50 protein-coding genes (1 of these 50 cut by a window edge) are annotated in these 57,023 nt (G+C 70.7%); 13 read left to right on the forward strand and 37 right to left on the reverse strand.

The genetic code is table 11. From position 1 onward, the window contains the following. Positions 1–332: the 3' portion of a hypothetical protein gene (locus tag BLU79_RS00860; RefSeq protein ID WP_093903596.1), read on the forward strand. 184 nt of this gene lie to the left of the window's left edge; only the last 332 of its 516 coding nucleotides appear in the window; its start codon lies beyond the left edge, outside the window; the stop codon is at positions 330–332. Between the two features lie 151 nt (positions 333–483). After that, positions 484–1,137 (forward strand): zf-HC2 domain-containing protein, encoded by a 654-nt coding sequence (locus BLU79_RS00865; protein WP_093903597.1) that lies wholly within the window; start codon positions 484–486, stop codon positions 1,135–1,137. A gap of 7 nt (positions 1,138–1,144) precedes the next feature. On the opposite strand, the gene BLU79_RS00870 is transcribed toward BLU79_RS00865, so the two are convergent. The 3 genes from BLU79_RS00870 to BLU79_RS00880 form a co-directional block, all read right to left on the reverse strand. Then, a complete protein-coding gene (locus BLU79_RS00870) occupies positions 1,145–2,008 on the reverse strand; it encodes an Fpg/Nei family DNA glycosylase (protein ID WP_093903598.1) in 864 nt (287 codons plus the stop codon). Between the two features lie 44 nt (positions 2,009–2,052). Further along, positions 2,053–4,146, reverse strand: a complete 2,094-nt coding sequence (locus BLU79_RS00875) for a SpoIIE family protein phosphatase (protein WP_093903599.1) — start codon at positions 4,144–4,146, stop codon at positions 2,053–2,055. 90 nt (positions 4,147–4,236) lie between these two features. Then, the gene (locus BLU79_RS00880; RefSeq protein WP_256333089.1) at positions 4,237–5,616 is read right to left on the reverse strand and encodes a DUF6777 domain-containing protein; all 1,380 of its coding nucleotides are present in this window, start codon (positions 5,614–5,616) and stop codon (positions 4,237–4,239) included. Between the two features lie 101 nt (positions 5,617–5,717). On the opposite strand from BLU79_RS00880, the gene BLU79_RS00885 reads away from it, so the two are divergent. Together BLU79_RS00885 and BLU79_RS00890 are read left to right on the forward strand one after the other, a co-directional pair. Next, the gene (locus BLU79_RS00885) at positions 5,718–7,139 is read left to right on the forward strand and encodes a lipase maturation factor family protein (RefSeq protein ID WP_093903600.1); all 1,422 of its coding nucleotides are present in this window, start codon (positions 5,718–5,720) and stop codon (positions 7,137–7,139) included. 30 nt (positions 7,140–7,169) lie between these two features. Beyond that, entirely contained in the window at positions 7,170–7,559 is a 390-nt protein-coding gene (locus tag BLU79_RS00890; protein WP_093903601.1) for a cupin domain-containing protein, read from the forward strand. Positions 7,560–7,569: 10 nt separating this feature from the next. Here the strand turns inward: BLU79_RS00890 and BLU79_RS00895 are convergent, their stop codons facing one another. From BLU79_RS00895 to BLU79_RS00930, 8 genes are read right to left on the reverse strand one after another with little or no spacing between them, the layout of a single operon-like run. After that, positions 7,570–8,406, reverse strand: coding sequence for an amidohydrolase family protein (locus tag BLU79_RS00895; RefSeq protein WP_093903602.1), 837 nt, complete (start codon positions 8,404–8,406; stop codon positions 7,570–7,572). After that, a complete protein-coding gene (locus tag BLU79_RS00900; RefSeq protein ID WP_093903603.1) occupies positions 8,403–8,717 on the reverse strand; it encodes an L-rhamnose mutarotase in 315 nt (104 codons plus the stop codon). Before BLU79_RS00900 ends, BLU79_RS00895 begins: the two co-directional genes overlap by 4 nt. Then, positions 8,714–9,661 carry an aldo/keto reductase gene (locus BLU79_RS00905; RefSeq protein WP_093903604.1) on the reverse strand — a complete coding sequence of 316 codons (948 nt, stop codon included), beginning with the start codon at positions 9,659–9,661 and terminating at the stop codon, positions 8,714–8,716. The genes BLU79_RS00900 and BLU79_RS00905 overlap by 4 nt, the downstream gene beginning before the upstream one ends. Then, positions 9,658–10,413, reverse strand: a complete 756-nt coding sequence (locus BLU79_RS00910; protein ID WP_093903605.1) for an SDR family NAD(P)-dependent oxidoreductase — start codon at positions 10,411–10,413, stop codon at positions 9,658–9,660. Before BLU79_RS00910 ends, BLU79_RS00905 begins: the two co-directional genes overlap by 4 nt. After that, positions 10,410–11,774, reverse strand: coding sequence for an L-fuconate dehydratase (locus tag BLU79_RS00915; protein WP_093903606.1), 1,365 nt, complete (start codon positions 11,772–11,774; stop codon positions 10,410–10,412). Before BLU79_RS00915 ends, BLU79_RS00910 begins: the two co-directional genes overlap by 4 nt. A gap of 37 nt (positions 11,775–11,811) precedes the next feature. Then, complete coding sequence (locus BLU79_RS00920) at positions 11,812–12,837, reverse strand: ABC transporter permease (RefSeq protein ID WP_093903607.1); 1,026 nt, start codon at positions 12,835–12,837, stop codon at positions 11,812–11,814. Further along, positions 12,830–14,341, reverse strand: a complete 1,512-nt coding sequence (locus tag BLU79_RS00925) for a sugar ABC transporter ATP-binding protein (RefSeq protein ID WP_093903608.1) — start codon at positions 14,339–14,341, stop codon at positions 12,830–12,832. The genes BLU79_RS00920 and BLU79_RS00925 overlap by 8 nt, the downstream gene beginning before the upstream one ends. Then, positions 14,338–15,408, reverse strand: coding sequence for a sugar ABC transporter substrate-binding protein (locus BLU79_RS00930; protein WP_093903609.1), 1,071 nt, complete (start codon positions 15,406–15,408; stop codon positions 14,338–14,340). Before BLU79_RS00930 ends, BLU79_RS00925 begins: the two co-directional genes overlap by 4 nt. 196 nt (positions 15,409–15,604) lie before the next feature. On the opposite strand from BLU79_RS00930, the gene BLU79_RS00935 reads away from it, so the two are divergent. Further along, positions 15,605–16,333: a FadR/GntR family transcriptional regulator gene (locus BLU79_RS00935; protein ID WP_093903610.1), complete on the forward strand. Its 729-nt coding sequence runs from the start codon at positions 15,605–15,607 to the stop codon at positions 16,331–16,333. Positions 16,334–16,363: 30 nt separating this feature from the next. Here BLU79_RS00935 and BLU79_RS00940 read toward each other — a convergent pair whose 3' ends face one another. The 7 genes from BLU79_RS00940 to BLU79_RS00970 all read right to left on the reverse strand — a co-directional run bounded on the left by BLU79_RS00940 (position 16,364) and on the right by BLU79_RS00970 (position 26,647). Continuing rightward, positions 16,364–17,179 carry an N-acetylmuramoyl-L-alanine amidase gene (locus BLU79_RS00940; protein ID WP_093903611.1) on the reverse strand — a complete coding sequence of 272 codons (816 nt, stop codon included), beginning with the start codon at positions 17,177–17,179 and terminating at the stop codon, positions 16,364–16,366. Between the two features lie 99 nt (positions 17,180–17,278). Continuing rightward, positions 17,279–20,293, reverse strand: a complete 3,015-nt coding sequence (locus BLU79_RS00945) for an alpha-mannosidase (protein WP_093903612.1) — start codon at positions 20,291–20,293, stop codon at positions 17,279–17,281. Positions 20,294–20,326: 33 nt separating this feature from the next. After that, the gene (locus BLU79_RS00950) at positions 20,327–22,336 is read right to left on the reverse strand and encodes an endo-beta-N-acetylglucosaminidase (protein WP_093903613.1); all 2,010 of its coding nucleotides are present in this window, start codon (positions 22,334–22,336) and stop codon (positions 20,327–20,329) included. Next, positions 22,333–23,577, reverse strand: coding sequence for a glycoside hydrolase 5 family protein (locus BLU79_RS00955; protein WP_177000848.1), 1,245 nt, complete (start codon positions 23,575–23,577; stop codon positions 22,333–22,335). The genes BLU79_RS00950 and BLU79_RS00955 overlap by 4 nt, the downstream gene beginning before the upstream one ends. Positions 23,578–23,616: 39 nt before the next feature. Continuing rightward, entirely contained in the window at positions 23,617–24,468 is an 852-nt protein-coding gene (locus BLU79_RS00960; RefSeq protein ID WP_093903615.1) for a carbohydrate ABC transporter permease, read from the reverse strand. Then, complete coding sequence (locus BLU79_RS00965; RefSeq protein WP_093903616.1) at positions 24,465–25,352, reverse strand: carbohydrate ABC transporter permease; 888 nt, start codon at positions 25,350–25,352, stop codon at positions 24,465–24,467. Before BLU79_RS00965 ends, BLU79_RS00960 begins: the two co-directional genes overlap by 4 nt. 2 nt (positions 25,353–25,354) lie before the next feature. Next, positions 25,355–26,647 carry an ABC transporter substrate-binding protein gene (locus tag BLU79_RS00970; protein ID WP_093903617.1) on the reverse strand — a complete coding sequence of 431 codons (1,293 nt, stop codon included), beginning with the start codon at positions 26,645–26,647 and terminating at the stop codon, positions 25,355–25,357. Positions 26,648–26,854: 207 nt separating this feature from the next. Here BLU79_RS00970 and BLU79_RS00975 point away from each other — a divergent pair, with 207 nt between their 5' ends. After that, complete coding sequence (locus BLU79_RS00975) at positions 26,855–27,901, forward strand: LacI family DNA-binding transcriptional regulator (RefSeq protein ID WP_093903618.1); 1,047 nt, start codon at positions 26,855–26,857, stop codon at positions 27,899–27,901. Positions 27,902–27,935: 34 nt separating this feature from the next. Here BLU79_RS00975 and BLU79_RS00980 read toward each other — a convergent pair whose 3' ends face one another. Genes BLU79_RS00980 through BLU79_RS00990 form a run of 3 tightly spaced genes read right to left on the reverse strand, consistent with a single transcriptional unit; the run spans position 27,936 to position 32,500 of the window. Further along, positions 27,936–29,036, reverse strand: coding sequence for a serine hydrolase domain-containing protein (locus BLU79_RS00980; protein WP_093903619.1), 1,101 nt, complete (start codon positions 29,034–29,036; stop codon positions 27,936–27,938). Between the two features lie 44 nt (positions 29,037–29,080). Further along, the gene (locus tag BLU79_RS00985) at positions 29,081–30,625 is read right to left on the reverse strand and encodes an alpha-L-fucosidase (RefSeq protein ID WP_093903620.1); all 1,545 of its coding nucleotides are present in this window, start codon (positions 30,623–30,625) and stop codon (positions 29,081–29,083) included. A gap of 39 nt (positions 30,626–30,664) precedes the next feature. Beyond that, a complete protein-coding gene (locus BLU79_RS00990; protein WP_093903621.1) occupies positions 30,665–32,500 on the reverse strand; it encodes a family 20 glycosylhydrolase in 1,836 nt (611 codons plus the stop codon). A gap of 248 nt (positions 32,501–32,748) precedes the next feature. Here BLU79_RS00990 and BLU79_RS00995 point away from each other — a divergent pair, with 248 nt between their 5' ends. Continuing rightward, positions 32,749–34,107 (forward strand): amidase, encoded by a 1,359-nt coding sequence (locus tag BLU79_RS00995; protein ID WP_093903622.1) that lies wholly within the window; start codon positions 32,749–32,751, stop codon positions 34,105–34,107. 3 nt (positions 34,108–34,110) lie between these two features. Here the strand turns inward: BLU79_RS00995 and BLU79_RS01000 are convergent, their stop codons facing one another. The 5 genes from BLU79_RS01000 to BLU79_RS47275 all read right to left on the reverse strand — a co-directional run bounded on the left by BLU79_RS01000 (position 34,111) and on the right by BLU79_RS47275 (position 37,015). Beyond that, positions 34,111–34,425: a hypothetical protein gene (locus tag BLU79_RS01000; protein ID WP_256333090.1), complete on the reverse strand. Its 315-nt coding sequence runs from the start codon at positions 34,423–34,425 to the stop codon at positions 34,111–34,113. After that, positions 34,409–35,614 carry a GDSL-type esterase/lipase family protein gene (locus BLU79_RS01005; protein ID WP_093903624.1) on the reverse strand — a complete coding sequence of 402 codons (1,206 nt, stop codon included), beginning with the start codon at positions 35,612–35,614 and terminating at the stop codon, positions 34,409–34,411. Before BLU79_RS01005 ends, BLU79_RS01000 begins: the two co-directional genes overlap by 17 nt. A gap of 16 nt (positions 35,615–35,630) precedes the next feature. Then, on the reverse strand, positions 35,631–36,209 hold the full coding sequence (locus tag BLU79_RS01010; RefSeq protein ID WP_093903625.1) for a TetR/AcrR family transcriptional regulator: 579 nt from the start codon (positions 36,207–36,209) through the stop codon (positions 35,631–35,633). A gap of 94 nt (positions 36,210–36,303) precedes the next feature. Beyond that, positions 36,304–36,786, reverse strand: a complete 483-nt coding sequence (locus tag BLU79_RS01015) for a GNAT family N-acetyltransferase (protein WP_093903626.1) — start codon at positions 36,784–36,786, stop codon at positions 36,304–36,306. A gap of 55 nt (positions 36,787–36,841) precedes the next feature. Next, positions 36,842–37,015, reverse strand: coding sequence for a hypothetical protein (locus BLU79_RS47275; RefSeq protein WP_107489266.1), 174 nt, complete (start codon positions 37,013–37,015; stop codon positions 36,842–36,844). A 473-nt stretch (positions 37,016–37,488) separates the two neighbouring features. Between BLU79_RS47275 and BLU79_RS01020 the strand changes: the two genes are divergently transcribed. Next, positions 37,489–37,878: an HD domain-containing protein gene (locus BLU79_RS01020; protein WP_093903627.1), complete on the forward strand. Its 390-nt coding sequence runs from the start codon at positions 37,489–37,491 to the stop codon at positions 37,876–37,878. A 25-nt stretch (positions 37,879–37,903) separates the two neighbouring features. Continuing rightward, positions 37,904–38,710, forward strand: coding sequence for an SDR family oxidoreductase (locus BLU79_RS01025; protein ID WP_093903628.1), 807 nt, complete (start codon positions 37,904–37,906; stop codon positions 38,708–38,710). A 79-nt stretch (positions 38,711–38,789) separates the two neighbouring features. On the opposite strand, the gene BLU79_RS01030 is transcribed toward BLU79_RS01025, so the two are convergent. From BLU79_RS01030 to BLU79_RS01045, 4 genes are all read right to left on the reverse strand, one after another. Then, on the reverse strand, positions 38,790–40,307 hold the full coding sequence (locus BLU79_RS01030; RefSeq protein ID WP_093903629.1) for an SDR family NAD(P)-dependent oxidoreductase: 1,518 nt from the start codon (positions 40,305–40,307) through the stop codon (positions 38,790–38,792). A 123-nt stretch (positions 40,308–40,430) separates the two neighbouring features. After that, entirely contained in the window at positions 40,431–41,768 is a 1,338-nt protein-coding gene (locus tag BLU79_RS01035) for a wax ester/triacylglycerol synthase family O-acyltransferase (protein ID WP_093903630.1), read from the reverse strand. A gap of 145 nt (positions 41,769–41,913) precedes the next feature. Next, on the reverse strand, positions 41,914–44,538 hold the full coding sequence (locus BLU79_RS01040; protein WP_093903631.1) for a PA14 domain-containing protein: 2,625 nt from the start codon (positions 44,536–44,538) through the stop codon (positions 41,914–41,916). A gap of 124 nt (positions 44,539–44,662) precedes the next feature. Further along, positions 44,663–45,259: a TetR/AcrR family transcriptional regulator gene (locus BLU79_RS01045; protein ID WP_093903632.1), complete on the reverse strand. Its 597-nt coding sequence runs from the start codon at positions 45,257–45,259 to the stop codon at positions 44,663–44,665. A 70-nt stretch (positions 45,260–45,329) separates the two neighbouring features. On the opposite strand from BLU79_RS01045, the gene BLU79_RS01050 reads away from it, so the two are divergent. Continuing rightward, complete coding sequence (locus BLU79_RS01050) at positions 45,330–46,220, forward strand: DMT family transporter (RefSeq protein WP_093903633.1); 891 nt, start codon at positions 45,330–45,332, stop codon at positions 46,218–46,220. Positions 46,221–46,400: 180 nt separating this feature from the next. Then, positions 46,401–47,072 (forward strand): hypothetical protein, encoded by a 672-nt coding sequence (locus BLU79_RS01055; protein ID WP_093903634.1) that lies wholly within the window; start codon positions 46,401–46,403, stop codon positions 47,070–47,072. 52 nt (positions 47,073–47,124) lie between these two features. Here the strand turns inward: BLU79_RS01055 and glgC are convergent, their stop codons facing one another. Genes glgC through BLU79_RS01070 form a run of 3 tightly spaced genes read right to left on the reverse strand, consistent with a single transcriptional unit; the run spans position 47,125 to position 50,345 of the window. Further along, positions 47,125–48,345, reverse strand: coding sequence for a glucose-1-phosphate adenylyltransferase (gene glgC, locus BLU79_RS01060; RefSeq protein WP_093903635.1), 1,221 nt, complete (start codon positions 48,343–48,345; stop codon positions 47,125–47,127). Positions 48,346–48,396: 51 nt separating this feature from the next. Beyond that, positions 48,397–49,548: a glycogen synthase gene (gene glgA / locus BLU79_RS01065; protein WP_093903636.1), complete on the reverse strand. Its 1,152-nt coding sequence runs from the start codon at positions 49,546–49,548 to the stop codon at positions 48,397–48,399. 41 nt (positions 49,549–49,589) lie between these two features. Beyond that, a complete protein-coding gene (locus tag BLU79_RS01070) occupies positions 49,590–50,345 on the reverse strand; it encodes a (2Fe-2S)-binding protein (protein WP_093903637.1) in 756 nt (251 codons plus the stop codon). A 210-nt stretch (positions 50,346–50,555) separates the two neighbouring features. On the opposite strand from BLU79_RS01070, the gene BLU79_RS01075 reads away from it, so the two are divergent. Continuing rightward, a complete protein-coding gene (locus BLU79_RS01075) occupies positions 50,556–51,701 on the forward strand; it encodes a DMT family transporter (RefSeq protein ID WP_177000818.1) in 1,146 nt (381 codons plus the stop codon). Here BLU79_RS01075 and BLU79_RS01080 read toward each other — a convergent pair. After that, entirely contained in the window at positions 51,691–52,896 is a 1,206-nt protein-coding gene (locus BLU79_RS01080) for a transglycosylase family protein (protein WP_093904174.1), read from the reverse strand. The two genes, BLU79_RS01075 and BLU79_RS01080, sit on opposite strands and share 11 nt — an antisense overlap. A 305-nt stretch (positions 52,897–53,201) precedes the next feature. Here BLU79_RS01080 and gndA point away from each other — a divergent pair, with 305 nt between their 5' ends. Further along, a complete protein-coding gene (gene gndA / locus BLU79_RS01085) occupies positions 53,202–54,641 on the forward strand; it encodes an NADP-dependent phosphogluconate dehydrogenase (protein ID WP_093903639.1) in 1,440 nt (479 codons plus the stop codon). 520 nt (positions 54,642–55,161) lie between these two features. Here gndA and BLU79_RS01090 read toward each other — a convergent pair. The 3 genes from BLU79_RS01090 to panD are packed head-to-tail and all read right to left on the reverse strand — an operon-like array spanning position 55,162 to position 56,619. Continuing rightward, positions 55,162–55,800 (reverse strand): aspartate/glutamate racemase family protein, encoded by a 639-nt coding sequence (locus tag BLU79_RS01090; protein ID WP_093903640.1) that lies wholly within the window; start codon positions 55,798–55,800, stop codon positions 55,162–55,164. Further along, positions 55,800–56,261, reverse strand: coding sequence for a GNAT family N-acetyltransferase (locus BLU79_RS01095; RefSeq protein WP_371131804.1), 462 nt, complete (start codon positions 56,259–56,261; stop codon positions 55,800–55,802). Before BLU79_RS01095 ends, BLU79_RS01090 begins: the two co-directional genes overlap by 1 nt. Then, positions 56,197–56,619, reverse strand: a complete 423-nt coding sequence (gene panD, locus BLU79_RS01100; RefSeq protein WP_093903642.1) for an aspartate 1-decarboxylase — start codon at positions 56,617–56,619, stop codon at positions 56,197–56,199. The genes BLU79_RS01095 and panD overlap by 65 nt, the downstream gene beginning before the upstream one ends. Positions 56,620–57,023 lie beyond the last annotated feature (404 nt).

Raw genomic sequence — 57,023 nt, forward strand, 5'->3', positions numbered from 1 at the left:
ACACCGACGGCGAGCTGTCCGGCATCCGGGTCGTCACCCAGCTGGAGACCTGGCTGTCACTGACGGCGTACGACCAGCCGTGGCAGGACTGGGTGCGTGAACGCATGGCGGGCCTCGCTGCCGAGGCGGTCGAGTCCGGCGGGCCCGCACCCGACCTGGAGCTGGCCGAGGCGGCCTGGCGTTGGCTGCAGGAGACCGAGCTGCTCGCGCCCGATCTGAACGCGGTGCCGGGCGGTGGTGCGCTGGTCGGCGAGGACGAGGGGCCGAAGGTGTGGACGCCGGCGTGGCAGCTCGGGCTGCCGCTCGGGCACCTCGCCATCCATCTTTTTTAAGTTCTTTTCTTCCCGGACCAATCCTCGGCACCGACCGCTACGAATCCTTTGGTTGCGATTCTGTGTAGGCCTTGAGTGATTCGACTGCCTGGTGCGTACCAGTGGGCGCAAGGAGTAACACACCCCACACCCAACGGCACGAGGATTCGGCATGAGGTCCCTGGAGAGGCATCGCGACGTCGCCGCGTACGCGCTCGGCGTGCTGACCGAGGCGGAGGCATTCCGCTTCGAGGACCACCTCATGGAGTGCCCGCGCTGCGCGGCACACGTGACCGAGTTCGGGCCTGTGACCCGCCAGTTGCTGCTGTACCGGCGGTCCACGCCCCAGTTCGTGCACCCCATGGCCAAGCCCGGCCCGCAGATGCTGACCCGGCTGCTCGAGGCGGTGGCGGCCCGCCATCGCGCCCTGCGCCGGCGCACGCTGTACGCCGTGGCGGCCTCGGTCGTGATCGCCCTGGCCGGGCCGGCCGTCGCGATGATGGCGGGCGGCGACGACGCACCCGTCCAGGTCGTCCAGGCGACCGACGCACGATCCGGTGTGTGGGCGCAGGTCACGACCGGGAACGAGGCCTACGGCAGCCAGGTGGAACTGAAGGTGAAGGACGGCGCGGGTCCGCGCGCCTGCCATCTGATCGCCATCGGCCGGGACGGCTCGGAGGAGACGGTGACCAGCTGGCACGCGGCCGACCACGACGCCCGCGAGAACACCATGATGGGCGCCTCGACGATGCATCCCAACGAGGTCCTGCGCTACGAGGTACGGACGACCGGCGGGGAGCATCTGGTGACGCTCAAGCCCCGGTAGCGGGTGCCTACTTCAGCAGCCTCGACATCCTCCGGTCCGCCAGTGGCTTGCCGCCCGTCTGGCAGGTCGGGCAGTACTGGAGCGAGGAGTCGCTGAAGGACACCTCGCGGATGGTGTCGCCGCACACCGGGCACGGTTCGCCGGTGCGGCCGTGGACGCGCAGGCCGCTCTTCTTCTCGGCCTTCAGCCGCCCGGCCGCCACCCCGCGCGAACGCTCGACCGCCTCGGTGAGGGTCGTCCGCAGGGCCTCGTACAGCCTGGCCGTCTCCTCGGTTGTCAGTGACGACGCGAGCTTGAACGGGGACATCTTCGCCACATGCAGGATCTCGTCGCTGTAGGCGTTGCCGACCCCGGCGACGAGGCTCTGGTCGCGCAGGGCGCCCTTGAGCTGACGGCGCTCGTCCTTCAGCAGGGCCGCCAGACGCGCCTCGTCGAAGTCCTCGGCGAGCGGGTCGGGGCCCAGTCGGGCCACACCGGGGACCTGCTGCGGGTCCTGAACGAGGTAGACCGCGAGGCGCTTCTGCGTGCCCGCCTCCGTCAGGTCGAAGCCCGCGCCCGTCTCCAGGGCCACGCGCAGCGCGAGCGGGCCCTTGCCGGGGCGGGGCATACCGCTCGGGAGCCGGTCCTTCCAGTGCAGCCAGCCGGCCCGGGCCAGATGGGTCACCAGGTGGGGGCCGTCCGCCGTGGCGAGGTCGAGGAACTTGCCGTAGCGGTGCACGGCGGTGACCTCGTGGCCCTCGACGGCGGTGACCGGCGGGTCGTACGTCTTGAGGACGCTGATCGCGACGGGCAGCACGCGGACGATCTCGTGGCCGACCAGGTTCTCGGTCAGGAAGTCCTTGAGCGCTTCGACCTCGGGGAGTTCCGGCATAGGTCCAGAGTGCCACCCGGCACCGACAGTGCCAGGCGGCTCCCTCACCTGCCTGGGCGCTCCGGCGCCAGGAACTCGCACCACACCGCCTTGCCGCCGCCCCGCGCCTCCACGCCCCATACGTCGGTGAGCAGGTCGACGAGGAGCAGCCCGCGTCCGGAGACGCCGGACTCCCCGGCCTCCCGGCGGCGTGGCAGGGCACTGGAGGAGTCCTCGACCTCGACGCGCAGCCGGCGCTCCGAGCCGGTGAGGACGCGCAGGGTCACGACGGCGGATCCCTCGGTGTGCATCAGGGCGTTGGTGATCAGCTCGTCGGCGACCAGTTCGATCTCGTCGGCCCGGTCCGCGGCACCCCAGGCGCGTACGGCGGCGCGGATCATGTGCCGGGCCGCGGTGAGGGCCTCGGGGTCGCCGGGGGCCACGTGCTGCTGGAGGCGGCCACCGGCCTGCGGGGCGTCCAGGACGCGGCGGCGCAGCAGGAGCAGGGCCACGTCGTCGTCGCCGCCGCGATCCTCGGCCACGTCGATGAGGCGGTCCGCGAGGTCCCGTACGTCCTTCGGGCCGGTGGCGATGAGCGCGGTGAGGGTCTGCATGCCGTCGTCCAGGTCGGCGCCGGGCTGTTCGACCAGACCGTCGGTGCACAGCAGCAGGGTGTGGTCGGAGTCCAACTCGATGGTGCCGACCGGGTATTCGAGCCGCCCGAACTCCGCGGACAGCCCGAGCGGCAGCCCGCCCTCGACCGGGACGCGACGGCAGGCGCCGCTGGGCTCCCGGATCAGCGGGTCGATGTGGCCGGCGCGGACCACCTGCATGACTCCGGTGGACAGGTCGGCCTCCGCGTACAGGCAGGTGGCGAAGCGGTCGGTGTCCAGCTCGTGCAGGAACACCGAGGCGCGGGCCATCACCGTGGCCGGGGTGTGCCCCTCGGCGGCGTAGGCGCGCAGGACGATGCGGAGCTGGCCCATCACGGCGGCGGCGTGGGTGTCATGGCCCTGGACGTCCCCGATGACGGCGCCGACCCGGCCGCCGGGCAGCGGGATCAGGTCGTACCAGTCGCCGCCGATGTCCCGGCCGAGGGAGCCCGCGGCATTGCCGGCGCGGTAGCGGACGGCGACGTCGGCGCCCGGGACGCTGGGGATGGTGCGCGGCAGCATGGCCTGCTGGAGGCCGGTGGCGAGGTCCTTCTCCTGCTCGTAGAACATGGCCCGCTGCAGGCTCTGCGCGATGCTGCTGCCGAGGGCCACGAGCACGTTGCGGTCCTCGGTGGAGAAGCCGTCCCGGTCGCTGTAGAGCAGTCCGATGGCGCCGATCGGCCGGGCCTGGGCGATCAGTGGCAGATAGGCCGCGGCCGTGATGTTCAGGTCGGTGATGTGCGGCCAGAGGATCGGGTAGCTGTCGGCGAACTCCTCCGGCGACTCGATGAACCGCGGGATGAGGGTCCGTACGACCTCGCTCATCGGGTACTGCTCGTCTATTCGGGTGACCAGGGTCCCGGGCACGAAGCTGCCGGCGGGGCCCTCGGCGACCAGCCGGATCCGGCCGGCCTCGACCAGGCCCATGACCAGGCTGGTGGCGCCGAGGTTGCTCAGGCCGTGGGTGTCCTTGAGGACGTCGATGACGTCCTGGACGGTGCGGGCGTGTGCGAGGGCGGCCGTGGTGAGCTGGACGACGTTGGTCTGCCGGCGGCGGGCCTCGTCCTCGGCGCTCTGCTCGCCCCGCTCCTCGCTCTCGGCGAGTTCGTCGGTGGCGTCGCGGACGATGCCGATGATGCGGCGCGGGCGGCCGGTCTCGTCGCGGCGGATGTAGCCCTGCGTGTGGGTCCAGCGCAGGGCGCCATCGCGGCAGCGGATGCGGAAGTAGACGCCGTAGTTCTCGCTGCCGTCCTTCATCGCCTTGGAGACGAGGCCGTCCAGCCGGTAGGCCTCGGGCGGCGGCACCCGGATCGCCAGGGTCGCGGGGTTTCCGTCGTATTCCTCCGGGCGCAGATCGAAGACCTCGTGGGCCTGGGCGTCCATGTGGAACACACCGGTGTCCAGGTCCCAGTCGAAGGTGCCCATGTGGTTGAGCGCCAGAATCGGGTCCGGGTGGGCGGGCCAGTCGTCCGGGAGAGACAGGGCGCTCGCTCCCCGATCAACCATGGGGCCACCTTGCCAGGATTTGCCGGAATCTTCGACTGGGGCGACGGAACTGTTTCCGCTCGGCGCCCGGGATCTGTCCACCCGCGTCGGTCAGCCGTCGAAGACGTCGGTGGGGCTACCGAAGACGCTGTCGGTGGTCCGCGGCTCGTCGGGGATCAGCCCGCCGCCGTCGGGCAGGTCGGGGGATTCCGGGACGGTTTCGGGGCCGGTCTTCTCCGGGGAATCGAAGGTGGCCGGGGAGTCAGGGTTGGCCGGGGCGTCCGGTGAATCCGGAGCGTCCGGGGGCTTCGGAGCGTCCGGGGACTTCGGGGACGGCTTCGGTTCGGTCCCGGAGTCGGGGGCGCCGGGCTGCTCGGGCGACGCGGGTGCGCGGCCCGGATCGGTGGCCGGACGCGACGGGGTCACGGTGGCGGAGGGGCAGTCCGACGGGTCCGACGGGTCCGAGGGGTCTGACGGGTCTGACGGGTTCGAGGGGTTCGAGGGGTCCGACACGATCTCGGTCAGCGAGTCTTCGGTGGCGCCCGGTACGGCGGGGGCCTTCGCGGTCGCGCAGTCGGTCGGCGAACCCTCCGGCGCGGTGCTCTCGCCGGGCGACACGCTGTCGCGGGGGTGCGGCGAATCCGGGTCCGGTGTAGGGGGCACCGGCTGCGGTCGCGGCAGGACATGGTCGCGGTCGTGCCCCCGATGGCCGGTCGGCCGCTCGATCCACGTGTTGTCGACCAGGTTGATGATCGTGATGTCGGTGATCACCTGGGTCGCCGGCGCCACCACGACCACCCGGTCCGGCCGGTATCCGGACCAGGACCGACCACCGGTGCCCGGATCGCCCGCACTGCCCGGCAGGTCGGCGGCCGGGGCGAGCGGGTTGCCGCAGGCGCAGCGGACGCGGGGCACACCGTGGCTGTCGACGAGGACGGCGGTGCCCGCCTGCAGGACCGACTGGTAGGCGATCCCGCGGCCGTCGCGGAACCCGTGGTTGGTGACCCGGGTGTCCGCGCGCAGCACGACCGAGGTCAGCCCGCGCAGATAGCCGGGGATCGAGGCCCGGCGGATGCCGGACACCTCGGCGAAGACGCGCCCCCTGACCTGGTCGGAGGTGAGGTGGTCGATCTGCCGCCGGACGTCACAGCTGCCGGCTCCCCGGGTGCCTCCGTAGAGGCCGGGCGTGCCGCCGGACAGGTGCAGTGGGCCGGTCCGGCCCAACCGCGCAGGCTGCGGCGTCCGGGGGACCTGGGACGTGGCGGTCGTCGCGGTCACCGTGGAGCCCGTGAAGGGATCCGGCCCCTTGGCCACCGCGGGCTCAAGGAGGACTTCCCGGCCGGACGCCGTGCCCTTGTTCGCGCCCCCGACACAGCCGGAGAGGAGGAGTGCCGCCGAGAGCGCGCAGGGCGTGACGATGGCTCCGATGGATGTCAGCACCACGACCTCCCGCCTCTTCTCGGGCAGTTCGGCAACCATTGTCTGCTTCACTCGCACGGGTTACGCAAGCGGAGAGGTGGTATACGGAGAGTCACACGAATCTCGGCACGCCATGGGGCTCGGCGCGACAATGAGGAAGGGAGGGCAAGGCCGTGGACTGGTTCATCGCACCGGACTTCTGGACGAGCCGGCTGGTCTTCCAGCGGGCTCTGGCCGGCGTGTACCTCGTCGCCTTCCTGACGGCGGCCCTGCAGTTCCGGGCGCTGATGGGCGAGCGGGGCATGCTGCCCGTGCCGCGCTTCGTCGCGCAGGTGCCTTTCCGGGCCGCCCCGAGCCTGTTCCAACTCCACTACTCGGACCGGTTCTTCGCGGCCTGCGCCTGGTCGGGCTGCCTGGTGTCGGCGGCGCTGCTGGCCGGGCTGGACGCGGTGGTGCCCCTGTGGGGCTCGATGCTGCTGTGGCTGATTCCGTGGGCGCTGTACCTGTCGATCGTCAACGTCGGCCAGACCTGGTACTCGTTCGGCTGGGAGTCCCTGTTGCTGGAGGTCGGGTTCCTCGCCGTCTTCCTGGGCAACGACGAGGTGGCACCGCCGATCGTGGTGCTGTTCCTGCTGCGCTGGATCCTGTTCCGCGTCGAGTTCGGCGCGGGTCTGATCAAGATGCGCGGCGACGCCTGCTGGCGGAAGCTGACCTGCCTCGACCACCACCACGAGACCCAGCCGATGCCCGGTCCGCTGAGCTGGTTCTTCCACCACCTGCCGAAGCCCCTGCACCGCGTCGAGGTGGCCGCCAACCATGTCACCCAACTCGCCGTGCCGGTCCTGCTCTTCACCCCTCACCCGATCTCGACGGCCGCCGCCTCCCTGATGATCGTGACCCAGCTGTGGCTGGTCCTGTCGGGCAACTTCTCCTGGCTGAACTGGATCACCATCGTGCTGGCGCTGTCGGCGGTGAGGTTCCCGAGCGATCCGCCCGCCGTGGCGGACGCCCCGCTGTGGTACGAGGTCGTGGTCCTGGCGGTCGCCGCGCTGCTCCTGGTCCTGAGCTACCATCCGGTCGCCAACATGATCTCCCGCCGCCAGATCATGAACCGCTCCTTCGACCCGCTCCATCTCGTCAACACCTACGGCGCCTTCGGCAGCGTCAGCAGGATCCGGTACGAGGTGGTCATCGAGGGCACCGCCGACGACGTACCGCGTGAGGACTCGGACTGGCGGGAGTACGAGTTCAAGGGCAAGCCGGGCGATCCCCGGCGCTGGCCGCGCCAGTTCGCGCCCTATCATCTGCGGCTGGACTGGCTGATGTGGTTCGCCGCGCTGTCGCCCGCGTACGCGGGATCGTGGTTCGGCGCGCTGGTGGAACGGCTCCTGGAGAACGACCGCGACACGTTGAAGCTGCTGCGCCGCTCACCGTTCCCGTCCGACGAGCCGCCCCGCTACATCCGCGCCCGCCTCTTCCGCTACCGGTACACGACCTGGCGCGAGCTGCGGGAGACGGGCGCGTGCTGGGAGCGGGCGTATGTGCGGGAGTATCTGCCGCCGACCCGGTTGGCGGGGGTGGCCCAACGGTCGTGAGGGTCACTGCCCTCGCAGAAAGGAGTCGTCATGGACCGTCAACAGGATCAGGTCAGGGTCGTCACTCCCCATGACCGAACGCCGGGGCCCCGCACCCCGGGGATGGACCGGCAGCAGGCCTTCGCCACCGAGGGAACTTGGTCGGGATACGTCCGCACAGAGGCTGGGATGGTCTCCGGCTGGCACCACCACGGCGCCTGGGAATCGGTGATCTACGTCCTCACCGGCGCGCTGAGGATGGAGTTCGGCCCGGACGGCGCGGACACGGTGGAAGCCGGTCCCGGTGACTTCATCCACGTACCCAAGGGCGCCGTTCACCGGGAGAGCAACCCCACGGCGGAGGCCGCCGACATCATCGTCGTGCGAGCCGGCGCCGGTGGAGAATCGACCTTCAACGTCGACGGGCCGGAACGGTCCTGAGCACGTAGTGTCACAGACCGTAGCAGCGGGCCGCCGTGCCCTCGAAGAGCTGTGTCTGCTCGGCGTCGGAAAGCGCGGCGGTCAACTGCTCCGCGGTACCGACCACTTGGCCGTAGGTGGCCGCCACCGTGCACACCGGCCAGTCCGACCCGAACATCAACCGTTCCGGGCCGAAGGCGTCCAGCACCACGTCGGCGTAAGGACGCAGGTCGTCCACGGTCCAGGAGGCCAGGTCGGCCTCGGTGACCATGCCGGAGAGCTTGCAGACGGTGTTGGAGACGGCGGCCAGGGCACGGACCCCGGTCTCCCACGGTTCCCGTTCGCCGGAGGCGATGGGCGGTTTGCCCAGGTGGTCCAGGACGAAGGTGAGGTCGGGGTGGTCCGCGGCGGCCTTGACACAGGCCGGCAGCTGGTGCGGCAGTACGACCAGGTCGTAGACGAGCCCCGCCTCCGCCACGGCGGACAGTCCGCGCCGTACGTCCGCACGCAGCAGCCACTCCGGGTCGGGCTCGCCCTGCACCTGGTGGCGGATGCCCTTGAGGTACCGCCCGCCGGGCAGCTCCCGCAGCCGGGCCAGTTCCTCGGCGACGTCCGGTCGGGTGAGGTCGGTCCAGCCGACGACGCCCGCGATCAGGTCGTGCTCGGCGGCGAGGGCCAGGAACTCCGGGGTCTCCTCGGCGTCCGTGATCGTCTGGACGAGCACGGTCCGGTCGACTCCGGCGGCGTCGGCCTCGGGTGCGAGGTCGTCGACCGTGAAGTTCCGCCGGATCGGGCTGTCCTCGGTGATCCAGTCCTGGTCGCGCACCGACAGGTCCCAGACGTGATGGTGGGCGTCGACGAGCGTCACGGCAACTCCCACACGACGGGCAGCCCGGCGTCCGCGCCCTCGCCGGAGTAGTCGTGCACCACGTCGAGCAGCTCGGCCATGCGGGCCTGCCAGACGACGTTGACCGGCAGTTTCTCCAGTTCGGCGAGGAGGCGGCCGTAGTCCTCGCACTCCAGGACGTGGAAGAGGTCGGTGCCGCTGCGCCAGATGGTCCAGGACGTGGCCCCGGCGGCACGGATCGCGTCGGTGAGCTCGGCCGGCACCTCCCGGTGGGCGGCCTCGTACTCGGCGACGCGGTCCGCGCGGACCTTGGTGTGCAGGGCGACTCTCATGACGGCTCCTCGGTGACCAGGAGTCCGGTGTCCCGCAGCTCCTGCCAGAAGGCGGCGGGTACCGGTGTGGCGAACTGATCGGCGCAGTCGTGGACTTCGCCGGCCGAGCGGGCGCCCACCAGGACGCTCGTCACCGCCGGGTGTGCCGCGCAGAAGGCCAGGGCGGCGGCTCGCAGGGTGATGCCGTGACGCCGCGCGATCTCCTTCATGCGCAGGGCCTTGTCCAGCAACTCGCCCGGCGCCTGGACGTAGTTGTACGTCGCCCCCGGCTTGGGATCCGCGAGCAGTCCCGAGTTGAAGGCACCGCCGATCACCACGGAGACGCCTCGCTCCACGGCCGCGGGCAGCAGTTCGGTGAGCGCGCTCTGGTCGAGCAGCGTGTAGCGGCCCGCGCACAGCACCACGTCTACGTCCGTGTCGCGGACGAAGCGGGTGAGCATCTCCGCCTGGTTCATGCCGGCGCCGATCGCGCCGACGACGCCCTCCGAGCGGAGCTTCTCCAGCGCTGGGTAGCCCTCCCGGAAGGCCTGCTCGGCGTGGTCGTCGGGGTCGTGGAGGTAGACGATGTCGACGCGGTCGAGGCCGAGCCGTTCCAGGCTGGCGTCCAGGGTGCGTCGGATGCCGTCCGCGGTGAAGTCCCAGACGCGGCGGTGCGTGGCGGGCACGGCGAAGCCGTTTCCGAGGTCGTCGCCGCCGTCGGTCTGTGGCTCCAGGCGGCGGCCCACCTTGGTGGAGACCGTGTACTCCTCGCGCGGGTGCTCGCGCAGGGCCGCACCGAGGCGGCGTTCGGACAGGCCGAGGCCGTAGTGGGGGGCGGTGTCGTAGTAGCGGATGCCGCGCTGCCAGGCGGCGGAGACCGCTTCGTGCGCCTGCTCGTCGGTGACCTCGGTGTAGAGGTTGGCGATGACGGCGGCTCCGAAGCCGAGTCCGTGGGGGGTGCTCACTGACTCACCGGCCGCAGGCGCAGGCCCTGCATGCCGCCGTCCACGGCGAGGGCGGTGCCGGTCGTGGCCCCGGAGAGCGGGCTCGCCAAGTAGGCGATGGCGCCCGCGACTTCGGTGGCGGAGACGAGGCGGCCGGTGGGCTGACGGGCCTCCAGCGCGGCGCGTTCGGCGGCGGGATCGCCGGCCGCGTCGAGCAGGCGCCCGACCCAGGGGGTGTCCACGGTCCCCGGGTTGACGCAGTTGACGCGGATGCCCTCGCGGACGTGGTCGGCCGCCATGGCGAGGGTGAGCGAGTACACGGCACCCTTGGTCGCGCTGTACAGCGCCCGCTGCGGCAGCCCGGCCGTGGCGGCGATGGAGCAGGTGTTGACGATCGCCGCGTTCGACGACTCGCGCAGATGGGGCAGCGCGGCCCGCGCGACGCGCACCATGCCGACGACGTTGACGTCCATGACCCGGTGCCACTCGGCGTCGTCGTTGTCCTCGACGGTGCCTTGGGCGCCGATGCCGGCGTTGTTGATCACCACGTCCAGCCCGCCGAGGTCGGCGACGGCGGCCGCCACGGCCTCCCGTACGGAGGCGTCGTCGGTGACGTCGGCCCGGTGGCCGAGCAGCGGCTTCTCGACCGTCGACGGATCGAGGTCGAGTACGGCGACGAGGGCGCCCCGCTCAGCCAGCAGCTCGGCGGTGGCCCGGCCGATCCCGGAGGCGCCGCCGGTCACCAGAGCCTTCAGGCCTTCGAAGTCGCTCATGCCGCGTGCCCCTTCTTCTGCGTCTTGTGCTGCGTCTGGAGGTCGGCGGCCCAGAAGTCGCCGCCGGGGAACGTGTACCGCGCGATCGACTCGGGTCGCATGGCGGCCGAGAAGCCCGGCGCGGTGGGTGCCGTGTAGTGACCTTCCCTGATCACCACCGGGCCGAGGAAGTGGTCGTGCAGATGGTCGACGTACTCGATGACCCGGTCCTCGGTGGTGCCGGTGACCGCGACGTAGTCGTACATCGACAGGTGCTGGACGAGTTCGCACAGGCCGACGCCGCCCGCGTGCGGGCAGACCGGGACGCCGAACTTGGCGGCGAGGAGCAGGATGGCGAGGTTCTCGTTGACGCCCCCGACGCGGGCCGCGTCGATCTGGAGGACGTCGAGGGCGCCGGCCTGGAGGAGCTGCTTGAAGACGACCCGGTTCTGCACATGCTCGCCGGTGGCCACCTTCACCGGGGCCACGGCCTCCCGGATGGCGGCGTGGCCGAGGACGTCGTCGGGGCTGGTGGGCTCCTCGATCCAGTACGGGTCGAACTCGGCGAGGGCCTTGGTCCAGCGGATCGCCTCGGCCACGTCCCAGCGCTGGTTGGCGTCGATCGCCATGCGGATGTCCGGCCCGACGACCGAGCGGGCTACGCGGCAGCGCCGTACGTCGTCCTCCAGATCGGCGCCGACCTTCAGCTTGATCTGCCGGAAGCCGTCGGCGACGGCCTCGGCGGCGAGGCGGGTGAGTTTCTCGTCGTCGTAGCCGAGCCAGCCGGCGGAGGTGGTGTAGGCGGGGTAGCCGCGCTCCAGCAGCCGGGCCGTGCGCTCGTCCGCCCCCTCCCGGCCCCGGCGCAGGATCTGCAGTGCCTCCTCGGGCGTGAGCGCGTCGGTGAGGTACCGGAAGTCGATCTGACGGATGATCCACTCGGGCTCGGCATCGGCCAGCAGTCGCCACAGCGGCTTGTCGGCGCGCTTGGCGGCCAGGTCCCACACGGCGTTCATGACCGCGCCGATCGCCATGTGCATCACGCCCTTCTCGGGGCCGAGCCAGCGCAGCTGGCTGTCGCCGATCAGGTCGCGGTTGAGGGTCCCCGGGTCGGCGCACAGCTCGTCGACGGACCGGCCCACGACATGGCCGCGCAGCGCCTCGATCGCGGCGACCTGGATCTCGTTGCCCCGCCCGATGGTGAACGTGAACCCGTGCCCCTCGTGGCCGTCCGCCGCGTCGGTGCGCAGCACCACATACGCCGCGGAGTAGTCGGGGTCCGGGTTCATCGCGTCGGAGCCGTCGAGCTCGCGCGAGGTGGGGAAGCGGATGTCGTAGGTGTCCAACGCGGTGACACGAACGAGGGGGCCGGGGGTCGGGGACACAGAGGGCCTTTCGGTCGATGGTGGGGACGGCGCCGGATCAGTCCTGCGCCCGGCCCGTCGTCACGCGGGCGATCATGAGGGCCACCAGGATGATTCCGCCGTAGATGGCCTGGATCCAGAACGACGGGACCTGGGCGAGGGTGAGCAGGTTCTGTACGACGCCCAGGAGGAGTACGCCGGTGAGGGCGCCGAACATGGTGCCCTTGCCGCCGTCCAGGCTGATGCCGCCGATCACCGCGGCCGCGAACACGGTGAAGATCATGTTGTTGCCCTGGTTGGCGCTGATCGCGCCGACGTAGCCGGTCTGGATGATCCCGCCGACGGCGGCGAGGCTGCCCGCGACGACGAACACGCCGAGCATCACGCGCTCCACACGGATGCCGGCGGCGCGGGCGGCGTCCGCGTTGCCGCCGATGGCGTAGAGGGCGCGTCCGATGCGGTGGTACTTGAGCACGAACCCGGCGACGGCGAAGGACGCCGCCGCGAGCCACACCGACATCGGGATGTTGAGGAAGGTCGTCGTCGCGAGGGAGTAGAAGCTGTCGGGCATCCCGAACAGCGTCTTGCCCTTGGTCGCGCCGACCAGCAGACCGCGCAGGACGATCAGCATCGCGAGCGTCACGATGAACGCGTTGAGTTTGAACTTCACGACCAGGATGCCGTTGAAGGCGCCGACGGCCGCGCCCACCACGAGGATCGCCAACAGGGCGAGCGCGGCGGGGAGTTCGGTGCCCCAGCCGGAGGAGGCGACGGGCAGGACCAGGAGCGCTCCGACGGCGGGGGCGATGCCGACGACCGATTCGAGGGACAGGTCGAACTTGCCGGTGATGAGGACGAGCGACTCGGCCAGCACGACCATCGCCAGCGCGGCCGAGGCGCCGAGGATGGAGATCAGGTTCCGCTCGGTGAGGAACGAGTCGTTCACGACCGCGCCGAGCACCATGAGGACCAACAGGGCGGGGACCAGGGCGAGTTCGCGGGCGCGGCGGAGCAGGACCGTCCTGGCGGCACGGGCGTCCGGCACCTTCACGGGCAGGGCCGGTGGGGCCTTGGTGTCAGCCATTGTCCACTCCTTCAATGGAGGCGATCAGCTCGTGGTCGCGCCAGCCCGCCGGGTGCTCGGCGACGACACGGCCGTGGAACAGGACGAGGACGCGGTCGCAGCGGCGCAGGTCGTCGAGCTCGTCGGAGACGACCAGTACGGCGATGCCGTCCTCGCGGGCGCTGTCCACGCGGGCCAGCAGGGACTCCTTGGACTTCACGTCGACGCCCGCGGTGGGGTTGATCAGCACGAGCAGCCGGGGTTCGGAGGCGAGCGCGCGGGCCATGACGACCTTCTGCGCGTTGCCGCCGGACAGGTCGGAGACGGGCTGGTCCGGGCCCTCGGTGTGAATGTCGAGGCGCTCGATCAGCGCCGTCGCGAAGCCGCGCTTGCGCTCGGTGCCGACGAAGCCGAAGCGGCCGAGCCGGTCGAGGACGCTCATGGTGGCGTTGTCGCCGATGGTCATCCCGGCGACCAGGCCCTGGTCGTGCCGGTCGCGGGGGACGCAGGCGACGCCCGCTTTCAGAGCTGCCTGCACATCGCCGAACGGCAGCCTCTCGCCGCCCAGTCGAGCGGTTCCGCCGGTCGGGGTGTGCAGACCCGCGAAGGACTCGGCGAGCTCCACCTTGCCGCTGCCGCTGATCCCGGCGAGTCCGACGACCTCGCCGCGGCGCACGGTGAGGTCGATGTTCTCGTACGCCGGTGAGGTGAGCCCTCGGGCTTCGAGCAGGACGGGGGCGTCGTGGTCGACGTCCCTCGGGTCCACGGCCTGCTCGGCGATGGCCTCCAGGGACTCCCCCGCCATGGCCTCCACCAGCGCCCGGCGCGGGAGTTCGGCGACCGGCGCGGTGGTGATCCAGCGGGCGTCGCGCAGGACCGTGACGGTCTGGCAGACCTCGTAGACCTCCTGGAGGTGGTGCGAGATGAACAGGAAGGTGACGCCGGAGTCCTGGAGCGCCCGCATCCGTGTGAACAGCCGCTCGATCTCACGGTTGTCGAGCTGGGCGGTGGGCTCGTCGAGGATGATGAAGCGGGCGCCGAAGCTCAACGCCCGGGCGATCTCCACCATTTGGCGGTCCTCGACCTTGAGGTCGGCGGTGCGGGCCTCGGGGTCGACGTGCACGTCCCAGGTGCCGAGCAGCTCGGCGGCCTCGGTGCGCAGCCTGCGCCAGCTGATGAAGCCGCGCTGGAGGGGCTGCCGGTTGATGAACAGGTTCTCGGCGACCGTCAGCTCGGGGACGACGGTGGGCTTCTGGTAGACGCAGGCCACCTTGCGGCGCCAGGCGTCCCGGTCGGCCAGCGCGGGGGCGGGGTCGCCGTCGAAGCGGACCTCGCCCTCGTCGGCGGCCTGGAGTCCGGTGAGGATGTTGACCAGGGTCGACTTGCCGGCGCCGTTGCGGCCGACGAGGGCGTGGGACTCGCCGGGCAGGACGGTGAGCCGTCCGTCGGCGAGGGCGGTGGTGGGGCCGTAGCGCTTGGCGACGGCCCGCGCCTCGACGAGGGGTGTGATCACGGCCGTACTCATTTGACCGTGTTGCCCCAGAGCTTGGGGTCGTCGACGTTGTCCTTGGTGACCAGCGGGGCGGGCAGCTGGTCCTCCAGGATGCCGCTGGGGAGCTTGACGATGGTCGAGTCGTGGTCCGTCGGCCCCGGCTCGAACGTCTTCCCCTCCATCGCCGCCTTGATGTAGTACATGCCGTACTTGGCGTACAGGTCGGCGGGCTGGGAGACGGTGGCGTCGATCTCGCCCTTGCGGATGGCGTCGAACTCCTGCGGGATGCCGTCGTTGGAGACGATCGTGATGTGCCCGTCCTGCCCGGCCTTCTTCAGCATCCCCTTCGACTTCAGGGTCTGGAGGGTGGGCGCGAGGTAGACGCCGCCCGCCTGCATGTAGATGCCCTTGATGTCGGGGTTGGCGTTCAGGAGGGTGTCCAGCTTGGAGGCCGCGGTGTCGGACTCCCACTTGGCCGGTATCTCCAGGACCTTCAGCTTGGGGAAGTTCTTCTTCACGCAGGCGCGGAACGCCTCGGAGCGGTCACGTCCGTTGACGGAGGCCAGATCGCCCATGATCTGCACGACCTTGCCGGAGGGGATCTGCTCGCCGAGGTACTGGCAGGCCTTCTCGCCGTAGGCCACGTTGTTGGCGCGCACCACCATCGCGACCTTGCCCTTGTCCGGCGCCACGTCGACGGCGACGACCGGCACGCCCTTGCGCTCGGCCTGGTCGAGGCCGGCCTCGATGGCGGCACTGTCCAGCGGGGCGACGACGAGGCCCTTCACGCCCTGGTTGAGCTGGTTGTTGATGTCGGTGATCTGCTGGGAGGGGTCACTGTTGGAGTTGACCGTCTTGAGCGTGTCGACGCCTTCGGAGTCGGCCATCTTCGGCACGTAGTCGTTGTACGACTGCCAGAACGGCGAGGTCAGCAGGGGCAGGATCACCCCGACCTGGCCGCTTCCGCCGCCTTCGGCGCTCGCGGCGCCGGTGTCCTTGGTGCTTCCGCACGCGGCGAGCACGAGCGAGGCACCGGCGACCGCGCACACCGCCCTCACCATCCGTGACCTGTTCTGCTTCCGCGCTGTAGTGCCGGGCATCTGGCGGCTCCTCGTTGAGCGTGTTCGAGCACATGGTTCGAGCAGATGCCCGCATATTTATCAGACCACTTCGGCGATGCAACACCCTCCGGAGGCAGTTTTTCGCCGTATCCGGCCGTAGTGGTCGGACCACCCTGGTGATTACACTGCCGGTCACGAGGTGCCCGCAGGCGCCTCGGGCGACGGGAGGAACGGCGTGGACGAGACAGCCCCGCAGAAGGGCACCGTCGAGACGGCCCCACAGAAGGGCACCGTGACGCAGCGCGCCATCGAGGCGGTCAAGGCGATGATCGCGGAGGGACGCCTGGAGCCCGGCCAGCGCCTGCCGACCGAGCGCGACCTCGCGGCGCGGCTCGGCATCTCACGCAGCTCGATGCGCGAGGCGATCCGCGCGCTCACCGTGCTGGGGGTGCTGGAGGCCCGGCACGGTTCGGGCATCTACGTCACCCAGCTGGAGGCCGGCGATCTGCTGGAGACGTTCGGGGTGGTCGCCGACCTCTCCCGGGGCCCGCGACTGGTGGAGCTGCTGGAGGTGCGGCGCATCCTGGAGTCGACGGCGACGGCGCTCGCGGCGGCGCGGATCACGCCGGACCAGCTCGCCGAGGTCGAGAAGCACCTCACGGCGATGAACGCCACGGACGACCCCGAGGAGATCCTCGCCCACGACCTGGCCTTCCACCGCGAGATCGCTGCAGCCGCGGGCAACGACACCATGGCCGCGATCCTGGAGGGCCTGTCCTCCCGCACCTTCCGCGCCCGCGTCTGGCGGGGCTACCAGGAGGAGGGCGCCTTCACCCGCACCCGCCGCGAGCACGCCGCGATCCATCGCGCCCTGGTCGCCCACGATCCGGAGGCGGCTCGGGCCGCGGCGGCAGCGCATGTGGGCGAGGTGGAGGAGTGGCTGCGGACGCAGCTGGGCGGCTGAGCGCCGCCCAGGCGTACAGCGTCGTTTCTCCTACGGCTTCACGTCGAAGCCGTGCTCCCGTCCGAGCTTCTCCAGGGACGTCTGGCCGGGAATGCCGTTGGCGTCGTCACCCGAGAAGCCGCAGCGCCGCTGCCAGGCGGCGTAGGCCTTGACCGTCGTCGTGCCGAAGTGGCCGTCGGCGAACTTCGATTCGAGGAGGCCCTCCGCGACGAGGGCCTTCTCCACGGTCTTCACGCCCGTGTACGACACCGGTGTGCCGGACTTGGCCGGGTCGTGTGAGGCGGCGGCGACCACCTTGGACACGTCGATCACCGGGCGCGGGCCGGGAACGGTCGTCGAACCGCCGGGCCGCGGGGCGCCCTTCTTCACCCACGCGTACAGGTGGTTGCCCGGGCACGCCGTGGCGAGGCCGTCCCTGTGCCCCTTGATCTCGTCGCCGGCACCGTGACGGCGCAGCAACTCGATGCCGTCGCGGATCGCACCGAGCATCGCGTCCGTCGGCTCGGTCAGCCCCTTGTTGCCGACCAGGCCGACGATCGCGTAGTGGCCGCGGTTGAGTGGCTGGTTGCCGTTGGCCCCGGTGCGCTTGCCGAGGCCGCGGCCCTCCAGGAGGTAACCGTGCGGACAGGCACCGTAGTTGTAGGCGATGTCCGAGTAGTTCTCCTCCTCGTTCGCCAGGTGTGACTTTCTGATCGACTTCCACTCGGCGATGCAGAGGTCGTGGTCGTCGAGGAGTTTGACGCTGACCGTCGTGCCCTCGTAGTGGACCTTGACGCCCTTGGTCGACGTCTGCGTGGGTGCGGCGGATGCGGGCCAGCCGAGCTGGGCGCGCGTGACAAGCTTCAAGTCTGCCTCCAGGACGCTTGCGTAACGCCAATCCCCTCGATTGTGAGGCCAGTTGCCATCCGATTCACGACGACGCGCCGCCGTTCGCCGTGAGTGGACCTAGGCGCGCCGCAGCCTCAGCGTCATCAGCTCGAAGGGCCGCAGACGCAGGGCGACTTGACGTCCGTCGTGCGGCGGCGTCTCGGGCAGCGGGCGCTCCAGCAGGTCGGTCGCCTTGATGTCCGCGACCTCGAAGTCCGCCGTCAGCGTGGCCCGCGCCCGGCCGCCGTGGGCCTCGTGCAGGCGCACCACCACGTCCCCGCTGCCGTCGTCGGCCAGCTTGACGGCCGTGATCACGACCGCGTCCTTGTCCACCGTCACCAGCGGGGCAACCTCCGAGGCACCGGTGATCCGCCGCTCCGGCAGATTGATCCGCCAGCCCTCGCGCACCGCGTCCCCGATGCCCGCGCCAGGCACGAGGGCGTGCCGGAAGCGGTGGACGCCCTGGTCGGTCTCGGGGTCGGGGAAGCGCGGGGCGCGCAGGAGGGAGACGCGCACCGTGGTGGTCGTACCGCGGTCGCCGTCGGTGCGCACCGTGCGGGTCACGTCGTGGCCGTACGTCGAGTCGTTGACGACGGAGACACCCCAGCCCGGCTCCTCCAGGTGGACGAAACGGTGGTTGCAGGCCTCGAACTTGGCCGCTTCCCAGCTGGTGTTGGTGTGCGTGGGGCGGTGGAAGTGCCCGAACTGGGTCTCCGACGCGTACCGTTCGGCGTGCACGTCGAGCGGGAAGGCGAGCTTGAGGAACTTCTCCGTCTCGTGCCAGTCGACCTCGGTGTCGATGAGCAGCCGCCGCTCCCCCGGCGCGAGCGACAGATGCTGGGTGACACGCGAGGCACCGAAGGACCGGACGATCCGCACCGAGGCCCCGTCGTCACCGGGGGCGATCTCGTCCACGTCGGTCAGATCGGTGACCGTGTGCCGGTAGAACTCGTCGACGTCCCAGGCGTCCCACATGTTCGGGAAGTCGGGGTGCAGTTGGAGGAGGTTCGCGGAGCGGTTCGGGGCGATCGCCTCACGGTCGGCCTGGATGTCGTACGCCGACACGACCAGGCCCTGTGCGTCGATCTCGATGCGCAGGAGGCCGTTGTCGAGGACGAAGCCACCGTCCGGGCGTGCCGTGCGTGCCGTCCGGCCGTCGGTCACCGGAGTGCGCGCACCGCCCGCCGGTACCCCCTCGCGGCCGTGCGGAGCGGAGTTGAAGACGAGCTCGGCCACGCCCTCGCCCGCCAGAGCACGCTGGGCAGACTCGATGATCGCGGTCAGCTCACCCATGAGACGCTCATACGTGGCGCGGGCCTCCCGGTGCACCCAGGCGATCGAGGAACCCGGCAGGATGTCGTGGAACTGGTGCAGCAGCACCGTCTTCCAGATGCGGTCCAACTCGTCGTACGGGTAAGGGAATCCGGTGCGTACGGCGGCCGTCGCCGCCCACAGCTCGGCCTCGCGCAGGAGGTGTTCGCTGCGGCGGTTGCCCTGCTTCGTCTTCGCCTGGCTGGTGAGGGTGGCGCGGTGGAGTTCGAGGTAGAGCTCGCCGACCCAGACGGGCGGGTCGGGGTACTCGGCCTCGGCCTTCCTGAAGAACTCCTCCGGGGTCTCCCACACGACGGTGGCGGAGCCTTCGAGGTCGCGCAGCCGGGCCGCCTTGCCGATCATCTCGCGGGTGGTGCCGCCGCCTCCGTCGCCCCAGCCGGTGGGCGCGAGGGAGTGCCGGGCGACTCCCTTGTCCTTGAAGTTGCGGGCCGCGTGGGCGATCTCGCTGCCCTTCATCGAGCAGTTGTAGGTGTCGACGGGCGGGAAGTGGGTGAAGATGCGGGTGCCGTCGATGCCCTCCCACTGGAAGGTGTGGTGCGGGAACCGGTTGGTCTGGGACCAGGAGATCTTCTGGGTCAGCAGCCACTTGGAGCCGGCCGCCTTGATGATCTGGGGCAGTCCGGCGGCGAAGCCGAAGGTGTCCGGCAGCCAGGCCTCGTCGTTCTCGATGCCGAACTCGTGGAGGAAGAACCGCTTGCCGTGCACGAACTGCCGGGCCATCGCCTCCGAGCCCGGCATGTTGGTGTCCGACTCCACCCACATGCCGCCCGCCGGTACGAACCGCCCCTCGGCCACCGCCTTCTTCACCCGCGCCCACACCTCGGGCCGGTGCTCCTTCACCCACGCCCACTGCTGGGCCTGGGACATGGCGAACACGAACTCGGGCTCGTCCTCGATGAGCGCGGTCATGTTGGACGTCGTACGGGCCACCTTGCGCACGGTCTCGCGCAGCGGCCACAGCCACGCCGAGTCGATGTGCGCGTGGCCGACGGCGCTGATGCGGTGGGCGGACGGGACGGCGGGCTCGGACAGCACCGTCTCCAGCCGTACCCGCGCCTGCGCCGCCGTTCCGTTCACGTCCTGCAGGTCGATCGCGTCCAGCGCCTTCTCCACCGCCCGCAGGATCTCCCAGCGCCGCGCCGACTCCACCGGCAGCTCGGCCATCAGCTCGCCGAGCACCTCCAGGTCGAGCACCAGCTGCCACACCGTCTCGTCGAGGACGGCCAGGTCCATGCGGGTGAGCGTGTACTGGGGTGCGCTGCCGGCGGTCTCCTTGTCGCCCAACTGCGTGGGCAGGAAGGGATGGTAGTCGAGGATGACCGGATTGGAGGCGGCCTCGATGTGCAGCCGCACCTCCTCGCCGCCCTCGACCGGCGCGCCGATGCGCACCCACTGGTTGCGCGGGTTGAGACCCTTCACCGGGGTGCCGTCGGGCCGGTACACCAGGCCCTCGCACTGGAAGCCGGGCATGTTCTCGTCGAACCCGAGGTCCAGGAGTGCCTCGACCGTCTTCCCGGCCCACTCCTCGGGCACGGTCCCGGTGACCCGGAACCAGCTGGTGCCCCACGGAGCACCCCAGCGGGCGCCCACCTCGATCGGCTCGGGTTCGGCCGCGAGTCCCTCGGCGACCGGCACCGGCTCACCGGGCGCATTCCACACCGCCACCTCCAGCGGCACGGACTTCGGGTACACGGCGGGGCGGATGCGCTCGTCGAGGACGCGCTTGAGACGGGCTTCGACCAGGCTGCGGTCGTCATGCATGCGGGGTGCTCCGTAGGTCGTCCGGGCGGGTGGTTACCAGCGGTGGGTGACGGTCGCGGGGGCCGACGTGGTGTACAGCTCCCCCACGGCACGCAGTTCGAACCGCGCCTCCGTCTCGCCCTGTTCGGGCCTCAGGCCGCCGACGAAATACGCGCGCTGGCAGGTGCCGCCGAGGAAGCGCCGGGTGCCGTCGGGGAGGAGGCGGTGGAGGGTGTGGTGGCGTACGTCGCCGGAAGCCGGGTTCCAGGCGAAGCGCAGCTCGCCCGCGGACGCCTCGGTGATCCGGAAGCCGGCCGGGGCGGCGGGCGTGTGCGGGGCGTCACGGACCGCGAGGCCGCCGAGCCGCCATCGCACGGCACCGCCGTCGGCCGCGGTGAGCCGCACGCCGATCGCGTGCACGGTGCCGGTCAGGCCGGTGAGACGTACGGTCGAGGTCTGCCAGCCGTCACCCGAGGTCACGGGGAAGTAGGCGTACGGCGGGGTCGTGCCCGGCGCGGTGGGCTCGCCGGTGGCGACGGCCAGCTCGACGTTCACGCCGCCCGCGTCGGTCCGGTGGGTCAGCTCGACGACCGTGTCCGCGGTGACCGGCAGCCGTGTCGCATACACGTCCAGCACCGCCGGCCGGTCCAGTGCCCCGTCGACCAGCACACTGCTCCCGCCGCGCCACGCGTCCGCGAAGTCGAAGGTCACCGCAGGTCTCTGCCCGTCGGTGTGTACGACCCAGCGGCGGGACGGCAGCCGGTCCTGGAGGCCCAGATGGTTCCAGGGCGCGTCCGACGTCACCTTCCCGTCCTCGTACCAGCGTAGCCCGTGCCCGGTGTTGAACACGCTCGCGAACGGCATCGAGGTGACCGTCGACCGGTCGGCGACGGAGACGGCCGGTGCCCGCCAGCCGTCCGTTCCGTCCGGCCGCGAGGGATCCAGTGACCGCCCGGTCCAGAAGCGGTCGTCGGCGGCGTGGAACTCCCCCGGCCCACGCCCGTCCGCAGGAAGGTGATTCCGCGTCCACTCGGGCCGGTAGAAGCCGACCGACACGACGTGCGCCTTGTCGCGCGGCACGATCGCGTCCCAGTTCACGGACGAGTTCCAGCCGTTCGCCTCGACATCGACGCCCGCCCACAACTCGTACCGGCTGCGCCCCAGTTGATCGGCTCGCTGCCCGGACGACGTCAGCCTCGCCGCCGTCCACCGGAAGTCGACGAACATGTCGTCGGCGGTCCGGAAGAACGCCTCGTTCTGGGAGTTGAGCGCCCCCTGCCAGCTCACAGACCCGTTCACGGTCATCGAGTCGTACCAGGTGACCCGCTGCCCCTTGGCCTTGGCGAGCGTCTTCAGCTCGCGCATGAAGCCGAGCATGTCCGCGCCCAGCGCGGCGTTCCCGCCACTGGTCTCGGCGTTGACGAACCACCCGTCGAAGCCGTACGCCTCCGCGACCGCGACCAGCCGCTCGGCCAGCGGGTACCGCCCGGCCGCGTCCTTCTGCACCAGGTCACGCGTCCACTGCAACTGCCCGCCATAGGCGACGGGCGGCAGGAAGATGTTGCCGAGGACGGGCACTCCATGGCGGTGGGCTGCGTCCACGATCGGCGCGTTCGGCGCCAGGATCAGCCCCTCGCCGGAGGAGCCGCCCCAGAACACCAGCTCGTCGATGTACGCCCAGTGGGTGAGGGCGTAGTAGTCGGCGGTGGCCGAGCCCTGGGAGGGGTTGGAGGCGGTGGGCCCGAAGGACACCAGGGACTGGATACGGGCCTGGCTCGCGCGTGCGGTCGAGTTGGCCGGGGTCGGGGTGAAGCGCGGGGCGAGCGGGACGGTCGCCGCGTTGAAGGCGAGGTCCGGGTCGTCGGCCGGGCGCCAGGACTTCAGGCTGCGCCAGGTGATGCCGGTGCCCGGGGTGCCGGAGGGCAGGGAGTCCGGGTACCAGTAGGAGGCGTACGGCTGGAGGGCGTCCGCGGCCTTCGGGGCCGCCGCAGCAGGCGGCGAGGACAACAGGGCGGCTGCGGCGCCGGCGCCTGCGAGCAGGACGGTGCGTCTGGTGGGGTTCACGTGCGGGTGCCTCCTTGTGGGGTGGGGAGTACCTGGTCGGACGTGACGACTTCGGTGATGCCGCGGGCGGCGAGGTGATCGGCGTCCGTGGCGCGCTGGTCGAGAACGGTGGTGGGGCGGGCGCCGTCGGCGACCAGGCGGAAGAAGGCGTCGTAGACGGGACCGCCCGGCGCGCAGACCGAGCGGACGCCCGGGTCGGCCGGGACGACGAGGGCGGTGGTCCGGGGCGCGGGCACGGGCGTGGGCTCGCTCGCCGCGCGGGCGAGCACCCGAGCGGTGTCCTTGGGCTTCCGGCCGTTGGTCAACAGGCCGAGCCCGTATTCGAGTTCGGGGAAGTCGGCCAGGTCGCGGGACACGTCGTGGGAGCACCACCAGGTGATGCCCCACAGGTCGGGGCAGTCCAGCGCGTTCGCGACGGTCGCCGCGGTGAAGGCGGCGGCGTGCTCCGGCGGGACCAGGGGCGCGGGTGCGCCGACCTCCTGGAGCCAGACGGGGCGGCGCGGGTCGTCGGCCCAGGCCTTGCTCAGCTCGACGAGGTACGCGGCGTGGTGCTCGGCCGGGACGGAGGTACGGCCGTGGCGCTGGGCGGTGCCGTTGAAGACCCAGGAGTGCACGGCGGTGAGCGTGCCGAGGCGCGCCGCCTGGGCCGGCGTGAACGGCTGGTCGTCCTGGTACCAGGTGGCGTCGTACTCGGCGTGCAGATGCAGCCGCCCGGGGGCGCCCTCCTCGCAGGCGGCGAGCATGCGCGACAGCCAGCGGTCGACCTCATCCCCGGTCGCCCGGTCGGGGTCGGGATGCGGGCCCGCCGAGAACTGGTTGACCTCGTTGCCGAGGGTCATGCCGAGGAAGTTCGGCCGGTCGGCGAGGGCGGCGGCGAGCGTGCGCAGGTAGGCCGCCTGGCCGTCGAGGACGTCCGGGTCGGTGAAGAGGTTGCGGCGGTGCCAGGTCCGGGTCCAGGCCGGGAGGAAGTCGAAGCTGCTCAAGTGCCCTTGCAGACCGTCCACGTTGACGTCGAGGCCGCGTTCGGCGGCGGCGTCGACGAGCTGGACCAGCTGCTCGACGGCCCGGGGGCGGACGAGCGAGCGGTTGGGCTGGAAGTACGGCCACAGCGGGAAGACCCGGATGTGGTCGAGGCCCAGCGCGGCGATGGAGTCGAGGTCGGCGCGTACGGAGTCGAGGTCGAAGTCGAGCCAGTGGTGGAACCACCCTTCGCTGGGCGTGTAGTTGACGCCGAAGCGCACGGCAGAAGGCATGCGGTGTCCTTGACTTCAGTGGGAGGTTCAGCCCTTCACCGCGCCCTCGCCGACGCCACGGAAGAAGTACCGCTGGAGACAGGCGAAGAGGGCGATCAGCGGCGCGACGGCGATGATCGTGCCGGCGGCGACGAGGCGTTCGTCGCCTGCGAAGGTGCCGTGCAGATAGTTGAGGCCGATGGTCAGCGTGAACCTGGACGGATCGCTCAGCACGATGAGCGGCCACAGGAAGTCGTCCCAGGCGCCCATGAAGGCGAAGATCGCGACGACGGCGAGGGTCCCCTTCACGGACGGCACCGCTATGCGCAGGAACCTCTGCCAGACGTTGGCGCCGTCGACGTACGCCGCCTCCTCGATCTCGTACGGCAGGTTGAGGAAGGCGTTGCGCATCAGCAGGACGTTCAGGGCGCTGACGCAGCCGGGCAGCACGACACCGACGAGGGTGTTGTTGAGGCCGAGCTCCCGCATGGTCGTGAACTGGGCGATGATGATGCCCTCCACGGGCACGAGCATCGCGAGGATGAAGGCGAGGGTGGCCGCGCGGCGGCCCCGGTAGCGCAGCCGGGCGAGGGCGTAGCCGGCGAGGGCCGAACCGACGCAGTTGGTGACGACGTTGGCGGTGGCGACCTTCAGCGAGTTGAGGGCGTAGTCCCAGACGGGGATGGTGTCGGCGACCCGCTCGTAGTTGTGCAGCGTGGGCTCGCTCGGCAGGAACTTCGGCGGGGAGCTGAAGATGTCCTCGGTGGGGCCCTTGAGGGAGGTCGACAGCTGCCAGAGGAACGGGCCGACGGTGAGGGCGAGGACGCCGAGCAGGAGCAGGTAGCGCAGGGCGAGTTCCCAGAGCCGGACGCGGCGGCCGTGTTCGTCGGTGATGCTCACGCCTCGTCCCTCCGATCCGCCCTCAGCACCAGCAGCATCAGCGCGACGGTGACGACGAAGACGACGACCGATATCGCGGAGGCGTACCCCACGCGGCCGGTGAGGCCGGTGCCGGTGCGCTGGACCAGCATCACGAGGGTGGTGTCCTCACCCGCGGGGCCACCGGTCGGGCCCGCCATCAGGTAGACCTCCGAGAACACCTTGAAGGCGGCCACCGACGAAAGAGCTCCGACCAGCACCATGGTGGAACGCACGGCGGGCACCGTGACCGTGACGAAGCGGCGGACCGCGCCGGCGCCGTCCACGGCCGCGGCCTCGTGCAGCTCACGCGGCACATTCGCCAGCGCTGCCAAGTAAATGATCATGTAGTAGCCGAGGCCCTTCCAGACCGTCACGGCCATGGCGCTCAGCAGGAGCAGCCACTGATCGCTGAGGAAGCCGATCCGGCCGACCCCGATGGTCTCCAACAGTGAGTTGACCAGCCCGCGTTCGTCGAGCAGCCACACCCAGATCAGCCCGACGACCACGATCGAGGCGACGACCGGGGTGTAGAAGGCGGACCGGAAGAAGGTGATCCCGGGGATGTTCTTCTGAACCAGGAGCGCGAGCAGCAGCGGAAGGACCACCAGCGCGGGCACCACTCCGAGGACGTACAGCGTGCTGTTGCGCAGCCCGATCCAGAACATGTCGTCGTTCAGGAGCTCACGGAAGTTCGCCAGGCCCACGAACTCGCCCGGGATCAGGGTGCGGCGGTCGGTGAAGGCGTTGACCAGAGTGGAGACGAACGGGTACAGGATGAAGGCGCCGGTGATCAGCAGGCCGGGTGCGGCGAACAGCCAGGGACTCACCGGCAGCTGGCGTCGCACCCGTGTCATGGTGGACATGACTAACCCTGCTGCTGGAGGAGCCGGTTACAGGCCTCGACAGCGTTGTCAAGAGCTTGCTTCGGGCTCTCCTTGCCCTGCAGCGCCTTGGCGATCTCGTTGCGCAGCTCGGTCTTCATCTGCTCGCTGAACAGCACGGGCGTGTAGTTGACGGCGTTCTTCAGCGACTTGGCGGCGGCGACCCGCACCCGCGTCTCGTCGGTGCCGTCCTCCTTGGTGAAGTACGGGTCGTCGAGCGATCCGGCGGTGCTGGGGAAGATGGCGACCTGCTTGGCGAACGACATCTGGCGCTCGGCGTCGGTGACGAAGTGGGCGAAGGCGACCGCGGCGGGCGTGCGCTTGGTCTGCGCGTTGACCATCACGCCCATCACGTACATGTTGACGTGGCCGGTGCTGGTGATCTGGTCGGTGATCCCGATGTTCTTGTACAGGTTCGGCGCCTGCTTCTTGAAATTGCCGAGGTCCAGCGCGCTGCCGGGGTTCATGGCGACGGCACCGGTGAGGAACTTCTTGCCGGACGACTCGGGGGTGGCGGTGAGCGCCTGCGGGTCGAGGGCTTTGGCGTCGTACAACTTCTTGTATTCGGTGAGGAGTTCGACCCCCTTGGCGTCATTGAAGGTGAAGGCGGTGCCCTCCTTGTTCATCAGCTCGACGCCGTAGCGGCCGAAGTCCTCGACGGTGGGCACGTTGGCGAGGGTGGCGACCTCGCCGTCGGTCTTCTCCGCCATCTTCAGCGCGGCGTCGAAGACTTCGCCGTACGTCTTCGGCGGCTGCTCGGGGTCGAGTCCCGCGTCCCTGAAGAGGGACTTGTTGTAGAACAGCGGGCCGGTGTTGAGGTACCAGGGGAACGCGTACGTGCCCGTCATGCCCGGTATCTGATGGCTGGCCCAGGCTCCTTCCAGATACTCCTTCTTGTATTGCCCGGCCGCCTTGTCGAGGTCGAGCGCGAGGCCTGCCTTGGCGAGCGGGGCGACCAGGTCGGGAGAGACGTTGACGACGTCGGGGAGCGTGCCGCCGGCCGCGTCGGCACTGATCTTGTCGGCGTAGCCCTCGGCGGGCTGGTCGATCCACTTCACGTCGGTGCCGGGGTACTTCTTCTCGAAGTCGGCGATCAGGCCCTCGAAGTAGTCCTTGAAGTTGGCGCGCAGGTTCCAGGTCTGGAAGGTGATGTCGCCCTCGACTTTGCCGGAGGCGTCGGTCGAGCCGCCGTCGCCGCCTACCGAGCCGCAGGCGCTGAGCGGCAGGACGACACAGACGGCGAATGCGGCAGCGAGGGCTCTACGGGAAACAGGCACGGCGAACCGGCCTCCTTTGCGGACGAGTTGGCGAACGAGGCAGACCCTGCACGCCGATCCCGCAGCCCGTCAATGGCTCTCGCGGAGCTAATTTCTTTAGTGACTAATACGCATTAGGATCATCGAGCTGAACCGCATTAGGTGTTCAGCCCTGAACCGCATTAGTGCATACTGCTCCGGAATGTCTCGCCGGAATGGGGAATCACCATGTCAGGCAAGCGGTCACCGGCCCGTCGGCCGACGATGAAGGACATAGCGCGGCACGCCGGGGTCTCCCAGAGCGCGGTCTCCTTCGCCCTCAACGGCCGGCCCGGCGTGTCGGAGGACACCCGCGACCGGGTGCGGCGGGTCGCCGAGGAGCTGGGCTGGCGTCCCAGTACGGCGGCACGGGCCCTGTCCGGGGAGGGCGCGGCGACGGTCGGCTTCGTGCTGGCGCGGCCCGCGGACACCCTCGGAGTGGACTCCTTCTTCCTGCAACTCGTCTCGGGCATCCAGGAGGTGCTGGCCGAGCGCCATCTCGGGCTGCTGTTCCAGGTGGTGGAGGACATCGCCGACGAGTGCGCGGTGTACCGGCGCTGGTGGGCCGAACACCGTGTGGACGGCGTCCTGGTCGTCGACCCGCGCACCGACGATCCCCGCCCCGACCTCCTCGACGAACTCGGCCTGCCCGCCGTGGTGATCGGCGGCGCGCCCGACGACCGCCACCCCGGCCTGTCGACCGTCTGGGCGGACGACGCGGGCGCGATGGCCTCGGTGGTGGACGGCCTGTACGCCCTCGGCCATCGCCGGATCGTGCACATCGCCGGTCTGCCGGGGCTCGCCCACACCGAGCGCCGTATCCGCACGCTGCGCGCCGAGGCGGGGCGCCGTGGCCTGTCCGAGGTGAGGTCGGTGACCACCGACTACTCCGACGCCGAGGGCGCGGCGGTCACCCGCCGAGTCCTGGAGGGCCCCACTCCCCCGACGGCACTGATCTACGACAACGACGTGATGGCCGTCGCCGGTGCCGCCGCCGCGGCCGAACTCGGCTTCTCGGTACCGGCGGACGTCTCGGTGGTGTCCTGGGAGGACTCGGCCCTGTGCCGCATGGTCAAGCCGTGGCTGTCGGCGCTGTCCCGGGACAGCGTGGAGTTCGGACGCACGGCGGCCCGCGAACTGACCGCACTGCTGGACGGCGGGGCGGCGCGGGCGGTGCGGGTGCCGGTGCCGCGGTTGATCGAGCGGGGCAGTACGGGGGTGGCTCGGGGCGCTTGAAAGGCTTGCGCCACCCCCTCGGGCGGATCTGGGCCTACAGCCCCTGAAGTCCCTCGTAAGCCGCCGTCACGATCTCCATCCCCCTGGTGTCCTCCGCCGGCTCACGCATCTGGTTCGTCACGTACGCCACCACCAACCGGCTGTCGGGCTCGATCATCACCAGGGATCCACCCCAGCCGCCCCAGCCGTACGTGGTGCCGAACCGTCCGTACCCCAGGCCCCAGCTCATCGGCATGCCCAGGACCCGGTCGTCGCCGGTGAACTGCTCCTCCCCCGCACGGTCGCAGCCGGCCCGGGACAGCAGCCGTTCCCCGCGCACCTCTCCCCCGCAGGCGAGCAGGGACTGCACCAGGGCCACCGAGCGGGCGTTGCCGTAGCCGCTCGCCGCGGGGATCTGGGCGCGGCGCCAGGCCGGGCTGTTGCCGTCCCGGACGCGCACTCCGTTCCCGGCCTCGGAGCCCTCGGGGTTGCCGGGTGCGCTCGCCGCGTAGTCCTCGCCCTGTCCCGTCGGCGGGATGGTGCGGGCGACGCGGTGGTCGTGTTCGGCGGCCAGCCCGATGTGGAAGTCCGCGCCCAGCGGACCGGCCACCTCCTCGGCGAGGAACTCGCCCACGCTGCGGCCGGTGATGCGCCGCACGACCTCGCCGACCAGGAATCCCTGGGTGAGCGAGTGATAACCGGCCGCGGTGCCCGGCTCCCAGCGGGGCGCCCGCGCCGCGAGCCTTGCCGTGACGGAGGGCCAGTCGTAGAGGTCCTCGACCGACCCGTCCCAGTCGGGCAGGCCGGCGGTGTGCGAGAGAAGGTGCCTCACCAGTACCTTCTCCTTGCCCGCCGCGCCGAACTCCGGCCAGTACCGGGACACCGGCGCGGCGAGGTCGAGTTCGCCCCGGTCGGCCAGGACGAGGGCGCACAGCGCCGTCATCGTCTTGGACACGGACCAGACGTTGACGATCGTGTCGCGCTCCCACGGGACGGTGCGGTCGGCGTCCGCGAAGCCGCCCCAGACGTCCACGACCGGCTCACCGTCCACGAAGACCGCGACGGAGCCGCCCGTGTCCCCCGCGTCCAGCATGGCGGCCAGCGCGTTCGGCACGGCGATGAACAAGTTGTCGTACGAGCCCTGAATGTCGGCCATGCGCCCCATCCAGCCCGTGCCGCCCCGCCCCGGTCAACCGAATTTCAGACCCGTGACCGGTACAGCCCGAACTCCACGAGCCGCGCCGACGCGCGCGAACCGGTCACCCGGACCCGCCACCGCCGCGCCCGCACCGGAGCCGCCAGCAGCAGGATCCGGCTCGCGCCGATCACCCCGGCCCGGGTCACCTCCGTCCAGGCACCGTCGCGCTGCGCCTCCACGACGAAGCTCTCCACCTGCTGGCCGAGGCGGATGTCCTCGGCCAGCCGGATCCGGTCCACCTCCCTTTCCCGGCCGAGGTCGACGGTGATGAGGCCGGGCGAGGTGGTCCGCCGTGCGTCGCGCGCCAGGTCCTCGGGAAGCTCGCGGTCCACGCGCTCGCGGAACTCGCGCAGCCGCGCCACGTCGGGGGCGGGCAGCAGGCCCTCCGTGTCCGGCGGGATGTTGAGCAGGAGCACCGAATTGCGGCCCACGGACCGGAAGTAGATGTCCGTCAACTGCTCGACGCTCTTGGGCTGTTGGTCGGCGTGGTAGAACCAGCCGTCCCGGATGGAGACGTCGCACTCGGCCGGCCACCACTGGAGGTGGTCGGCCACCGGCTGGGCCTTGACGAGGGCGTCACGGCTGCCCATGTCGGGGGCGTCGTAGGCGAGGGCGTAGTCGGTCCGGCCGTAGTCCTTCTCCTGCACCGGTACGACGCTCCACTCGTCCTCCCGGGCCAGCCCGCCCTCGTTGCCGACCCAGCGGACATCGGGCCCGGAGACGGCGACGGTCGCGTCGGGCGCGAGCGAGCGGACGAGGGTGTACCAGCTGTCCCAGTCGTATTTCTCCACCTTGTCCGGCGGGATCCGGCCCTGCGCGCCGTCGAACCACACCTCGTCGATCGGACCGTACTCGGTGAGCACCTCGTAGAGCTGGTTGAGCATATGGGCGCCGTAGTCGGTGCCCGGGAGGGTGTACGACCGTGACGGTGTGCGGTCGTCGCCCTCGACGAAGGTGGGGATGGTGTGGTCCGTGCGGGCGCTGCCGTTGGCGTAGACGCCGTGGAGGTACTGGTTCTCGTCGGCGGGTGAGACATAGACGCCGACCTTGAGGCCGTACCGGCGCATGGAGTCGGCGAAGGACCGCAGGACGTCGCCCTGGCCGTCGCGCCAACTGCTCGACGCCACCGAGTGGTCGGTGTAGCGGGACTGGTAGAGCACGAAGCCGTCGTGGTGCTTGACGGTGAGGATGGCGAGCTTGAAGCCGCCGTCGCGCAGGGCGCGGGCCCACTGGTCGGTGTCCAGGCCGGTCGGCTGGAACACGTCCGGGTCCTCGTCGCCGGTGCCCCACTCCAGACCGGTGAAGGTGTTCACGCCGAAGTGCAGGAACGCGGTCCGCTCCAGGCGCTGCCAGGCGATCTGCCGTGCGGTGGGGCGGACTTGGGAGGCCTTACGGACCAGGTCGGCCGGGGTGTCGTCGGGGCTGACGGGGATGCGGTAGCGGGGGTCTTCCGCGGCGGGGGTGGGTGCCGCGAGGGCGGGTCTCGCCGCGCCCGTCACGGCGAGGGCGGCGGCTGTGGCGACGAAGACGCGTCTGGATACGGCCATGGGGGGCGACTCCTTGGGTCAAAGCCTCAGGTCAAAGCCTCAGGTCAGGTGCCATACGGCGGGTGTGCGCAGGTCCGGTGGGTACTGCACGAGCCGCCCGTCGTCCGTCACGCTCACCGTCATGCGGGTGATGGCGTTGACGAGCCGGTAGCCGCCCTCGGTCGGCTCCAACTGCCAGCGCTGGAGGGTGTTCGCGGGATCGCAGGTCTGCGGTGCCGCCTCCACTCCGGGCTGGAGAGGCACGTTGAGCGTGAGCTTTCCGCCGCGCACCTCTAGGCAGCCGTCCGCCGTCCGTACGGTCACGTAACCGTCGGCCGTGCGCCTGACCTCGGCCTGGAAGGACCGACCGCCCGTCCGGAAGGTGTACGACCCGTCCGGCACCGGCACCCGGGTCAGATCCCGCCACCCGGGCGCGTGCCCGACCGCCGTGCCGCGTGCGGTGAACTCGGCGTAGGTGCCGTCGGGGTGCGGATCACTCCAGGTGGCCTGGGCGATGTGCCGGAGTGCGGGCCACAGGGCGACGGCGACCTCGTTCTCGGTCTCGCCCCGGCCGTTGTCGGGCCAGAGGCTGATCTTCGCACCGGTGATGCCCTCGGAGGAGGCCAGCTTCTCGCCCTCGAAGCTGCGCGGGTCCCAGCTCTGGTCGTAGAGCCCCTTGGTGTCGCTGTGGAAACCACCGCGGACCAGGTAGAGGGCGTAGGCGGCGTTCATCAACGGATAGCCCTGAGCGCGCAGTCGGCTGGGTTTCGTCGCCACGTCCAGCCAGTGCTCGACCGTGGTCCCGGCGGTCACGGGGACGGTGTTGGCGCCGGTGAGCCCGTCGTTCCAGATGCGCAGCTTCTTGCCCTTGTCCGCCGCGTAGACGTGGACGCGGTTGACGAAGTCGATGAACGCGTCCTGGGGTGTGGCCTCGGGGCCGTACCGGTCCTGGGCATACTTCAGGATCTGCGGGTACTTGGCGAAGTCGGAGCCGAGCATGTACTCGTCGGCGCCCATGTGCCAGGACGTGGCGGTGAAGACCTGGGCGTACTCGTCGATGAGGCCCGTGTAGTAGGCGAGGGCCTCCGGCCGGGTGATGTCGAGGCGCGAGGGCTGCTTGTTGCCGTCGGAGTCGGTGAGTTGCAGGTCCGGGCGATTCTCGATCCACGGGTCCATATGGCCCGGGGAGTTGATCTCGGGGATGATCTCGACGTGGTACCGCTTGCCGAGGGCGACCAGCCGGCGTATCTCGTCCTTGGTGTAGTAGCCCCAGGTGTTGGCCTCGGGATGGGCGTCGCTCTTCACCTTCAGTTCGAGGAGCAGCTGGTTGAGCTTGTGGTACGCCATCTCGCGGACCAGGTTCTCCAGCCAGGGCAGGGAGATGTTGATATAGCAGGCGCAGACGCCGGCGCCCCGCTCCTTGTAGCGCGGTACGTCGACCGTGCGGCCGGCGGGGATCCGATCGCCCTGGGCGAGGAGCTGGAGGACGGTGCGGGTGCCGTAGAAGGCGCCGGTCTCGGTCGCCGCGGTCACCGACAGCCGCTTGTCCGCGCGGAGTTCGTAGCCCTCCGTACCGAGGGAGGCCTGCGAGGGCCGGACGTCGATAACGATGTCACCGGGCCGTGCGCCGCCCCGCACCACCGGAACGGTGCCGTGTCCCGCATCGCGGAGGTCGCCGGCGAGCGTGTCGGCCACCCGGCGTTCGGTCGCGCTGTCGGCCACGAGGCGGGCGGAGCGCTCGTACGTGTAGTTGCCGGATGCCGGTGTCCAGTCGGTGAGGGCGGGCACCGTGACCGGCGGCGCCCCCTGCTCGTCGTCCGCGAGCGCCGGCACCGGCGCCGTGAAGAGCAGCATCAGTGCCGCCAGGACACCGGCCGATCTCAAGCGTCTCCTCATGAGGCACTCCCATTCATCGGATGTCTGATGATTGGGCGACCCCCAGGGACTGTCAATGGAACGCGAAGTGAGTGGAGTTGACTCATTGATCGGATGATGCGCAGGTCAGCAGGGCTGTGCCGAGGGGAGGCTCCGTGAAAAGTCCAAGAAGACCTTCCCGAATATCCAAGCCGGGCGCCCTCTCGACTCCGGGCCCGCCGCCCGGCAGAGTTCTCCTACATACTCGCGAGTAAGCCCGAGGAGCGCCCGTGACCAGCTGGGTCGGCCGGACCGCCGCCGAGATCGCCACCGCCGTACGCGAGAAGCAGGCCACACCGCGGGAGGTGGTGGCCGAGCACCTGGCCCGTATCGAACGGCTCGACGGCCGCATCGGCGCCTTCCGCGTGGTCCGGGCCGAGGCGGCGCTCGCCGAGGCAGACGAGGTGGGCGCGCGCGCCGACCTGGCCGAACTGCCGCTCGCCGGCGTGCCGGTGGCGATCAAGGACAACCTCGCGGTGCGCGGCGAGTCCAACCGCGTCGGCTCCGCGGCCACGCCCGACACCCGGGCCGACGACGACCACATCACCGTGGCCCGGCTGCGGGCCGCCGGCGCGGTGGTCGTCGGGCTGACGAACGTGCCGGAGCTGTGTGTCTTCGGCACCACCGAGGGCGTGCACGGCACCGCCCGCAACCCGTGGGACACCTCGCGCACGGCGGGCGGCTCGTCCGGCGGCAGCGCGGCCGCGGTCGCCGCGGGCATGGTGCCGATCGCCCTCGGCAACGACGGCATGGGCTCCCTGCGCATCCCGGCGGCCAACTGCGGCCTGGTCACCATCAAGCCCGGGCACGGTGTGGTCCCGGCCGGCATCAGCGACGGCGACTGGTTCGGCATGTCGGAGAACGGCCCGCTGGCCACCACGGTGGAGGACGCCCGCCTGATGCTGTCGGTCCTCGCCGACACCGAGGTCGCCCTTCCGGAACCGTCCGGCACCCACAGGATCGCCGTGTCCCTGCGCAGCCCGCTCGCCGGGGTCACCATCAGCAAGCCGTACGCGACCGCCGCCCGTGAGGCCGCCGGAGTGCTCATCAAGGCGGGCCACCAGGTACGACGCGCCGACCCGCCGTACCCGATGTCGCTGGGCGTCACCTCGCTGACCCACTGGACGGCGGGCACCTCGGTGGACGCCCAGGGCCTCGACCCACGGCAACTCACCCGCCGGACCCGGGTCCACGCCGCGGTCGGGAAGCGCTTCGTCGACCGGGTGCGGGCCGGCGCGAGCCGCGAGGAGCTGCGCCGCCGGCTGGAGCCGTTCTTCGCCGAGTACGACGTGCTGCTCACCCCTGCCCTCGCCCGCCGCTCCCCCAAGTCCGAGCCCTGGCACGAGCGGGGCTGGCTGCGCAACGTCATGGCCAACACCAACTACTCGCCGCTGACCCCGCCGTGGAACCTCACCGGCTGGCCCGCGATGGCGATCCCGTTCGGCACGCTCCCGTCCGGCGCTCCCACCGCCGTACAACTGGTCGGGCGCCCCGGCTCGGAGGCGGAGCTGCTGGACCTGGCGGAGCAGATCGAGAAGCTGCACCCCTGGCGGCGGACGGCTCCGTCGGACCAGGCGGTGTCGTCGTAGGACTCAGATCGCGCCGTGCATGCGGCGCGCTGCGGCGACCCCTGCGAGCGTCCGCAGTTTTCGGTAGTAGGTTGTGCCGTACGCGTCGCCGATCAGGGGCAGGACCTTGTCGAGGTTCGCGATGTACGCCCAGAGGATCGCGACGCCCTCGTCGTCGAGCCCGACGTCGAGTTCCCTGTGGACGAGGCCGGCGACATCCGCGTCGAGCATGACCAGGTCCACCCCCTCGAAGTCCACGCCACGGCAGCGCGCGGGGAACGGCGCGCGCCTGTGCTCCTCCCACAGACGGCAGAGCCGGTCGTCATGGTCCCGCCTCATGTCCCCGATCATCTCCCCCGGCGAAGGGGCCGTCGCCGGTGAACGCCAGCCGGGCGAAGCGCTCACCGATGCGACGGTGGGTGGCGGCGTCGGGATGGAGGTCGTCGGGCAGGGGGAGTTCGGCGGAGTCGGTCTCGCCGTAGAGTTCGCGGCCGTCGAGGTAGTGCAGCTTCGGGTCGTCGGCGGCCCGCTGCCGCACGATGCGGGACAGCTCCTCCCGTATGACGCCCAACGTCAGCTTGCCGCTCGCACGTTCCGCCGGGTCGCCCATGGCGACGAACCGCAGTCGTCCGCCGCTCAGGCCACTGAAGTCGGGGGCGCAGGGGCCGGGCGTGTCCTCGTGGATGGGGCACAGGATGGGCGACACGACCAGCAGAGGTGTCGTCGGGTGCCCTTCCCTGATGGTGTCGAGGAAGCCGTGGACCGCGGGGCCGAAGGCGCGCAGCCGCATCAGGTCCATGTTGACCAGGTTGATGCCGATCTTGACGCTGATGAGGTCGGTGGGGGTGTCGCGCAGGGCGCGGGCGGTGAACGGGTCGAGCAGGGCGCTGCCGGCCAGGCCCAGGTTGATCAGCTCCACGCCGCCGAGGCGGGCGGCGAGCGCGGGCCAGATGCTGGTGGGGCTCGCGGCGTCGGAGCCGTGGCTGATCGAACTGCCGTGATGCAGCCACACCCTGCGGCCCGGATCCCGCGCGGGCTCGACGGGGGCGTCGGTGCGCAGGGCGATCAGTTCGGTGGTCTCGTTGTGCGGCAGCCAGATCTCGACGTCCTTGTCGCGGTCGGGCAGCCCGGCGAAACGGACGGTGCCGGCCGGGCCGGGACGGTGCTCGGCCGTCCCGGCCATCAAGTCGATGGTCACGACGTTGCCGCCGGTCACACTTCCCTGCCCGGCGGGGCGGTCATCGACGATCAGGTCGTATACACCGTCCGGGCGGGGCGGGGCGCCCACATAACTCCGTTTGGTGGGCAGCGTGTCGAGTTCGACGGCGGTGGCGCGGGTACGGAAGGCCAGCCTCACACCGGAGGGCTGTGACTCGGCCATGGCCAGCTGGCCGTCGGTGTTCTGGGCGCGCGCCCGGGCGGGCAGCCGGTGCGGCAGTACGCCGTGCTCGCCGTGCTCGGCGTCGAGGGCGCCGCGCAGGAGATCGGCGGTGACGGGCGTGGTGATCCAGTCGTGCGGGGTGTCCATGTCCTCTGCCTGTCGATCAGGGGGTGGGTGCGGTGGGCCAGTTGCGCAGCAGGGCGTCGAGGGCGTCCAGGATCCGGGTCCAGGTCTCCTCGGAGTCGGGTGCGCTGTGGCTGAAACCGCCCGCGGACTCCAGGCTGGCGTAGCCGTGGAAGACGCTGCCCAGCAGCCGTACGGCGTGAGTGGCGTCCGGTTCTGCCAGGTCGTAGCCGCGCAGGATCGCCCGCGTCATCTGCGCGTGCCGTACGCCCGCCCCGGCGACCGCCGTCTCGGGGTCCAGCCGCATGCGCGCGGCGGCGGCGCGGCCTGGGTGCTCAAGCTGGTAGTCGCGGTAGACGTTCGCGAAGGCGACCAGGGCGTCCTTGCCGGCCCGCCCGGCGATGGCGTCGGCGGCCCGGTCGGCCAGTTCCTCCAGCGCGAACAGGGCGATCCGGGTCTTGAGGTCCTGGGAGTTCTTCACATGCGAGTACAGGCTCGCGACCTTGACGTCGAACCGCCGGGCAAGCTCCGACGCGGTCACCTGCTCGAAGCCGATCTCGTCGGCGAGCTCCGCTCCTGCCCGGACCAGACGATCCGTGGTCAGCCCCACACGCACCATAACCATCCCCTCGATTGCCATAACCGAGTATGCATTCACCTAAAGTCTTTAGGCAAATGCCGGTGGTGTGAGGTCAAGCTGCCGAAGCTCCCCGCTAAAGCCCCCGGTACATGATGTGCAGCCCCACCCGCCCATGACGGGGATGTTCGTACGCGTCCGGGACCGTGCCGAGGATCGTGAAGCCGAGAGAGGTCCACAGCCGCACGGCCGGGTTGGTCTCGACGACCGCGTTGAAGATCATGCCGCGGTAGCCGTCGGCCTTGGCCGCGGCCAGCAGGTGCTCGGCGAGGGCGCGGCCGAAGCCACGGCCGCCGCGGTCGGGGTCCACCATGAAGCCGGCGTTGGCGATACGGGCGGCGGGGCCGCCGTAGTTGGGGGTGACGTAGGCGGAGGCGACGACCGTTCCGGCCTCGTCCTCGACGACGAAGACACGCTTGGCCGGGTTCATCCACAGGGCCCGGGCGGCTTCCTCGGAGGTGTCCGGATCCCATGCGTAGGTCTCGCCGGCGGCGACGATCCGGTGCCAGAAAGGCCAAATCCGCGGCCAGTCGTCGGCCGCGGCTTCTCTGATCAGCATGGGCGTGAGTCTCGCACGCCCATGCGGTCGGCGATCGCGAAGGGTTTCTGCCCCGTCAGTCGACGCTGGGCAGGATGTGGGGCTCGGCGAGGTCGTCCTCGTAACCGGCCAGGCGGATGGGGGCGGACCTGGCCCACACATCGAGACTGCCGATCTCCTTGGACCGGCGGCCCGAGCGCTCCGTGCGTTCCTTGGGGCGCTGTTCGCGATTCGTCTGCTCAGGTGTCACCGCGCACTCCTTCTGTGTCGGATCACCCTCGGGGCGGGCCGGGCCAGTCTGCGGTCCGGTACCTGACGCCCGCTCGGGTCTTACTCAAAGTCGGCTTGGACGCGGTGGCGCCGGTAACTGGTGTGCAAGCAGGCCGTTCTGCACCGGCTTGTCCCGGGACGGACCATGGGTGTGGGTTGGGACCCGGTAGTGATGTCCGTCCGCTACAGATTAACCAAATGAGCGGGCGCCCGCTCGATGGGGCTGCAAACAAGCTGTAACTATCCGGAGTCAAGCAGCATTCGGCCATCCCGTTATTCACGTGTTTGTTACGGAATGCTCCGTTTATAAGTCACTCGTTCGGCTCAACATCATTTTCCGGCCCGCCTCAGGACCCCGTCACGCCGCGCAGTTCAAGTCCCGTTGGCCGATTCGCAAGGCGGCCATGATCTGCTGACGGACGGCAACGGCTTGTCCGGCGGGAGGACTGACGCATGGAGCTGCGCAGTGTCGAAGAGCTGATGGATCTGATGTACGCCTGCCCCCACCAGCGCGCGCTGCGGACCGCCGCGCTGCTGCGCCGCAGCCGCCCCGCCGACAAGGAGCTCCAAGTGGCGGGGCTGGTGCACGACATCGGGGAGCTGCTGGGCCCCGGCGACGAGGTCCGCCGCAGCGAGAGCGCGGCCGAAGCCGTACGACCGCTGCTGGGCGAGCGCGTCTGCCGCCTCGTACGCGGCCACGGCACCGACGAGGACGCGCTCCGGCTCAGCCTGGCGGACGAGGAGAGCCGGGCCACCCGGTTCGACGCCGGCGTCCTGGAGGACTGGCGCACGGTCCTGGAGCTGGTGGCGGCCCGGCACTCGCGTCTTGGGGCTGTCGACTGACGGTCCGTCATGAGACGGTACGGCGATGAGGCCGTCGTACGGACTCCAGGGCAGGGCCGCCGTCGTCACCGGCGCCACGCGCGGCATCGGCCACGCCGTCGCCCGGCAACTGGCCGCCGCCGGGGCGCTGGTGTGCGTGACAGCGCGGGACGCCGACGAGGTGCGGCGGACGGCGGCCGAGCTGGGCGGTGTGGGGGCTGCGGGGAGCGTGGCCGACCCGGACCATCTGCGGGCGGTCGTGGACCTGACCCTGCGCGAGTTCGGCCGGATCGACGTCGTGGTCAACAATGCCGCGACGAACCTGCCGTACGGCCCCCTCATGGACGTAGATCCATTGGCGTGGCGCGAGGCCTTCACCGTGAACGTCGAGGCACCCCTGCGGCTCGTGCAGTGCGCCTGGCAGGCCTGGATGCGCGAACACGGCGGAGCGGTGATCAATGTCTGCACGGAGGGCGCCGGTCACGTCGGCCCCAACATCGGCGCCTACGGCACCAGCAAGGCGGCACTCCTTCACCTGACCCAGCAACTCGCGGGCGAACTGGCCCCGAAGGTGCGGGTCAACTCGGTGTCCCCGGGGCTGGTCCGCACGGAAATGGCACGGTTCGTGTGGGAGCCGGGCGAGCAGGAGGTAGCCGCCGGGCTGCCGCTCGGGCGGATCGGGGAACCGGAGGACGTGGCGCGGGCGGTGGTGTGGCTGGCGTCGGACGCGGCGGAGTGGGTGACGGGGGCGGATCTGCTGGTCGACGGGGGGACAAGGGTGCGGGCGGCACGGACGGCAACGGCGTACGCGATACACGACCACCTACGAACGCCCGGCGCTGGGCCCACCTGAAGGGGCGCGGGGAACTGCGCGACCAGCCCCCTACAACCCGCAGCCTCCCACCGCCGCAATCACCCACCCCAGTAGCGACCTACCACTTACCCGGCGCGTAATCCTTCAAGAAGACCCCGTACAGATCCTCGCCCGCCTCGCCCCGCACGACCGGGTCGTACACCCGAGCCGCCCCGTCCACCAGATCCAACGGCGCATGGAACCCCTCCTCCGCAAGCCGCAGCTTGTCGTAGTGGGGCCGTTCGTCCGTGATCCAGCCGGTGTCGACGGACGTCATGAGGATGCCGTCGCTCTGGAACATCTCCTGCGCGCTGGTCCGCGTGACCATGTTCATCGCGGCCTTGGCGGCATTCGTGTTCGGATGCCCCGCACCCTTGTAGCCGCGTCCGAAGACGCCCTCCATCGCCGAGACGTTGACGACGTACGCCCGCCCGCTCGCCGCCTTCTTCGCGGCCTCGGCCATGGCCGGCCGCAACTTGCTGATCAGGATGAACGGCGCCGTGTAGTTGCACAGCTGGGTCTCGAGGAGCTCCACCGGGGAGATCTGCTCGATGGTCTGCACCCAGGTGTTGGTGTCGACGACGTCGGGGACGAGGCCGCCCGCGTCGATGGCGGTGCCGTCGAGGTGCCGGGCGACGCTGGCGTTCCCGGCGACCAGGGCGAGGTCGGCGACCTGCTGGGCGTCGAGGCCGGAGATCCCGACGGGCAGCGCGGCCAGGCCGTCGACGGCGCCGGAGCCGAAGGCGCCGATGACGTGGTGGGCGGGCAGCTCACCGGCGGGCAGCGGCGCGCTCTCGCCCTCGACCAGGGCGGCGTAGGCGGCGGGCAGCCGGCGTACGGTCTGCGTCGCGTTGTTGATCAGGACGTCCAGCGGACCCGCCTCGGCGATCTGGTCGGCGAGGGCCACGGCCTGCGCCGGGTCGCGCAGGTCGATGCCGACGACCTCCAGGCGGTGCAGCCAGTCCGCCGAGTCGTCCATGGCCTTGAAGCGGCGGATGGCGTCCTTGGGGAAGCGCGTGGTGATCGTGGTGTGGGCGCCGTCGCGCAGCAGCCTGAGCGCGATGTACATGCCGATCTTGGCGCGGCCGCCGGTGAGCAGGGCGCGCTTGCCGGTGAGGTCGGCGCGGACGTCGCGCTTGTCCCGGTTCAGGGCGGCGCAGTCCGGACAGAGCTGGTGGTAGAAGTAGTCGACTTCCACGTACCGGGTCTTGCAGGTGTAGCAGGAGCGGGGGCGCTGGAGTATCCCCGCGATCTTGCCCGCCTCGGTGACGGACGACGGCAGGATGCCCTCGGTCTCGTCGTCGATGCGCTGGGCGGAGCCGGTCGCCGTGGCCTCCGTGACCGCCTTGTCGTGGGCGGTTTTGGCGGCCCGGCGCTCCTGTCGGCGGCGCTGCTTGACCGTGCGGTAGATGCCCGCGGTGGCCCGGCGTACGGCGATCGCGTCGGGGTGGTCGACCTCCAGCTTGTCGAGCTCATCGAGCACGCTGAGGCAGACGGCGAGCCGTTCCGGGTCGATGCCGGGGCCGTGGACGACTTCATCACCGGGCTCGTACGCGACCTCGTCCGTGGTCGCCGGGCCGTCCTCTGTCACCGTCATCGCGCTGCCGTTTCCCTGATCACCCACGCGGCGCTCCGACCGCGCCTGCTTTCGAACGCGGAATTCTACGGAGCGCCGGGCCGCTCCTCCAAAATCCGGCGAAGGAGACAGCGGAAGTGGGGCTCAGGGAGCGCAGGCGGTGATCAGTGACTCCACCTCCTCGGACACGGCCTTGGCGAGCACGTCCAGGTCCGGTACGGCCTTGGCATCGGCGACGAGCCCGTAGTGGACGCGTCCGCGGTACGTCGAGATCGCGATCGCGAGCGACTGGCCACGGGCCAGCGGGGCGAACGGGAAGACCTCGGTGACCTGGTGGCCGCCGAGCTTCAGGGCGATGCCGGGCAGCGGCACGCTGGTGACCAGGATGTCGAACCAGAGCCGGGCGGCGCCTCCGACCAGCGGTCCGCCGAGCCGGTGGCCGAGGGCGGGGACGTGATCGGCGAGCAGGGCGACGGCGCCCGCGCCCCGGTTGGGGCCGGCGTCCTTGTTGCGGTCCATGGCGGTACGGACCGTGGCGAGGCGGCGCAGCGGGTCGGGGTCGTCGACAGGGAGCCGTATCAAGTAGCCGGAGAGCCGGTTGCCCTGAGGGTGCGCGGTGCGCGGGCGGCGCTTGGAGACGGGGATCAGAGCGCGCGGCGCGACGCCTTCACTGCTGTCGCCGCGTTCGTCGAGCCAGCGGCGCAGGGCGCCCGCGACGACCGCGATGAGGACGTCGTTGACGGTGCCGCCGACGGCCTTGCGGATCACGTGCACGTCGTCGATGTCGACGACGACCCCGGCGGTACGGCGGGTGCCGCTCGGCTCGGCGGTCAGCGCGGACGACGACTGCATCCCCAGGGTCGACACGGCGACGGAGGCACCGATGTCCAGGGCCCGCCCCACGTCGGACAGGGCGCCACGCACCAGCCCCGGCAGCCTGCGCACATCCGGAAGGCGGCTGCGTCGGGGCTCCTCGGGGCGGGGCCCCCGGGCGGGCAGGTCCATGGGGTCGAGGACGGCGGCGGCGAGCGTCAGCGCCCGCAGTCCGTCGGCCAGGGCGTGGTGGAACTTGAACAGCACGGCGAACGACACACCGTCTTCGCCGGGCAGCACATGCGCCTCCCACGGCGGCCGGCCGCGCTCCAGCGGGCGCTCCATGAGCCGGCCCGCCACCGTGTGGAAGTCGGCGGTCGGGGCGTGCAGCCGGACGTGGTCGAGCGGGTCGAAGTCCGGAGCGGGCTCGCGGGTGGCGCCGCCGAAGGAAAACGGCTGGAGGAGGCCCTGCGGCTGCCATGCGTCGCGGATCCGCATCCGCAGCCCCGGAACGGCTGCGGCGCGCGAGGCGAGCAGGTCGGCCGCGTGGGCGCCCGCGGTGGGCGAGTGCGCCGTGAACACGCCGAGCGCGCCCAGGTGCATGGGGTGTTCGGCGGACTCGATGTTCCAGAACGCCAGGTCGAGAGGTGCGAGCAGGTCAGACGTCAATGGCTTGCCTCGCGTCGGCGACGGGTGGATCAGTAGTCAATCGCCCCTGAGCGATTACGGTCAAGTACGATCAAGCTACGCACAGTTAACAGCAGATTAAGTCCCGCCCCTTGCGAAAGGGGCGGGACTCATGGTGCATATGAGGTCACTTCAACACAGGTTGCGGCGCCGGGCATCCCGCAGGAGTCACCCGGGAGGCGTCACGGATCAGCGCCTCGTGCGCGGCCTTGAGCCGTGCCGTGTCCGGTTTCAGTACGGCCCGGTCGTAGGTCAGGAAGCCGTTCAGCTCCCCCTCGACATCCGAGATCTGGGTGTACACGGCGCCGTTACTGCCCCGGCAGACCAGGGCACGCACCTCGTCGAGCCTGGTGAGGTAGTCGTCGGTGTAGGCGGCCGGGTCGACGTCGACATACGACATCTGCACCGACCAGGCGTGCCCGGGCACCGCCAGACCGAGGCCGCCGTACTCGCCGCTGACCAGTGCCCGTTCGCCGTCGGGGCGCGGTGGCAGGGCCGGGCTCGGATAGCCGTGCTCGTCCATGATGTCGCCGGTGCCGCCGTCGGCCCCGAGGTTAAGACCTGACTGGTTGTTGACCAGCCGGGTCGGGTCCCAGGCCTTCGCCTGCTCGGCGACCCGGCCGACGTCGTACTGACCCCAGCCCTCGTTGAAGGTGACCCACATGACCACCGACGGGCTGCTGTTGTGCTCGTCGATCATCTGCTTCATCTCGCGCTCGTACTGGGCGCGGGCCTCGGCGCCCGGGTTCACCCCCGCGGTCATCGCGGGCATGTCCTGCCACACCAGCAGGCCCAGCCGGTCGGCCCAGTAGAACCAGCGGTCCGGCTCGACCTTGATGTGCTTGCGCACGGAATTGAAGCCCAGCTGCTTGTGGACCTTCAGGTCGTACGCGAGGGCTTCGTCGGTCGGCGCGGTGTGCAGGCCGTCGGGCCAGAAGCCCTGGTCGAGGGTGGCCATCATGAAGATCGGCTCGCCGTTGAGGACGGTGCGCGGCACACCGTTCAGCTTCTCGACGGCGATGGAGCGCATACCGAAGTAGCTGCCGACCCGGTCGGCGCCGACGGTCACCTTCAGGTCGTACAGGAACGGGTCGTCGGGCGACCACAGGTGCGGATCGTCGATGGTCAGGGTCAGCGGCCGGCCGGTGCGGCCGCTCGCGGTGGCGACCTTGCGCCGTCCGTCGTACGCCGTCGCCGTGACGGGTACGCCGTCGCGCACACCCTGCGGCTCGACGGTCAGGGTGCCCGCGTCGACGTCCGGGGTGAGCCCCAGCCCGTCCACGTGATCGGGGGCCACCGGCTCCATCCACACCGTCTGCCAGATGCCGGAGGACGGGGTGTACCAGATGCCGCTCGGGTCCAGGCGCTGCTTGCCGAGCGGCGGGTTCTCGCCGTTCGCCGTGTCGGTCGGGTCGTACACGCCGACGATCAGCTCCTGGGTGCGGCCGGGCTTCAGCGCGTCGGTGATGTCGGCGCTGAACTTGTCGTAGCCGCCTGTGTGCTCGGTGACCTTGGTGCCGTTGACATACACCTCGGACCGCCAGTCGACGGCGCCGAAGTTGAGCTTCAGGCGCTTGCCGGAGCCGATGCGCCAGTCCGCCGGGACCGTGAAGGTGCGGCGGTACCACATGCGGTCCTCGTGCCGCTCCAGGCCGGAGAGCTGGGACTCGACCGGGTACGGGACGAGGATCCGCTCGGCGAGGTTCCTGCCGACCGGGGGCCGCTCCCCCGCCTCGGCCGCCGCGAACTGCCAGCGGCCGTTGAGGTTGCGCCAGGCCTCCCGGGTAAGCTGCGGGCGCGGGTACTCGGGGTGGGCGTTGTCCGGGCCCACCTCGTCGGCCCACTTCGTGCGCAGCTGGTGCGTCGACCGGTTGGGGCCGCTGCTCCAGAAGGCTTTGACAACGTTGCCTTCGGCGTCGGCGAGGCCGCCCGCACCGTCGTAGCGGACATCGGCCGTGCCCCGTGCCGTGCCCGTCTTGTTGCCGACCACGGGCTCCTTCAGCGCGACCAGGAGGGCCTTGGAGTCGGCCGGGTCCACCTTGGCGGTCCCGAGCGGCCAGGCCGCTCCGCCGATGGCCGCGTCCAGGTGGTCGGTGACGTCGGCCGGGGGTGCGGCGACGTTCCGGGCGAAGTCGAGCTTGAGCGTACGGCCGTCGCCGAGGACCGTGGCCGCGATCGCCCCGTCGTAGTCGAAGCCGTCGGGGAGGCGGAACGCGGACTGCGGGACGGGCTCCTTGCCGCCGCCTGGCTCGGTCCAGCGGAGGTGGAGGTTGGAGCCGCCGTAGTGCTCGAAGTACTCGACCTTGATGTCGTAGGCGGTGCCGGCGGCCAACTCGACGGGGGCGGCGGTCTGTTCGCGGTCCCAGTCGTCGACCCAGTGGTCGATGGCGAGCCTTCCGTCGATCCAGAGGCGGAAGCCGTTGTCTCCGGTGATCGAGAAGGTGTGCGGGCCGGTCTTCTCCGGAACGATCTTTCCGGTCCAGCGGACGCTGACGTCGTCCGACCGGCCGGCGGCGAAGGCCAGACGCGGCTCCAGGTTGTCGAAGTCGAGGTCGGGGTCGAAGGCGGTCGCCTTCAGCTCGTGGAAGTCGAAGGCGCCGGGGGCGGACTGGGTGTAGTACTCGCCCTTCAGTCCCTGGATCTCCACGGGGTCCTCCCCTGCGGCGGGGGCGGGCGTCGCGCTGAGCCCCGCGACGCCGAGGGCCCCGGCGAGCAGTAACACGAGTCGGTTTCTGAGGCGTTGTATGCGCACAGAGCCTCCATAACAACGTTGTCATGGACAGTAGTTGGCATAACAGCACGGATTCCAACACCCGTCCAGGTGCATGACAAGAGTGCCCACCCCCCGACGGGCAGAAGTCAGGCCGGGCGAGACGTCACCGCGCTTCGGCGGCCGCAAGGAGAACCAGGGCCTGTTCGCCGGCGTGGCCGATGGGGTCCGCGAAGACGTTCAAGCCATGGGCGACGAGCGCCCCTTCGTGAAGGAGCATGAGCGTCCGGCCCAGGCCGTCGGCCCCGTCGGGGGTGACGTCCCTGGCGAGATCGGTGAACAGGGCGAGCATCCATTCCTTCTGCCCGGTGATGATCGGGTAGGCCGGATGGGACGGATCGCTGATCTCGGCGTGCGCGTTGACCATGCTGCACCCCTTTGAGCTGTGCCGCGCGGACCACGCGCGCGAGGCATCGAAGACGGCCTTCAGGCGTCCGGCCGACGTCGGCCGTGCGGCGTCGAGGCGCTGGGCGAGGAAGGCACGCCAGCGTTCGTCGCGATCCGCGAGGTACTCCACGACGATCTGCTCCTTGGAGCCGAACCGGTCGTAGAGGGTCTTCTTCGTCACCCCGGCCTCGGCGGCGATCAGATCCACCCCGACGGCATGGATGCCGCGCTCGTAGAACAGCCTCGCGGCGGCCTCCAGGGCGCGCTGTGCGCCAGGCGTCATCGTGATCCGTCGCGGCGTCCCGGTAGTCCCCATGACTCACGAGTATACCGATCTGTATAGTGGGAGGCGGTATACCGATCTGTTTAGTGGAGGAGGGTGAGCCGTGAACTTCCTGCTCTCGATCGCGTTCGTACTGTGCTGGAGTTCCGGGTTCATCGGCGCCAAGCTCGGCGCGGGCAGTGCGCCCGCGGTCACGATCCTGATGTGGCGGTTCCTGCCGCTGGCCGTCGTCCTGATCGGTGTCGCCATCGCTTCCAGAGCGTCGTGGCGGGGCCTGTCGGTGCGGGACGCCGCTCGGCAGGCGGTGATCGGCGTGCTGTCGCAGAGCGGCTACCTGCTGACCGTCTACTACGCGATCCAGCTCGGCGTCTCCAGCGGCACCACCGCCCTGATCGACGGCGTCCAGCCCCTCGTCACCGGTGCTCTCGCCGGGCCGCTGCTGTGCCAGTACGTCTCGCGCAAGCAGTGGCTGGGTCTGTGCCTGGGGATGAGTGGCGTCGCCGTCGTCACCGCGGCCGACGCAGCGGCCGGTACCGGTGCGGCCTGGTGGGCCTATCTCATCCCCTTCGTCGGCATGTTGGCGCTGGTGGCGGCGACGTTCGTGGAGAGCCGCTCCCGCGCGCGGGTCGCGCCCACGGTGTCCATGACCATCCACTGTGCGACCAGTGCGCTCATCTTCACGGCACTCGCCGTGGGCGCCGGAGCCGCGACACCGCCCGCCGAGCTGTCGTTCTGGACCGCGATCACCTGGCTGGTGGCCCTGTCGACCTTCGGCGGGTACGGCCTGTACTGGCTCATCCTGCGGCGCTCCGGGGTGACCAAGGTCAACACGCTCATGTTCCTCATGGCTCCGGTCACAGCGGTCTGGGGAGCGCTCATGTTCGGCGAACCATTCGGCCCGCAGACCACCCTCGGACTTGCCGTCGGCCTCGCGGCGGTCCTCGTCGTCCATCGCGGTGACAGCACCTCGACTCGGCCCGCACCAGCCAATTAGCGCCACTGACAAGCTATTTGACGGTTCATCGGTTGCGGAATCAAGTACAACTTTACGATTTCTTGGTGTAGCTCGGCCGTGGACTACGTGAGCCTCGTGGGCACCACAAGGTGACTCCAGCCCCAGTGGGAACACCGGGCGGCGTCACCGTTCCCCCACGTACGGTGAGAGGCAACAACCATGACGAGGAACCGCGCCCTGCGGTACGGCGGCCGCACCCTGGTGCTGGCGGCCACGGCGTTCGGGATGATCGCGACGGCCGTGCCCGCTGTGGCCGAGGACCAGCCCACCACGGAGCAGATCATGGCCGACTGCGCTTCCGGGGAAGGCAAGTGCAGCTTCAACTCCCCGGAGATCGGCCAGGCCTACCTCGGCGCGCCCCGTCAGGTCTCGGAACTGCTCTACAACTGCACGTCGTCGCCCGCCGCCCAGACCATGTCGTGGGCCGACACCGTGGGCTCCTCCCAGTCGGTGGGAGGGTCGGTGACCGTCGGTGGAGGCATCGAAGGGATCATCACCGCCAGTGTGACCGCGACGTTCGACTACACCTGGCAGAGCTCGCACACGGAGACGAGCTCCTTCACCGTGAACGTCCAGCCGGGAGAGGTGGGCTGGGTCTCCCGCGCCCAGGTGATGCAGCGGATATCCGGCACGTGGCAGACGCACTACGACGACCCCAAGTGGGGCCACTACTACTGGTTCGTACCCGACGTGATCACCGGCCCCGCCCCGAACGGCACCGACGGCAAGCACAACGCGGTCGTGGTCAAGTCCCGCAAGATGACGGCCGACGAGAAGAAGCTCTGCTCCGACGGCTCCACCCGAGGCGAGGTCTTCACCCGCAGCGGCTGACGAGCCGGCCCGCCGCTCTCCCTCGCAGCGGCGGGCCCGCGATCGCCTGCCGCTAGGAGACCTGCTGCCCCTTGCCCAGCGCGATCACCCCGCCCTTGGAGACGGTGTACAGCTCGGAGTCCCGGTCCGGGTTGACGCCGATCGTCGCCCCGGGCGGCACCTCGACGTTCTTGTCGAGTACGGCCCCTCGCACCACCGCGCCCCGCCCTATGCGCACGTTGTCGTGCAGCACCGCCCCCTGCACCACCGCCCCCGGGTCGACCACCACCCCCGGCGAGAGCACGGACCGCGTGACCTGCCCGCGGATCAGGCAGCCGGCGCTGATGATGGACTCGCTGGCCATGCCGCCCGCGTTGAAGCGGGCCGGGGAGAGCTGGTTGGAGTGGGTGTAGATGGGCCAGCTGCGGTTGAAGAGGTTGAAGGCGGGGCGCTCGGCGATGAGGTCCATGTGGGCGTCGTAGTACGCGTCCAGGGTGCCGACGTCCCGCCAGTAGCCCCGGTCGCGGTTGGTCTCGCCGGGGACGTGGTTGGCGCTGAAGTCGTACAGCTGGGCCTCGCCCCGGTCGGTGAGCTGGGGCAGGATCGAACCGCCCATGTCGTGCACGGAGTTGCGGTCCTCGGCGTCCCGCTGGAGCGCCTCGATGAGGGCCTTGGTGGTGAAGATGTAGTTGCCCATCGAGGCGTAGACGGTCTCCGGGTCGTCCGGGAGTCCGGGCGGGTCGGCGGGCTTCTCCAGGAAGCGTTCGATCGTCTGGCCGTCCGAGCCGGGGCTGATCACGCCGAAGGAGGACGACTCGGCGCGCGGCACGCGTATGCCCGCCACGGTGACGCCGGCGCCGTTCTCGATGTGCTGGGCCAGCATCTGGCGCGGGTCCATGCGGTAGACGTGGTCGGCGCCGAACACCGCGACGTACTCGGGGCGTTCGTCGTAGATCAGGTTCAGGGACTGGAGGATCGCGTCCGCGCTGCCCAGGTACCAGCGCGGGCCGAGGCGCTGCTGGGCCGGGACCGGGGTGACGTAGTTGCCGAGCAGGCTGGACATGCGCCAGGTGGTGGTGATGTGCCGGTCCAGCGAGTGCGACTTGTACTGCGTGAGGACGCAGATGCGCAGGATGTCGGCGTTGACGAGGTTGGAGAGGACGAAGTCGACGAGACGGTAGGTGCCGCCGAAGGTGACCGCGGGTTTCGCGCGGTCCGTGGTCAGGGGCATCAGGCGTTTGCCTTCTCCGCCCGCGAGTACGATTCCGAGCACCGAAGGTCCGCCACGACGCATGGCCGCTCCCCTCACCGTGGTTGCTCCCAGCCTGCCCCTGTGTAGCGCGCGCTAAGCCTGTTTGAGGATCTCCCCGTAGAGCCGGACCGTCCGCCGTGCCACCGCGTCCCAGCCGAACTCCCCCACCGCGCGCTCCCGTCCGGCCTCGCCCATCCGGCGGGCGGTCTCCGGGTCGCCGACGACCGAGTCCAGGGCCTGCGCGAGGCCGGCCTCGAAGTCGTCGTTCAGCGGGACGAGCAGCCCCGTCTTGCCGTCCTCGACGACCTCGGGGATGCCGCCGACCTGCGAGGCCACCACGGGAGTTCCGCAGGCCATCGCCTCCAGGTTGACGATGCCGAGGGGTTCGTACACCGAGGGGCAGACGAACACGGCGGCGTGCGTGAGGAGTTGGATCACCTCGGGCCGCGGCAGCATCTGCGGGATCCAGTGCACGCCCTCGCGGACGCGGCTCAGCTCCTGGTAGAGATCGCGGAACTCCCGGTCTATCTCAGGGGTGTCGGGCGCGCCCGCGCACAGCACCACCTGCACGGCGGGGTCGATGTTCCGTACCGCGCGCAGCAGATGGGGCACGCCCTTCTGGCGGGTGATGCGGCCGACGAACAGCACGTAGGGGCGGCCGGCGTCGAGGCCGAACCGGTCGAGGACGTCGGTGCCGTGGTCCGGTCGGTACAGGCTGGTGTCGATGCCGTTGTGCACGACGTGGACCCGCTCCGGCTCCAGCTCCGGATAGCAGCCGAGGATGTCCTCGCGCATCGCTCCGGAGACGGCGATCACCGCGTCGGCGGTCTCGATCGCGGTGCGCTCGGCCCAGCTGGACAGGGCGTATCCGCCGCCGAGTTGCTCGGCCTTCCAGGGGCGCAGGGGCTCCAGGGAGTGGGCGGTCATCACATGCGGGATGCCGTGCAGCAGCTTGCCGAGGTGGCCGGCGAGGTTGGCGTACCAGGTGTGGGAGTGGACGAGTTCGCGGCCTTCGAGGCCGGCGGCCATGGCGAGGTCCACGGAGAAGGTGCGCAGCGCGTCGTTGGCGGTGTCGAGCGCGGACCAGGGACGGTGGCGCTGCACGCCCACCCCGCGGCCCTCACCCCAGCAGTGCACCTCCAGGTCGACGAGGTCCCTCAACTCCCGGGCGAGGAACTCGACATGGACGCCCGCGCCGCCGTACACGTCCGGGGGGTACTCCCGGGTCAGCAGTCCCACACGCACCCGGAACCCCCTGTTCTCAGCGGCTGGTTGCCCTTTCATGGTCACCCAGATGGGGCGCGTGGGGAAGAGCGCGGGGCTCGTGTGAAGCAACAGTCACCGCATACGCCCCCGCCCGGCACCCGGTAGTAGAGGCAGCAGCTGCGGCGCCGGAACGCTGTTCCGGTGCGGGTGCCGGTGCCGGCGAGGAGGGGGTGGGTGAACAGCTCCGCGGTCAGGGCGCGGGCCCGGTCGGCGGTGTCGGTACGGCCGCCCGCGCGGGCCCACTGGTCCAGTTGCCGGGCGGCGCCCGCGAGCGCGGAGCCGGCGTTGCCCCACAGGAGGCCGGAGGCGACGCGGTACCGGGTGTGCAGGGCGGCGGTCAGGGGTTCCAGGTGGCCGTGCAGGACGACGTCCGCGACGGTCGCCGGGTCCGCGGGCAGCGGGCGCACCTCGGTGATCCACAGGTCGTCGGGGGCGCTGCCGTCGGGGTCCCAGTGCAGCAGGCGCGGGTCGAGGTCGGGGATGCGGCCGTGCAGGGCGGCGCAGCCGAGGGTCACCGACCAGAGGCGGGCCGCGAGTCCCTGCTGGGCCACGGAGGCGGCGATGCGCAACTCGGGGGCGCGCAGGGCGTTCGCGACTTTCCGGACGCGCAGGCCCAGGGGGTCTTGCTGAGGGTCCATTGAGGGCTCCGCGTACGCCTGAGCCAGGGTCGGAAGTGGCCGAAGTGCTTCCTCTGGTGTGCGTAGTACGAAGAAGCCCCCGAGGGGCCTGAGCGCGACGAGATCGGGGTCGAGGTCCACGAAGAGCAGTAGTACCAAGGCCGGTCGGGGTTCTCACCTGGGGGTCTCCACCCGGGGTCACCCCACCAGAGGATGAGACGGGCCCCTGGGTACTCCATCGGCAGTACGACACGGTGGGTGCTCTGGTACGACGACGGGAAGAGCTTTTCGAGGCATCGTGTTGATTATGAGAGCCGACCGTTCGCCGCGCCGGGGCTGCCGCCCCCGCCTCACGCAGAGGAGCAGCTCATGAGCGCCCTCGCGTTGTCCGTGCTGCTGTCGCTCGTCTCCGCCGTCGCGTACGCGGGCGGAGCGATCGTGCAGGAGCGTGTCGCGGTGTCCTCTCCGGGACAGCAGTTCGCGCCGATGCGCCGGCCGGGCTGGTGGGCGGCGGTCGCGCTGAACGGCGTCGGCGGTCTGCTGCACGTGGTGGCGCTGGCGTTCGGTCCGCTGAGTCTGGTGCAGCCGCTCGGTGCCCTGACGATCGTGTTCGCGCTGCCCATGGCGGCGCTGTTCGTGGGCCGCAAGGCCGGATCGACGGCCTGGCGGGGCGCGATCATGGCGACCGTGGGTCTCGCCGGGCTGCTGTCCCTGGTCGGCTCCTCCGAGTCGCAGTCGCTGGCCACGGCCGAGCGGGTGGGCGTGGCCGTGGTGACCGGCGCCATCGTCGTGACGCTGATGGTCGCGGGCCGCGCGGCCCACCGGCATCCGGCGGTGCGCAGCATGCTGCTCGCGACCGGCTCCGGCATAGCCTTCGGCATGTCCTCGGTGTTCACGAAGATCGTCGCCGTCGACTGGAACGGCGGGGTGTCGGCGGCCGACATTCCGTCCCTGGCCACGATAGGCGTCTTCGCCACGGCCGGCCTGCTGCTGTCCCAGGCCGCCTACCGGGGCGCGGGCCTCGCGGCACCGCTGGCCACACTGACGGTGGTGAACCCGGTGGTGGCGGCCGCGGTCGGCATAACGATGTTCGGCGAAACCTTCCGCTACGGCACCACGGGCACCGTGCTCGCCCTGGGCTGCGGCGTGGTGGCGGCGGGTGGCCTGATCCTGCTGACGACGGAGCGGATCGCCCGCACCGAGGCGCAGGCCCCGGAAGCCCTGCCCGAGAGGGCGACCCCGGCCGAGCAGACGGTGGCCCCGGTGGGTGCCGAGGAACTGCTCGCCGGCCTTCCGGAGCAGTCCGCGGCGCTGCCGATGCCGCGCGAGGAGCTCCTCGTGCCCGACCGGATCGACGGCATCCTCATCCCGGCCCAGGTCACGGACAGTGCGTACGGAGACGAGGAGCCGCCGCACCCCGACGGCCGGACCCCGAACCTCTACGGCCCCTTCTACGGCGGCCCGTACGTCCCGATGCCAGTCCTCGACCGGCACCGGAGCCGCGTCAAATCCTGACGCCGCCGGCCCGGAGATAGGCGACCGGGTCGATGTCCGCGCCGAATCCGGGCCCCGTCCGCACCTCGAAGTGCAGATGCGGGCCCGTGCTGTTGCCCGTGGACCCCGAGCGGCCTATGCGCTGGCCGGCGCCCACCGACTGCCCGGCCTTCACGGAGATGGCCGAGAGGTGGGCGTACTGGCTGTAGCGGCCGTCGGTGTGCCGGATCAGCACCTGGTAGCCGAAGGAGCCTTCCCACCCCGCGCTGACCACCTGACCTGCCCCGACGGACTTCACGGACGTACCGGTCGGGACGGGGAAGTCGACGCCCGTGTGGTAGCCCTTCGACCAGGAGGAACCGGCCTTGCGGTAGGGAGTGCCGGTGGCGGAGCTCACCGGGGCGACGAGCGAGCGCGTGGTGGTCGTGACCTGCTCTTCGCGCTCCGAAGAGGTCTTCTCGGGCGCGGACTTGGGCGCGGACTTGGGCGCGGACTTGGGCGCGGACTTGGGCGCGGACTTGGGCGGGGTCTTGGTGGCGGTCTTGGGGGCGGACGTCGTCCCGGTCCCCGTCGTGGGAGCCTTGCCGCGCAGCGCGAGCCGCTGGCCCGGCAGGATCAGGTCGGGGTCCGCTCCCACGGCCTTACGGTTCGCGGCGTACAGCCCTTGCCAACCGCCCCTGACCTTCTGCGACTCGGCGATCCCCGAGAGGGTGTCGCCGTGGACGACCGTGTACATCTCGGCGGTGCCCGCCCGTGACTGCGGCGTGGTCTGCGGCTGGACGTCCTGGACCGAGGTCTTCTTCGCGGCGCCGGCGGGCTGGATGTCGGGGGTGTCTCCACCCTGGGCCAGCCCCGCCCGCACCGAGCACACCGGCCAGGCGCCGGGCCCCTGCCCGTCCAGCACCTTCTCCGCCACGGCGATCTGCTGGTCCTTGGTGGCCAGATCCGCCCGGGCCGCGTACCGCGTGCCGCCGTAGGCCTCCCACGTCGATTGGGCGAACTGCAGGCCGCCGTAGTAGCCGTTGCCGGTGTTGACGTGCCAGCGGCTGGTCGACTCGCACGCGGCGACCTTGTTCCAGGTGTCCAGGTCGGCCGCCTGCGCTACGCCGGTGCCGATGAGGGGGAGCGCCATTCCGGCGCCGCCCGCGGTGACGGTGAGTGAGGCGCGGTTGATCCTGTTCGGCTGGTACCGGCGGTGCCGGCCGCGTGCGGCCATGTCGGAGCCCCCCATGGACATGCGTCAGGAGGGGCAAAAGTAAGCGCTGCGAACAGGCCATGACAAGACGGAAATTCAGCCGCCCGTTCACGCCAAATGGCGAGCTATCGGCGTACGTTGCCCGTCGTCCCCGGTCGACGGGCGGGACGGCTGAGTGCGGCGGGGCCTTCTGTGCGTATGTGCCTGCGACATCACGCCACCCCGGATGTGCGGTCGGAGTACCAGCACGTCAGGATGGACGATGGGGCAATACTGGCGGGCATGACCGGCACCGCTGATATATCGAGGTCACTAGGAGCCAACGCATGAGCACTTCGGCGCAGATCGGCGTCACGGGTCTCGCGGTCATGGGCCGCAATCTCGCCCGTAACTTCGCCCGCAACGGATACACGGTCGCGGTGCACAACCGGACGTCGGCACGCACGCACGCGCTGGTGGAGGAGTTCGGGAGCGAGGGCGACTTCATCGCGGCCGAGACCGCCAAGGACTTCGTGGCGGCGCTTGAGCGCCCGCGGCGGCTGGTCATCATGGTCAAGGCCGGTGAGCCGACCGACGCCGTGATCCAGGAGTTCGCGCCGCTGCTGGAGCCGGGCGACATGATCATCGACGGTGGCAACGCGCACTTCGCCGACACCCGGCGCCGTGAGCGCGACCTGCGCGAGCAGGGCATCCACTTCGTCGGCATGGGCGTCTCCGGCGGTGAGGAGGGCGCCCTGCACGGGCCGAGCATCATGCCGGGCGGCCCGAAGGAGTCGTACGACTCGCTGGGCCCGATGCTGGAGAAGATCTCCGCGAAGGCGGCGGACGGGGCGCCCTGTGTGACCCACGTCGGTCCGGACGGTGCCGGGCACTTCGTGAAGATGGTGCACAACGGCATCGAGTACGCCGACATGCAGCTCATCGGCGAGGCGTACCAGCTGCTGCGGGATGTCGCCGGGTACGAGCCCGCGCAGATCGCGGAGATCTTCCGGACCTGGAACACGGGCCGGCTGGACTCCTACCTGATCGAGATCACCGCCGAGGTGCTGTCGCACGTGGACGCGGCGACGGGCAAGCCGTTCGTGGACGTGGTGGTCGACCAGGCCGAGCAGAAGGGCACGGGACGCTGGACCGTGCAGATCGCGCTGGACCTGGGCGTACCGGTGTCCGGCATCGCGGAGGCTGTCTTCGCCCGCTCCCTGTCCGGGCACGCGGCACTGCGGGAGGCGTCCCGCGGGCTGGCCGGACCCAAGGCGTCCCCGCTCGGCGAGTCGGAGGCCGCGGCCTTCGCCGAGCGCGTCGAGCAGGCGCTGTACGCGTCGAAGATCGTGTCCTACACGCAGGGCTTCCACGAGATCGACGCCGCGCGCGCGGAGTACGACTGGGACATCGACCTGGGCGCCGTCTCCGCGATCTGGCGTGGCGGCTGCATCATCCGCGCGGCCTTCCTCGACCGCATCCGTGCCGCGTACGACACTCGGGCCGACCTGCCGAGCCTGCTGTCCGACGAGACGTTCGCGCGGGAGATCGCCGAGGCGCAGGACGACTGGCGTGAGGTGATCATCGCGGCGACCCGGCAGGGCGTGCCCACTCCGGGCTTCGCGGCGGCCCTCGCGTACTACGACGCCCTGCGCGCCGAGCGACTGCCCGCGGCGCTGACGCAGGGGCAGCGGGACTTCTTCGGAGCGCACACGTACCGGCGCACCGACCGGGACGGCTCGTTCCACACGCTGTGGGGCGGGGACCGGTCGGAGGTCTCCGCCTAGGACCTCCGGTCCGACAGGTGACCGCCCCGTGCCCGGGTTCTCGACCTGGGCACGGGGCGACGTGTTTTCCGGATGCGTGGTGGGAGCGGCTCGCCCAGCCCTGACCTCAGGTGAGCGGCGGACCGGGTTCGGGGTTCGGAACCGGATCCGGGCCCGGCGGGATCGGGGACGGGGAGGGTTCCGGGGGTGGGGTCGGTCCCGGTGGCGGGGTTGGCGTCGGACCCGGGGGCGGGGTCGGCGTCGGGCCCGGCGGGGGCGGCCCCGGGGCCGGAGGCATGGGCGGGACCGGGGTGGGGGGCGGCTCGGGGGTCGGCGCCGGCTCCGGGGGCGGGACCGGATGAGGCTCCGGGGGCTGCGGCACCGGGCCCGGCGTCGGCCCCGGGGAGACGGGATCCGGGTACGGGTTCGTCATGGCGTCCTCCAGCCAATCGGTGCGCGTCGGCTCTGGACTACTCCCCCGCGTACCCGACGGCCGCGCCGCCAGTCACTCACCCGCGTCAATGCCGGGGCCCGGGTGGGCCTACCTCAGGTGCGCCACCTGCGCACCCGCGGCCAGACCCGGGCGAGGGCTGGACAGTACGGGCACCCGCGTCGTGACCAGCTGCTGGGCCGGGGCGATGGAGACCTGGGCGAGGACGATCGCGTCGGCGTCCGTGACCTCGTCCGCAGCGGCTGCCACCAGACGGGCGCAACCGTCGACGTCACCCGCGTCGAAGCGCTCCCAGGCACCTTCGACAAGACGCGCCCGCACCTCGACCGGGCGTCCCGTACGCTGGGCCTCGTCCTCGATCAAGGACGCCGTCGGAACGAGCGTGCTCTCCACCGTGGTGAGGACGACGACACGCTCGCCCTCGGCCACCGCGGCCGCCGCCATCGGGCGGTCGACGCGCAGCACCGGCACCCCGGCCTCGGCGGCGGCCGCCTCCGCGACGCCGCCGATGGTCGAGCAGGTGCACAGCACGGCTCGCGCACCCTCGGCGACGGCTCGGTGCAACTCCTCGCGGACGTCGTCCGCAACGGCTTCGGGCCCTTCGCGGCGGGCCCGGGCCAGTAGTTCCTCGTCGACGAAGTGCCGTAGTTCCAGGTCAGGGTGGTGCTCCTGGCGCAGGGCCTCGAAGACCGGGATGTGCAGCGGTGAGGTGTGCAGAAGGGTCAGCATCAGAACCGCCCGGGGTGCGCCCTCAGCCAGTCCTCGGCCGCCGCCAGCAGGTCGGCGTCGGCCGCCGGGGCCTCGTCGGGGTGGCGTTCGGCCCACTTCACGACGTACGGGCACAGCGGCGCCACGACGACTCCCTCGCGCGCCGCCATGCCGTACAGCTCGCGCGCGAGGGAGCCCGCGATGCCCTTCCCCTCGTGGGCCGGTTCCACGATGGTGTGGACGGGGACGAGAGCGCGGGCCGGCTCTTCGAGGACGAAGTACTCGATGTGGCCGGTGACTTCGCCGCCCTGGAGGGCCTCCAGGCGGCCCGCCGCCCGGTCGTCGCGGATCTCTGGCTCGCTCATGGGACCCTCCTGGGCCGTCTTCCGTTGTTCGTTCGTGCGGAGCCGAGTGCCGTCAGGCCACCGGCACGGCCTGCGGGCTGCGCTCCTGGTCGGAGCCCGGCACCGGCGCGGACGGATCGGCGCCCAGCGCCACGATGCGGTTGGCGCCGTCCACGTGCACGACCCGCGGCTCGAACTCCCGCGCCTCGGCGTCGGTCATCTGAGCGTAGCTGATGATGATCACCAGGTCGTCGGGGTGGACGAGATGAGCGGCGGCGCCGTTGATCCCGATGACCCCGGAGCCGCGCTCGCCCTCGATGACGTAGGTCTCCAGACGGGCGCCGTTGGTGATGTCCACGATGTGGACGAGCTCGCCGGGCAGCAGGTCGGCGGCGTCGAGCAGATCCGCGTCGATGGTCACCGATCCCACGTAGTGCAGGTCGGCCTGGGTGACGGTGGCTCGGTGGATCTTGGACTTGAACATGGTGCGCAGCATGTAGAACTCCCAGAGGGTTGGCTCCCTGCCTGCTCTTGCAGGTCAAGGGCGTTTTTCACTCTACATCGACACGGTTTTCCAACGGGGTGCCGACGAATATCGAGGACTGAAGCCGACCAGTCGCTGACTTACCTGACGGCGCGTCCGCCATAAGGTCGAAAGGACCCTATGCGACAGACGCGGACCGGGCTCGTGAGAGCCGTCACATCACGGGTCTGGATCGCACCGATTCGTCGGCGGTTCAAAGGCGCGTCAAGCGTGCTGAGGGCCTGCTTGACCTTCGCCTCCTGAAGGGGGTTGAGAAGGCCGTGGGCAGGCGGGCTGATGTGACATGCGGGCGGCGGCCTGGACCGCCGGCAATCGTCGAGGATCCTGTGGTTCCTCATCTGGGAGAAGGCGTGCTC

Source organism: Streptomyces sp. cf386 (assembly GCF_900103585.1).
Lineage (GTDB): Bacteria > Actinomycetota > Actinomycetes > Streptomycetales > Streptomycetaceae > Streptomyces.

Bases quoted from the DNA above. Each gene is read 5' to 3' on its own strand.
- BLU79_RS00865 (WP_093903597.1), top strand. From the start codon at position 484: ATGAGGTCCCTGGAGAGGCATCGCGACGTCGCCGCGTACGCGCTCGGC.
- BLU79_RS00870 (WP_093903598.1), bottom strand. From the start codon at position 2,008: ATGCCGGAACTCCCCGAGGTCGAAGCGCTCAAGGACTTCCTGACCGAG.
- BLU79_RS00875 (WP_093903599.1), bottom strand. From the start codon at position 4,146: ATGGTTGATCGGGGAGCGAGCGCCCTGTCTCTCCCGGACGACTGGCCC.
- BLU79_RS00890 (WP_093903601.1), top strand. From the start codon at position 7,170: ATGGACCGTCAACAGGATCAGGTCAGGGTCGTCACTCCCCATGACCGA.
- BLU79_RS00900 (WP_093903603.1), bottom strand. From the start codon at position 8,717: ATGAGAGTCGCCCTGCACACCAAGGTCCGCGCGGACCGCGTCGCCGAG.
- BLU79_RS00910 (WP_093903605.1), bottom strand. From the start codon at position 10,413: ATGAGCGACTTCGAAGGCCTGAAGGCTCTGGTGACCGGCGGCGCCTCC.
- BLU79_RS00920 (WP_093903607.1), bottom strand. From the start codon at position 12,837: ATGGCTGACACCAAGGCCCCACCGGCCCTGCCCGTGAAGGTGCCGGAC.
- BLU79_RS00925 (WP_093903608.1), bottom strand. From the start codon at position 14,341: ATGAGTACGGCCGTGATCACACCCCTCGTCGAGGCGCGGGCCGTCGCC.
- BLU79_RS00930 (WP_093903609.1), bottom strand. From the start codon at position 15,408: ATGCCCGGCACTACAGCGCGGAAGCAGAACAGGTCACGGATGGTGAGG.
- BLU79_RS00945 (WP_093903612.1), bottom strand. From the start codon at position 20,293: ATGCATGACGACCGCAGCCTGGTCGAAGCCCGTCTCAAGCGCGTCCTC.
- BLU79_RS00965 (WP_093903616.1), bottom strand. From the start codon at position 25,352: ATGTCCACCATGACACGGGTGCGACGCCAGCTGCCGGTGAGTCCCTGG.
- BLU79_RS00975 (WP_093903618.1), top strand. From the start codon at position 26,855: ATGTCAGGCAAGCGGTCACCGGCCCGTCGGCCGACGATGAAGGACATA.
- BLU79_RS00980 (WP_093903619.1), bottom strand. From the start codon at position 29,036: ATGGCCGACATTCAGGGCTCGTACGACAACTTGTTCATCGCCGTGCCG.
- BLU79_RS00985 (WP_093903620.1), bottom strand. From the start codon at position 30,625: ATGGCCGTATCCAGACGCGTCTTCGTCGCCACAGCCGCCGCCCTCGCC.
- BLU79_RS00990 (WP_093903621.1), bottom strand. From the start codon at position 32,500: ATGAGGAGACGCTTGAGATCGGCCGGTGTCCTGGCGGCACTGATGCTG.
- BLU79_RS01000 (WP_256333090.1), bottom strand. From the start codon at position 34,425: ATGAGGCGGGACCATGACGACCGGCTCTGCCGTCTGTGGGAGGAGCAC.
- BLU79_RS01005 (WP_093903624.1), bottom strand. From the start codon at position 35,614: ATGGACACCCCGCACGACTGGATCACCACGCCCGTCACCGCCGATCTC.
- BLU79_RS01010 (WP_093903625.1), bottom strand. From the start codon at position 36,209: ATGGTGCGTGTGGGGCTGACCACGGATCGTCTGGTCCGGGCAGGAGCG.
- BLU79_RS01015 (WP_093903626.1), bottom strand. From the start codon at position 36,786: ATGCTGATCAGAGAAGCCGCGGCCGACGACTGGCCGCGGATTTGGCCT.
- BLU79_RS01020 (WP_093903627.1), top strand. From the start codon at position 37,489: ATGGAGCTGCGCAGTGTCGAAGAGCTGATGGATCTGATGTACGCCTGC.
- BLU79_RS01025 (WP_093903628.1), top strand. From the start codon at position 37,904: ATGAGGCCGTCGTACGGACTCCAGGGCAGGGCCGCCGTCGTCACCGGC.
- BLU79_RS01030 (WP_093903629.1), bottom strand. From the start codon at position 40,307: ATGACGGTGACAGAGGACGGCCCGGCGACCACGGACGAGGTCGCGTAC.
- BLU79_RS01045 (WP_093903632.1), bottom strand. From the start codon at position 45,259: ATGGGGACTACCGGGACGCCGCGACGGATCACGATGACGCCTGGCGCA.
- BLU79_RS01055 (WP_093903634.1), top strand. From the start codon at position 46,401: ATGACGAGGAACCGCGCCCTGCGGTACGGCGGCCGCACCCTGGTGCTG.
- glgC (WP_093903635.1), bottom strand. From the start codon at position 48,345: ATGCGTCGTGGCGGACCTTCGGTGCTCGGAATCGTACTCGCGGGCGGA.
- BLU79_RS01075 (WP_177000818.1), top strand. From the start codon at position 50,556: ATGAGCGCCCTCGCGTTGTCCGTGCTGCTGTCGCTCGTCTCCGCCGTC.
- BLU79_RS01080 (WP_093904174.1), bottom strand. From the start codon at position 52,896: ATGGCCGCACGCGGCCGGCACCGCCGGTACCAGCCGAACAGGATCAAC.
- gndA (WP_093903639.1), top strand. From the start codon at position 53,202: ATGAGCACTTCGGCGCAGATCGGCGTCACGGGTCTCGCGGTCATGGGC.
- BLU79_RS01090 (WP_093903640.1), bottom strand. From the start codon at position 55,800: ATGCTGACCCTTCTGCACACCTCACCGCTGCACATCCCGGTCTTCGAG.
- panD (WP_093903642.1), bottom strand. From the start codon at position 56,619: ATGCTGCGCACCATGTTCAAGTCCAAGATCCACCGAGCCACCGTCACC.